Below are 54,822 nucleotides of genomic sequence, written 5' to 3' on the forward strand. Positions count from 1 at the left end.
CGCTCGACGGGCACAGGCAACCGGCCGCGCGTCCGGACATCGCGGCGATCGAGGCCCGCGTCGGCCCGATGCGCAACAAGAGTGCCGCGCAGAGCGGCGCCGACAGCGCACCCGCCGGCCGACGCACGCGCCGCGCTCGCGGCTGATGTCGGCATCGATGGCCTGAACGAGGGCCGTTCCGGGCTGGACCAACCAAATCCTCCTTGCCTGTCACGGTTAAGCCTATAAAAGCGATTGACCGCCGAAGGCATTTTCCTTCCGCGTCACTTTCGGTCGTCGTCGAGCATTCCGCCGGCCGCTACGAGGTAAACGACATGACTGTGCTTGCCTCCGGCGCGCGGGCGCCGGCCAATCCGTGGATCGCGGAAGTGCGCGCGACTCTGGCGCTCGCATGGCCGATGGTGCTCACCAACCTCGCGCAGATCGCCATGACCACGACCGACGTCATGATGATGGGTCGTCTCGGACCGCAGGCGCTGGCGGCCGGCACGCTCGGCTACAATCTCTACTTCGCGCCGCTGATCTTCGGCCTTGGCCTGCTTCTCGCCGCCTCGCCGATGATGGCGAGCGCGCTCGGCCGCAAGCTTCATTCAGTTCGCGACGTGCGGCGAACCGTGCGTCAGGCGCTGTGGCTGGCCATCGCCGCCTCGATCCCCATCTGGCTGATCCTCTGGCAGGCGGAGGCGTTCCTGCTCTGGATGGGCCAGGAACCGGCCCTCGCCAAGGTCGCCGCCAGCTATGTGCGCGCGCTGCAATGGGCAGCCCTGCCCTTCTTCGGCTACATCGTGCTGCGTTCCTTCATTTCGGCGCTGGAGCGGCCCGGCTGGGCACTGACCATCATGTTCATCATGGTGGCGTTCAACGTTTTCGCCAACTGGTGCCTGATGTTCGGCAATCTCGGCTTCCCGGCGCTTGGCGTGCCCGGGTCGGGGATCGCCACGACACTTGCGAGCACGCTGATGTTCTTCGGCATGGTCGCCGTCGTTTCGCTGGAACGCCGCTTCCGCCGGTTCCATCTCTTCGGACGCTTCTGGCGCTCCGACTGGCCGCGCTTCCGCGAATTGCTGCGCCTCGGCCTGCCGATCGCCGGTTCGATGACCTTCGAGGTGACGATCTTCAACGCCGCCGCGCTGCTGATGGGCCTGATCAGCGCGCCGGCGCTCGCCGCGCACGCCATCGCGATGCAGATATCCTCGATCACCTTCATGGTGCCGATGGGCCTCAGCCAGGCGGCCACCGTGCGGGTCGGACGCGCTTTCGGCGCGCGCAATGTCGAGGCCATCACGCGCGCCGGCTGGACGGCCTATGCCATCGGCGTCGGTTTCATGGCGCTGATGGGCCTGATGATGATCCTGATGCCGAAGGTGCTGATCGGCGGCTTCCTGGACCTGACGCTGCCGGACAACCAGCAGGTCATCCAGCTTGCCGTGTCGTTCCTGGCGCTGGCCGCCCTGTTCCAGATCTTCGACGGCGCGCAGGCGGTCGCCGGGGGCATGCTGCGCGGGCTGCACGACACGAAGGTGCCGATGATCTACTCGCTCTGCGGCTATTGGGGGATCGGCATGACGCTCGGCGTGATGCTGGCCTTCCCGCTCGACTTCGGCGGCGTCGGCATCTGGATCGGCCTGGTCAGCGGTCTCGCCGTGGTGTCCGTGCTGCTGTTCGCACGCTGGCAGAACCGCAGCAAGCTCATGCCGTGGCTTTACCACGCCCCGGCTTTGTGAGCGGCCGACGCTTCGCCTCATCGATCAGCATGTTGGCCACCTGCATGCGGATCATCGCATGGGCGCGCAGATGCGCCGGCACCCGGTCGGGGTGATTGCGGAAGGCGAAGTCGCGCCGCAGCCGGTCGAGCTTTTTCGGCTCCGCCGTGCCGGCATCGCCGGTGAGGCCCAGTTCGGCGGCGATCTCGTCCGGGTCCGTCGAAGGCGGCTTCACGGTCGGCTTTGCCTGCTTCTGGGTCCGGGGGGGCTCCGGGCGCGGCGCCGCCTGATGGGCGCGGTACTCGGCCTCGGCGCGCTTGTCGGTGAAATTGATCCGGCCGGAGTGAAGCTCGTCGGCGACCGACAGATAGTCGAGCGAACGCGGCGGCCCGACGACCTCGGCCGCCTCGGCCTCGTCGCGCAGAAGCTCGTCAAGAAGAGCCGCGAAATCGCGGCGCGCTCCCGTCGCCATGCCCGTTCCATTCTTGAATCGCCGGCCTGCCGACCGATCATAGGATACTTTCGGCAGATTGTTAGCCAGCACCGGTTAAGAAACATCTGCCGCGGCGCAGTCTATTTGAAGCATCGGCAAAAGGCACCCGGCCTGCGGCGCCGACATAATCTGCCCATTCTGTCGGATCTATTATCGATACCGCTTCGCGTTTCCCTTCGATAGATTCGCGCGGCCGGAACGCTGAGGAGGCTCGATGATGCGATTCGCACTGATTGCGGCTGCGGCAATGGCCGCGTCGCCGGTTCCCGCACTGGCGCAGGAAGCCTATCTCGACGACCGGTCGACGCCGGAAGCGCTCCTGCGCTCGCTCTACAACGCCGTCAACCGCCAGGAATATGCGCGCGCGTTCGACTATTTCTCGACCCCACCGGCCGCCAGCGTCGAGGCCTATGCGGCGGGCTACGCGGAGACGGAACATGTCGCGCTGGCGACGGGTGCGGCCACTACGGAGGGCGCGGCCGGCACCACCTTCTACGCCGTGCCGGTGGCGATCCGCGCACGGGGCAAGGACGGCGGCGAGCAGGTTTTCGCGGGTTGTTACACGCTGCGTCTCTCCAATCCGCAGATCCAGGGCACGCCCTACACTCCGCTGCACATCGAGAAGGCGTCCCTGAAGCGCGCGGAAGGTGCCCTCAACGATGTGCTTCCGGCGCAATGCGGCGACGGCGCGCCCGTGGAAGCAGATGCGGCACTGAGCAACGCCAGGGCGATGTTCGCGGCGACCTATGGCGAGACCTGCACGCTGGCGGGCGATCCGGAAGCCGCGGAGCCGCAGGTCTACAGCATCCCGTTCAACTATTCCTACGAGAGCGCGGACACGCCGAAGCACGAGGCCCGCCTGTTCCGCTTCCTGTGCGATCGCGGTGCCTATAACGAGCTGCATGCCTATCTGCTCGCCGACGAGAATGGCAATGTCTCGCCGCTTCAGTTCGCGACCCCGGAACTCGACATCCAGTATGAGAATGACGACCGGGAGGGCAAAGTCGAGGACCTGCGCATCATCGGCTACAAGACCGACGGTCGGCTGGTGAACTCAGAATACGATCCCGAGACGTTGACACTCCTGTCGCATGCCAAGTGGCGCGGCATGGGCGATGCCTTCTCGAGCGGCAAGTGGATCTTTCGCGAGGGCAGTTTTTCGCTGGTCCGATATGACATGGACGCCTCCTACGACGGCGAGAGCGAGCCCGTGACCCTGCTCGATTATCACAGCGGTCCCTGAGACGCCGGCCACCCCTTCGCCATAGCGCCGCGTTCAGCGCAGCGACAGCATCCAGTTCAGGGTTTCGCGCCAGTCGGTCATGCGGATCGGCGTGCCGTGCGTTCCTGTCTCGAAGCGCACGAAGCGGGCGGGATAGTTCGGCGCGGCCCGGCGGATGCGCTGGAAGAAGGCCTCCTGCTTCTCCACCGCGAAAACCGGATCGCGGCTGCCATGGCCGAAGAAAACGGGCACGCGCCCGGCGAAGGCCGGCGCCTCGAGAAAACCCTCGTCCCACATCGATCCCAGCAGGAGCAGGCCGCCGAGGCGCTTGGCCGTCGCCGGGTCGCTCGCCAGCATCCAGCAGAGAGCACCGCCCATCGAACCGCAGGCGACGAAAACCGGCGCACCCGGGGAGCGCGTGGCGTAGTGGTCGATCAGGGCGGCGATCTCGCGCGCGCCCTGCGCGGAGAAGTCGGAGAAATCGGGCGACAGATACAATCCCCCGGCGTTCGCCATCAGGTTCTTGATGCGGTTGAAATTGCCGCCGAAGGTGAAATCGTCGACGCCCTGCCGGCGGTTGCCGCCCTGCCCATGCAGGTAGAGGACGATGGCGCTGGCGCGCTCGCGCGTCCCGACCGCGACGTGGCGCACGGTGCCGGCGGACGTCCTGAGCGCCAGATCCTCCTGCACCCGGCGCACTCCGGTGGAGATATACCCTCCGTTGACCCGCCTTTCGGGGATGTCGTCGCGTCCGTTGATATCGCGCATCTCGCGATAGTCGACCACGCGGTAGCTCCCGTCGCCGCTGGCGGACAGGAGCGCCGGATAGGCGAACAGCCGGTCCTTTTGCGGAGGAAGCTCGAGCGCATGGGCCGGCTGCGAAAAGACCATGACGGACGCAGCGAACAAAGCCAATTTGCACCAATGGCTTACGGAGGAAATCGAATTCATTGAATCAGCACGCCGCCGGCTTCCTCGAGCGCTTCCGGCGTGTCCACGTCCAGATGCGCCGCGGCGCCCACCTCCACGTCGATGACGGCAAAAAGCCCCTGCTCGACCACATGGCGGGCGCCGGTATCGCCCCGCAAGCGCCCGATCTCGGCAAACAGGGCGCGCGGCAGGAGCACCGGATTGCCGCGCTTGCCATTGTGCGAGGCGCGCACCACGCTGTTGCCGCCCGCCGCGCGGAACGCCTCGATCAGGAGGTCCAGGTCGCCGGCCGTGATGCCGGGCATGTCCGCAAGCACGATCAGGGCCCCGGCCGCATCATCCGGCAGCGCGGCGATGCCCGCGCGCAGCGAACCCGACAGGCCCTCCGCATAGGCGGGATTGACCGCCTCGGCCAATCCAAGCCCGTCGAGCGCCATGCGCACGCGGTCGGCCTGATGGCCGAGCACCGCGACGGCGCCATCGGCCTCGCTGCGCGCAAGCGCCGAGGCCGTGCGGCGCACGAGCGGCGTGCCGTCGAAATCGGCCAGAAGCTTGTTCCCGGCACCCATGCGGCGCGACTGCCCGGCGGCAAGAAGCACGCCCCATACCGGCAGGGCGCGCGCCTGCCGGGCGGGTTCGCGCGGCTGCGGACGGGTCGGGATCTCGGCCAGCAGGCCGCCGACGCCCATGCCCGCAATGTCGGATCCCGTCACGGACAGTCCCGCCATCAGGCGGTCGAGAACCCAGTCGAAGCCGTTGGTCTTCGGACTGCGGGCGCAGCCCGGCGCGCCGAGGACCGGCTTGCCGCCGATCTCGCCGATGACCAGAAGATTGCCCGGATCGACCGGCATGCCGACGCGTTCGACGCGCCCGCCGGCCCGCCGGATCGCCGCGGGAATGACATCGTCCGCGTCGCAGACCGCCGACGCGCCGAAGACCAGAAGAAGATCGCTTTCCTCGACCAGCGCGCCGATGGCCGCCGCGACGGCCTTTTCATCGTGTTCGGGGCGCAGTTCGCGGCCGGGCGCGCTTCCCGAGCGCGCCAGGCGCTCGGCGGTGATGCGCGCCGTCTTGTCGAGCACGCTCGGCTTCAGGCTCGGCAGCACCGTCTGCACCACGCCGACGCGCCGGGCGGCGAAGGGGCGGACGGAGAAGGCGTCCCGCCCCGCCACCGTCTCCGCGGCTTCCGCGATACGCGTCTCCGCGACGGCGAAGGGAATGATCTTGACCGTCGCCACCATCTGCCCGGCACTGACGGCGGTAAAGGGCGGCAGGGTGGCGATGGTGATCGCGGGATCGACGCCGTTGAAGGCGTCGATCATCGCCCTGTCGACGGTGAACAGGCCGGCATTGGCCGCATAGAGATTGACCCGGCCGGTGGACGGTGCGCGCGCCTCGATGCCTGGGGTCACGAAGCTGGCCGCGAGGCGCGCCGCCGCCTCGTCCTCGCCGAGGTCGCCGGGATCCAGGCGCGCGGCGGTCACCGTCTCGACACCGGCAGCCTTCAGCAGCGCGATGTCGCCGGCGGTCAGCCGATGCGCCTTGCGCAGCCGGGTGTCGCCGGCGAGCGTCGCGTGTGCAAGAACCGCGCCCTCGGCGTGGTCTATGGAAACCGGTCCGAACTTCACGCCGCCTGTTCCTTCCCGGCGCCCGTGCGGACCGCCAGACCGCGCGAGCGCAAGGCGGCAATGACCGATCCGAGAACGGCCACCGCGATCTCGGCGGGCGTGGAGGCCCCGATGTTGAGGCCGATGGGCGCCTCGATGCGCGCGAGCGCCTCAGGCGACGCGCCGGCCGCCATCAGCCGCTCGACGCGCTTGGCGTGGGTTTTGCGGCTGCCGAGCGCGCCGATGTAGAAGCATTCCGCATCCAGTCCCGCCAGGATCGCCGGGTCGTCGATCTTCGGGTCGTGGGTGAGCGCGGCCAGCGCCGTATAGGCGTCCAGCGGCGTCCGCTGCAGCACCGCGTCCGGCCATTCGGCATGGAGCGCGACGCCGGGGAAGCGTTCCGGCGAGGCAAAGGCGGTGCGCGGGTCGATGATCGTCAGGTCGAAGCCGGCGAGGCGCGCCATCGGCGCAAGCGCCTGGCTGATGTGGACGGCGCCGATCACCACAAGGCGCGGCGGCGGCAGATGCACGTTGAGGAAAAAGTTCCCGCCGTCGATCTCGACGGCGCCGGAACGGCCCGAGCGGAAGGCGCGGTCAACCGCCTCGCCAAGCGCGCCCGCCACCGTGTCGCCCTCGCGGATCACCCGGTCGCGGCCGCCCGCAAGCTCGGTCAGCAGGATCGCGGCGCGGCGTTCGCGGCGCAGGGCGTTGAGTTTCTTGAGCGACAGCGGATCCATCAGCCCAGCCTCTCGACATAGACCCTGATGCGCCCGCCGCAGGAGAGACCCACTTCCCATGCGGTCTCGTCGGCGACGCCGAATTCCAGCATCCGAGGCGTGCCCTGCGCCAGGACGTCGGCCGCCTCGGCCACCACCGCCCCCTCCACGCAGCCGCCGGAAACCGAGCCCTCGAAATTGCCTTCGGCGTCGATCACCAGATGGCTGCCGACCGGGCGCGGCGCCGATCCCCAGGTCTCGACCACGGTGGCGATCGCCACGTCCCTGCCGGCCTTCATCCAGTCCTCGGCGATCATCAGGGGATCGCCCCGGGCGGTGGACGGGCTGAGCGGTTCGGTGATGTCAGGCATTGGCATTTCTCCCATCTCCCATATGGGCATGACGATGCCCCGGTGCCAAGTCCCCGAAACGCCTTCCTGGAGCCTGCAGGGCGGCGCAAAGGTCGGACAGCGCATCGAGGGAATGAACGGGGCGCAGTTCGTCCACATGAGGCAGCATGGCGCGCATGCCGCGCGCACGCGGCTCGAACCCGTCGAAGCCGAGCAGCGGGTTGAGCCAGATCAGCCGGCGGCACGATTTGTGAAGCCGCTCCATCTCGCGCGACAGGACCTCGATGTGGTCGCGCTCCAGCCCGTCGGTGATCAGAAGGACGATGGCGCCCTGTCCCAGGACGCGCCGCGACCAGAGACGGTTGAACGCCTCCAGCGCCGTGCCGATGCGCGTGCCGCCCGACCAGTCCCGGACGGCTTTCGACGCCTCGGCGAGCGCCTCGTCGGGATCGCGGCGGGTCAGCGGACGGGTGATGTTGGTGAGCCGCGTGCCGAAGGTGAAGCTCGCGACGCGGCGGCGCTTCTCGGTCAGCGCATGAAGGAAATGCAGGAAGATGCGCGAATACTGGCTCATCGAGCCGGAGATGTCGACCAGCGCCACCAGCGGCGGGGCGGTGCGCCGGGGCGAGCGGAATTTCGGCAGGATCAGGTCGCCGCCGGTCCGGAGGCTGAGGCGCAGCATGGCGCGCGGATCGACCCGGACGCCGCGCGGATCGGGCCGGAAACGGCGGGTCGCCACCCGGTCGAAGGGCAGGACGAGATCGCGCAGGGCAAGCCGCGCCTCGGCCAGTTCCGCCGCCGACATCTGGGCGAAATCCCGGCGGCGCAGAACCTCCATCGCGGTAAAGGAAAGCCGCGCGTCCAGCTCGAATTCGGGTTTCCTGCGCAGGATGCCCCGCCGCTCCTCGTCTAGCGCATCCTCGGCCCGGCGCGCGGCGGTGCGCGGCTTCTCGCGCAGCACCTCGGCCTCCTCGCCGCCATCGTCGGAGATGTCGCGCTCCTCGCGGCGCGCCCAGTAGAGGCGGAACGCCTCCTCGAACAGCGCATGATCCTCGCGGCGCGAGACCAGCGTCGCATGCAGCGTCCAGTAAAAATCCTCGCGCCGCTCGATGCCGACCGCCAGAACGGCCTGGATCGCGTCCATCACGGCGGCCGGGCCGACCCGCATACCGGCGCGGCGCAGCACGCGCGCGAAACCGACGATCCGGTCGGCGAGGCGCGCCGATGGCGGCTGGCTGCGGGATCGCGCGCTGTCGTTTCGGGCCGTCACGCTATCCGGCCTTCACCGCGTCCAGAACGTTCTGTCCCTCGCCCTCCTCCAGGCGGGCGATGTCGTCCTGGTATTTCAGGAGAACGCCCATCGTGTCCGAAACGGTGTCCGCGTCGAGCCGGTCCCTTCCGAGCGCCGTCAGCGCGGTCGCCCAGTCGATCGTCTCGGCGACGCCGGGAGCCTTGAACAGGTCGAGCTCGCGCAGCTTCTGGGCGAAAGCCACCACCTCTCCGGCGAGCTGCCGGTTGGCATGCGGCACCTTGCGGGCAAGGATCTCCAGCTCCCGCGCCGCATCGGGGTAATCGACCCAGTGATAGAGGCAACGCCGCTTCAGGGCGTCGTGGATCTCGCGCGTGCGGTTGGTGGTGATGACGACGATCGGCGGTTCCTCGGCGCGGATCGTGCCCAGTTCGGGGACGCTCACCTGATAATCGGAAAGGACCTCGAGCAGATAGGCCTCGAACGCCTCGTCGGCACGGTCGAGCTCGTCGATCAGGAAGACCGGCGCGCCGCCAGGCCCGCCTTGCAGGGCTTCCAGAACCGGACGGCGGATCAGGTATTTTTCCGAGAACACACCGCTCTCCATCTCCGAGCGGTCCCGAATGCCGGCGGCCTCGGCAATCCGGATCTCGATCATCTGCGCAGCGTAATTCCACTCGTAGACAGCCGACGAGACGTCGAGGCCCTCATAGCATTGCAGGCGGATCAGGCGCCGCCCGAGGCCCGCGGCCAGCACCTTGGCGATCTCGGTCTTGCCGACCCCCGCCTCGCCTTCGAGAAACAGCGGACGCTGCATGGTCAGGCCGAGGAAAAGCACGGTCGCCAGCGCGCGGTCGGCCACGTAGCCGCCGGCGGTCAGGAGGTCCAGCGTCTGGTCGATGGAGTGCGGGAGTGGCTGGGGTTTTGCGTCGGACATCCTGCCCCCGGTCTGCATTTCAGGTAGCCCTACAATACCCGGTAACCGCGATCATGATAGAGGAGTGGACGCAGATTTGCGCCGATGCTGAGACCCGCGACCCGGCCGAAATGGACGCGATGCGTCGCCAGATCGACCGTCTGGACGATGTGGCAGTCGAAGACGGCGACGGCCCCCGGCAGCGTCGGTGCGCCGGTCGCAATGGTTTCCCATTCGGCGAGGCCGAAGCGCTCTTCCGGCGGCAGGCCGGTCAGGCCGGAGAAGGCATTGGATAATTCCTCATGCTCCGCCGCCAGCGTGTTCAGCGCGAAGACGCCATTTTCGGCGAAACATGCGTTGCTGGGGTTTTCGCGGTTGAGGCAGACGAGAACGGTCGGCGGGTTGTCGGATACCGAACAGGCGGCGATCGCCGTCACGCCCCGGCGGCCGGCCGGGCCGTCGGTGGTGACGACATGCACCGCACCGGCAAATCGGGCCATGGCATCGCGATAGTGGCGCGGTTCGATCTCGTTTGTCTTCAACACAATCAAATCTTTCAACTCTTTGCGTGCGATATAGGTTCGGAGAAGAGCCTTACCAAGGAGCAGCCGGGGCCGACAGGCCAAATCGGCGGAAACCGGTACGCCAGGCAACACCGCAGGACGCCGCCGGACTTGCCGCCCCAGGCAGGGCTGTTTACCAGTTTGGCGGCTTTTGGGGTTAAGCTGCCTGTGCGGGCGGCGTGATTCTCGTGCTACTGCGTGACCATCAACCGGGTGATCGACTTTCGGACATGCGCTGCCTCGCCTTCATCATGCTGCTGCCCATCGCGCTTTCCTGGTCGCCGCACGCCATGGCGCAGGACATTTCCCTCGGCGTGGCGGCGCCGCTCAGCGGCGGCTTCGCGACGCTGGGCAGGCAGATGCTGAATGGCGCGCGAACCGCGGCGGCCAGCCAGGACATGCCCGGAGCGATCGTCGAGGCGGACACCGCCTGCAGCGCCGAAGGCGGCGCCCAGGCGGCACGGATGCTGATCGAGCGCGAGGTGGATGTCGTCGTCGGGTTCCTTTGCACCGATGCCGTCGAAAGCGCCCTGCCCCTGTTCAAGGAAGCCGGCATACCGGTCGTCACGCCCGGTGTCCGTACTGCGACCCTGACCGACCAGCGCGAGCGCACGGGCTGGCCGATCTTCCGCATCGCGCCGCGCGCCGACGCCGAACGCGACGCCGTCGCCACCCTTCTGGTGGACCATTGGCGCCGGGATTTTTTCGCAATCGTCGACGACGGCACGATCTATGGCCGGGAACTGGCGGAAACGTTGCGCGCGGCAGCCGAACTGAACGAATTGAAGCCGGTCTATGTCGATACGTTCCGGCCGCAGCTCGACAACCAGATCGGCTTGGCGGGTCGGCTGCGCCGCGCCGGCGCGACGCACGCCTTCGTCGGCGGAGACCGCAGCGACATCGCCATCCTGTCGCGCGACGCGAGGGGGATGGACTACGCGCTCGTGCTCGCCGGCGGCGAAGCGCTCAGGGCGGAAGACAGCGCCGTGCCGCTGGCGACCGGTACGTTGATGGTCGGCCTGCCGCGCTGGGCCGACATCGCGTCAGACAATGCCCTCAAAGCGCTTGCCGACGCCGAGATCGAGCCGAATGGCTATGTGCTGCCGGGCCTTGCGGCGGCGCAGATCGCCATCGCGGCAGCGCGTGCCGCGGCGAGCGCCGGAAGCAGCATCGGCGAAACCCTTTCGTCCGGCTCCTTCGCGACGGCCATCGGCGACATCTCCTTCGACGCCAAGGGCGACGCGACCGTCGAATTCTACCGCCTGTTCCGCTTCGACGGCGAGACCTTCGTGGAGGTCGAGTGATGTGGCGCCCGGGGCCGCGCAATCTGATCACCGATGTGGCGGGGCTGACCGTCGGCAACCATTCCGACGCCACCGTCAAGTCCGGGGTCACTGCGGTCCTCTGCGACCGGCCGGCCGTTGCCGGGGTCCAGGTTCTGGGCGGTGCACCGGGAACGCGCGAAACGGACCTGCTCGAACCGCACAATCTGGTCGAAGCCGTCGATGCGATCACGCTGTCGGGCGGCTCGGCCTTCGGCCTCGACGCAGCGGCGGGCGTGCAGGCGGCGTTGCGCGAAATGGGACGGGGCTTCGAGATCCTGGGCTTCCGCGTGCCGATCGTGCCGGCGGCGATCCTGTTCGACCTGCCGAATGGCGGCGACAAGGACTGGGGCCGCTTTCCACCCTATCGCGATTACGGCTTCGCGGCCGCGATGGCGGCGGACGAGGACTTCGCGCTGGGCAGCACCGGCGCCGGCACCGGCGCCAGCACGGTCGGCCTGAAGGGCGGACTGGGCTCCGCCTCCACCCTGCTCGACAACGGCGTCACCGTCGGCGCGCTCGTCGCCGTCAACGCGGTCGGATCGACCACCATCGGCGGCACGCCGCATTTCTGGGCGGCGCCCTACGAGATCGGCGACGAGTTCGGGGGCCTCGGCCTGCCGCACCCCATGCCCGACGATGCGCGGGCGGTGACGACCAAGATGCGCGCGGCCGCCGGGTCGAACACCACGATTGGCGTCATCGCCACCGACGCCAGGCTGGACAAGGCGGCGGCGAAGCGGCTGGCGATCGCCGCCCATGACGGGTTCGCCCGCGCGATCTGGCCGGCACACACGCCGGTAGACGGCGATCTGGTCTTCGCGCTGGCGACGGGCCGGAACGAGACCCCGCTCGACCTTGCCGACACGATCGACCTCGGCGCGGCGGCAGCCAGCACGATGGCGCGCGCCATCGCGCGCGGCGTTCACGCGGCAACGAGCGCCAAAGGTGATATAAGTCCGGCTTGGGATGCGCGTGCCCGCCAGTGGATGGCGGCGCACGGTGCCACGAAAGGACGATGATCATGACCCTTCTTCGCCTGATCGCCGGTGCAGCGCTGTTCGCGATTGCCTGCGGCACAGCGCGGGCCGGCGACACCGCAACGGTCGAGATTCTCGGCTTCAGCGCCGATGGGGGCATCTTCGCCTTCGAGGAATACGGCATGCAGGACGGTTCGGGCTTTCCCTATGCCAACCGCTACTACATCAACACCGCCAGCGACAGTTTCCTGCCGGGCACGCCGGTGCGGGTGCGCATTGACCAGGACGGCGCGGCGATTGTCGATGCGCGGTCGCAGGCACGCGCGCAGGCCCAGTCGGTGATCGGCGACGCCGTTCTCGCCGAGAACCGCGGCTTCACCGCCGGCTGGAACAGTGTCACGGAGCGCTCCTCCGACCCGTTTCGCATCGAGGTCAATCCGCGCCCGGTGTTTCCGCCCATCGACGAGCCGCTGGAGTTCCGGCTGACCGAACTGCCGATGCCGGACGCCGCGCAGTGCCACGGGCTGGGCGAAGCGGCGGGCTTCCGCCTGATGCGGGTGGGCACGGCGCCCGGCACGCAGACCGACATCGTGCACGAGGACACCACCATTCCGACCAGCCGGGGATGTCCGCTCGGCTATGGCCTTGCCGGCGTTCAGACCTTCCATCCCGCCGGCGGCGCGCCGGTCTTCGCGGTGATCATCGCGATCAGGGCGCTTGGTTTCGAAGGACCCGACCACCGGTTCATCGCCGTGACCGGGGCGCTTTGAGACGATGCGTTTCCAAAGCCGATGAGCATTGCGTTAGCGACTGTCCGTGACTGGCTTCCACCGCCGCGCGCGGCGCTGCTCGGGGCGCTGGTCTGGGGCGCGGCCATGGGCGTCAACGCATTCGGTTTCCTGTGGTTTTCGGAGTGGCAGACGCCGCTGCGGATGCTCGCCATCACGTTCATCTTCGCTCTCGGGGCGGCAATCGCCTTCCCCATCGGCCAGATCATCGATCGCGCACTGAGCAGGAGCGAGCGCCCCGAGAAGCGGTTTGCCGCCGCCTTCCTCGCCTTCTCCACCGCGACGGTCGGCACGACGGCGCTGGTCTATGCGCTGCAGTACCGGATGTACTACGCGCAATGGCATGGCGAGCTGTTCACGCTGCAATGGGTGCTGGAGTTCGTCTTCACCACGCTCGGCGCCTTCTACCAGTTCGCGGTGCTCGGGTTGCGCATCTATTTTCCCTGGGGATTTGCGGCACTTTTCCCCCTCTGCATCTTCTATGCGGCCAAGCCGCGTTGAGCAAAGCGCCCTCCTCTGGTACGGAGACGCCAACTCAACCGCAATGAAGGCAAGGCACGCATGATCCCGCGCTATTCGCGGCCGGAAATGGTCGCCATCTGGTCGCCCGAGACCAAGTTTCGCATCTGGTTCGAAATCGAGGCGCATGCCGCCGACGCCATGGCCGAACTCGGCATCGTGCCGAAGGAAGCCGCAAAGATCATCTGGGACAAGGGCGGCAAGGCCGTCTTCGACATCGACCGCATCGACGAGATCGAGCGCGAGACCAAGCATGACGTGATCGCCTTCCTGACGCATCTGGCCGAGATCGTCGGACCCGAGGCGCGCTTCGTCCACCAGGGCATGACATCGTCCGACGTGCTCGACACCTGCCTCAGCGTCCAGCTTGCACGGGCCACCGACATCCTGCTCGACGGTCTCGACAAGCTGCTCACTGCACTCAAGAAACGCGCCTTCGAGCACAGGGACACGGTCACCATTGGCCGCAGCCACGGCATCCATGCGGAACCGACGACCTTCGGCCTCAAGCTGGCGCAGGCCTATGCCGAGTTCGAGCGCTGCCGCGAGCGGCTCGTCAATGCGCGCGCCGAAATCGCCACCTGCGCGATTTCCGGCGCCGTCGGCACCTTCGCCAACATCGATCCGCGCGTCGAGGCACATGTGGCGGAAAAGATGGGCCTTCTGCCCGAACCGGTCTCGACGCAGGTGATCCCGCGCGACCGGCACGCCATGTATTTCGCCACGCTGGCGGTGATCGCCTCTTCCATCGAGCGGCTGGCGACGGAAGTGCGCCATCTGCAGCGCACCGAGGTTCTCGAGGCGGAGGAGTATTTTTCGCCCGGCCAGAAGGGTTCCTCGGCCATGCCGCACAAGCGCAACCCGGTGCTGTCGGAGAACCTGACGGGCCTGGCGCGCATGGTGCGCGCCTATGCGATGCCCGCCATGGAGAATGTCGCGCTGTGGCACGAGCGTGATATCTCGCACTCCTCCGTGGAGCGGATGATCGGTCCTGATGCGACCGTGACGCTCGATTTCGCGCTCGGCCGCCTGACCGGCATGATGGAGAAGCTCGTCGTCTATCCGGAGACCATGCAGAAGAACATGGACCGCTTCCGCGGCCTCGTGCATTCGCAGCGCGTGCTGCTGGCCCTCACCCAGGCCGGCGTCAGCCGCGAGGATTCCTACCGGCTGGTGCAGCGCAACGCCATGCGGGTGTGGGAACAGGGCGCGGACTTTCTCGAGGAACTCCTGGCCGACAAGGATGTCCGCGCCGCGCTTTCCGAGGAGGAGATCCGCGACAGGTTCGACCTCGGCTACCACACCAAGCATGTGGAGACGATCTTCCGCCGGGTCTTCGGCGAGGCATAGGAGCCGCGTTCCCGTCGCGCCGGCCCGCTGTTTCTCAGGCCGGCGCGACGCGGATCAGCGTTCCCCACGGATCGGCGAACTCCTTCTCCTGCGTGGCGTTGCTGCTCGAAAGCCTCACCCATGACAGGCCGGCGCGATGCGGATCGCGCCCCGCAGCGCCGGCGCTGCGCCAGGAATTGGCCCCGATATGGTGGTGATAGCCGCCCGTCGCCAGAAACACCGCCCTGTCGCCGTAGCGCGCCATGGTCTCGAAACCCTGGGCTTCATGCCACCATTCCTCCGCCGTCGCGGGATCGCCGACCCGCAGATGGACGTGCCCGACCACCGTGTTTTCCGGCGCGCCGCGCCAGCCCTCGTCTCCCTCGGGCATGGTCGCCAGAAGGCTCTGAAAATCGAGGGGGTTGGTGGCCATTGCGATGCCGTCGCCGGTTTTCGTCCAGCTTTCGGGCGCGCGGTCGGCATAGATCTCGATGCCGTTGCCTTCCGGGTCCGAGAGATAGAGCGCCTCGCTGACCAGATGGTCCGACGCTCCTTCCAGCCGCAGATTGCCGTCGCGGGCGAACAGTGCCCAGCGCGCCAGGTCCGTGCGTTCCGGCAGAAGGAAGGCGGTATGGAACAGGCCGGCCTGTCGCGGGTCGTCCGGTGTGGCTGAGGCGTCTTCCTCGATCTCCAGCAGCGTGCGCCCGCCTGCCCCCAGGGCGATCATGCCGCCCTGCCGGGAGATTTCGACAAGCCCGATGACGTCTTTGTAGAACCTGGCCAGCGCCTCGCCGTCGCGCGCCCTGAGACCGACACTCGCGACGCTCACAGGCGTGGTGGCGGCGAAGGGTAAAGTGTTCATTTTCAATCTCCTGCCGTTCGATCCTGACAGATCGATTCACCCGTCCGCAGGCCACCGGCTCCACCGACGGGTGCTGGATTTGTCCTGGTTCATAGCTGGGCCTCTTCCATGGCCGTGGCAAGCTCCGGGTTGCGAACAGCCTGTTCACAATATCCAACCCTATTCGAGGACTTCGTTCAATCAACCCATATGATCCACGCCCGGCGCCCGACGGTTGCATCCGGCGCCCGGCATGGCTACATGCGCGGCCATGAAAGCATCAGACGCCGATATCCTCATCATCCCCGGCTACACCAATTCGGGGCCGGACCACTGGCAATCGCGCTGGCAGTCGCGCCTGTCGACCGCGCGGCGCGTCGAGCAGGAAGCCTGGTCGAAGCCGGTGCGCGAGGACTGGGTGGCGAAGGTCGTCGAGGCCGTCAACGAGGCGGACAAGCCGGTGGTCCTGGTGGCGCACTCGCTGGGTGTCGCCGCGGCCGTCCAGGCGATCCCGGCGTTTCGCAAGCCGGTCGCCGGCGCCTTTCTGGTCGCGCCGCCCGACGTCGCCAATCCGAACATCAGGCCGAAGCACCTGATGACGTTCGGTCCCTATCCGCGCGACCCGCTGCCCTTTCCGTCGATCACCATCGCCAGCCGCAACGACCAGTTCGGCGCATTCGAGGCGGCGGAAGAGATCGCCGCCGCCTGGGGATCATTGTTCCTCGACGCGGGCGAAGCCGGCCACATCAATGCCGAATCGGGCTTCGGCCCGTGGCCCGAAGGTTCGATGACCTTCGCGCATTTCCTTCAGAGGCTCTGACCCGGAGCGCCAATCCCGCTGCGCATCGCCGCGAGAATGGAAGAACCGCCCTGCGCCATATACGCCGCCTCGGAACCAGAGGCGATGAGCCGGTAGCCCATGGCGTGATAGCGCCCCGCCAGCTGCGGATCGGCCGCGTAGATGGCGGCATGCCTGCCGGCCGCTCGCGCTTTCCCGGCGATCGAGGCGATGGCCGGCATGATGTCCTCGAGCGTGTGATCGACCACCCGGCCACCGGTCCAGGCGATCGAAAAGTCAGAGGGTCCGACGAGGACCCCGTCGATGCCCTCGACGCCGAGAATGTCGTCAACAGCGGCAAACGCGGCGCGCGTTTCGATCATGGCGAAGGAGAACGTCTCGTGATTCGCGGTCTCGAGCCAGTTCTGCTGGTTCGTGGCGCCACTGCGCGGCATGGCGAAGCTCGGCCCCCAGGAACGGCCTCCTTTTGGGGGATACTTCATCGACGCGGCAAAGGCCCTCGCGTCGTCGACGCTGTTGATCATCGGCGCGATGACCGCCTCGGCGCCGAAGTCGAGCGCGCGGCTTGCCATGTCGAAGCGCCCCACCGGAATGCGCACGAGGGGATGCGCGCCGCGCAGACGAATACCGGCGATGTCGCGCAGAACGCTGTCTTCGTGATGGCCGCCATGCTGCATGTCCAGCGTGACGGCGTCGAAGCCCAGCCCGGCAACGAGTTCGACGGTCAGCGAATCGGGAATGGCGGACCATGCGGAGAAAACCGCCTCGCCAGCCCCGAGGCGCGCGGCGAGCGACATCCGGCGCCTACTCGCTCTTGATTTGCTCGATGGCCTGGTTGAGCAATTCGTCCATGGTGCGGCGCAGCTGGTGATCGGACTGGTCGACGCCGGCGGCATCGAAATCCTTGCGCACCTTGCGGAACACGTCGTGGTCGCCGGCTTCCTCGAAGTCGGAATTGACCACTTCGCGGGCATAGGCTTCAGCCTCGTCGCCGGTCTTGCCCAGCTTTTCGGCGGCCCACAGACCGAGCATCTTGTTGCGGCGCGCCATCGCCTTGAACTTCAGGTTCTCGTCGTGGACGAACTTGTTCTCGAACGCGTCTTCACGGTCTTTCATGCTGGCCATCAATAAATCCTCCGGCTCGGGCACCGTCATGGCGGTGCGAAGAAACAACTGGGTCGGCAAGCAGAAACCAGATGGCCGCGGCCCGGTCAATACGCTCGTTTGGCACATGGGCGGGTTTGCCGGCGGTTTGCCGTTCAGGGGGAAAGACACCCGCCGGAGCAAATGGCAATTGTGATGCGGCCGGGTTTGCGCTAGAGACCGCGTGACATAACGCATCTTCAAGAAAAGCCGCGCCGCGAAGCTTCATCGCGAAGCTCTCCCGCCGAGGCACCAGGGACAGCCATGAACCGTCGTCGCCGCATCTATGAAGGCAAGGCCAAGATCCTCTACGAGGGGCCGGAGCCAGGAACGCTGATCCAGTTCTTCAAGGACGACGCGACCGCCTTCAACAAGAAGAAGCACGAGGTGGTGGACGGCAAGGGCGTGCTGAACAATCGGATCTCGGAATACATCTTCGAGCATCTGAACCGGATCGGCATCCCGACGCATTTCATCCGCCGGCTCAACATGCGCGAGCAGTTGATCAAGGAAGTCGAGATCATTCCGCTCGAGATCGTCGTGCGCAACATCGCGGCCGGTTCGCTGGCCAAGCGCCTCGGCATCGAGGAAGGCACCGTCCTGCCGCGCTCGATCATCGAGTTCTACTACAAGGCCGACGCGCTCGACGACCCGATGGTCTCCGAGGAGCACATCACGGCCTTCGGCTGGGCGAGCCCGCAGGAGATCGACGACATGATGGCGCTGGCCATCCGCGTCAACGACTTCCTGACCGGCCTGTTCCTCGGCGTCGGTATCCAGCTGGTCGATTTCAAGATCGAATGCGGGCGGCTGTGGGAGAACGACATGATGCGCGTCGTCGTCGCCGACGAGATCTCGCCCGATTCGTGCCGCCTGTGGGACACGGTCACGCAGGACAAGATGGACAAGGACCGCTTCCGCCGCGACATGGGCGGCCTGGTGGAAGCCTATCAGGAAGTGGCGCGGCGACTCGGCATCATGAACGAGAACGAGCCGCCGCGCGGCAGCGGGCCGGTGCTCGTTTCCTCGAAAGACAACAAGACGCGCCACTGAACCGGCGCGCGTGACCGACAAGCAGGGAGTTTCATCGTGATCAAGGCCCGCGTCACCGTGACGTTGAAGAACGGCGTCCTCGACCCGCAGGGAAAGGCCATCGGCGGCGCCCTTTCGACGCTCGGCTTTTCCGGCGTCGGCAGCGTGCGCCAGGGCAAGGTGTTCGATCTGGAACTCGACGGGTCGGACAAGGCGAAGGCCGAGGACGAGCTCAAGGCCATGTGCGAGAAGCTTCTGGCGAACACCGTGATTGAAGACTACACTGTTTCCGTTACCTGAGGTTGCGGAGAATCACCATGGGCGAGGTCACCAACGAACTGCTTTACGAGGTCCTTAAAAGCGTTCAGGGGCGACTCGACAAGATGGATGCCGGCCAGTCGGAGATCCGTCAGGAGCTAATCTCCATGCGCGGGCATCTCATTGCGATCCAACAGGATACCCATAACATCTACGGGATGCTGGCGCGGCATGAAGACCGTCTGGAACGCATAGAACTCCGTGAACTGGCCGAAGGCCCGCAGAAACCGTACGATCCCAGCCCGAGCGATCAGACCCCATGAAATCAGCCGTTATCCAGCTTCCCGGACTCAACCGCGACCGCGACATGATCGCGGCGCTGACACAGGTTTCCGGCAAGGCGCCCATCACCGTCTGGCAAACCGAGACCGAACTGCCCGACGTCGATCTGATCGTCATTCCCGGCGGCTTCTCCTATGGCGATTATCTGCGCTGCGGCGCGATCGCCGCGCGGATGCCGGTGATGGCGGCGGTGGCAGAAAAGGCGCGGCAGGGCGTTCTCGTGATGGGCGTCTGCAACGGCTTCCAGGTGCTGCTGGAGATGGGCCTCCTGCCCGGCGCACTGATGCGCAACGCCTCGCTGAAATTCGTCTGCCGCGAGGTCAGGCTGGAGGTCGCCAACGCCAACACCGCCTTCACGCGAGGTTACAGCCAGGGCCAGATCATCAGCTGCCCCGTCGCGCATCACGACGGCAATTATTTTGCCGAACCAGAGACGCTGAAGCGCATCGAGGGCGAAGGCCAGGTCGTGTTCCGCTATGCGGAGGGCACGAACCCGAATGGCTCGATCGACGACATCGCCGGCATCATCAGCGAAAGCGGCAATGTGCTCGGCCTGATGCCGCATCCGGAAAACCTGATCGAAGCGGCGCATGGCGGGTCCGACGGGCTTCCCCTGTTCGAGGGCCTGCTCGGGAAAGCCGCCTGATGCGCCGCGCCGGCCCCTCCGGACCGGTTGCGCCATTTTTCTCTGTTCTCCTGAAAAGCGGCGTCGCCGCCGCAGTCTTGCTCCTGGCCGCCTGCCAGAGCGAGCCGATGGGCGGACCGCTGGCGCTGGAGGTTTCAGCATCGAACCCGGTTTCGGCGCTGCAGCGCGTGAACAATGCCGGCGCCAAGTGCTGGATCCGCTCGGGCGACCGGCGTTTTCGCGGCCTCTACATGATTCCCGAACTCGACACGGCGGTCGGAAAGCCCAGGCTGTTGATCCTGCGCTCGGACAAGAAGCAGGGGTTGCCCCTGCTCGTCATCGAGGCCTCCGGCCCGCCGACGAAGATCGTCACCTACGGCCCCCTCGCCTCCGGCGCCACGGGGGCGCGCGTCAATGCCGACATCATGCGCTGGTCGAGCGGTCCAGACGGTTGCTAGGAGGATTTTGATGGCAAAGCTTCTAAACGTCCTGGGACTGACGATTGGCCTGCTGGCGCTCGGCCTGCAGTTCGGCCTCACGGTTCCGGCCTCGATGGAAGCAGGACGCAGCCTTGCCGGCTCCGTCCTGTTCTACTTTTCCTTCTTCACCATCCTGACCAATGTGCTGGTCGTGCTGGCACATGCGGCCGCGCTGTTCGGCAGGCCGGCCTTCTTCATGCGGCCGGTCGTCCGGGCCGGAATCGCGGTGGCGATCGCCGCCGTCGCGCTGATCTACTGGGCATTGCTGTCCGCCATGTGGGAACCCGAGGGACTGTTCCTCTTGTGCGACATGCTCCTGCACTACGCAACGCCGGCGATCTTCGTTCTGTGGTGGCTCTCCGCCGGCACCGATGGCAGCCTCTCCTGGCGGCACATACCGCTCTGGCTCGCCTATCCGGTGGTCTATACGGTCTACGTCCTGCTCAGGGCGCCGATCGCCGGCGAAGTGCCCTATCCGTTTCTCGACGCGACGATTACCGGCTGGCCAAGCGTTCTCTTCACGATCTGCGGCATCGCGCTTCTGTTCGCGCTGCTTGGACGACTGGCCGTCAGTGCGGACCGGCTGCTGGGCGGGCGCGCGGCGAGGACGGAGAACGCATAGGGAGAAGCGCGGAAATGCAGAAAGCGGCTTCTCTCCAACGTCCAGCGAACAGAACAGAAGGCCGCGCATCGACTTGACCGGAAGATGACGCAGCCGGCTGTCTCCACGCCTTCTCCGCAGCGTCAGATCGCGCAGCACGCCCGCGAACACCTCAATCCCAGAAGGGCCGATAGCCCTCGCGCATGGCGTCCCGGCGGCTGATGCCGAGATCGTGCAATTGCTCATCCGTCAGGTCGAGCAATGCGCGCCGGGTCTTGCGCTTCTGCAGGAAATTCCCAGCCTGGCGCCAAAGCCAGGCCATGGTCGAAAGCAGCCCCCACTCCCCGCCGGGACGGGCGGCGGTTGCACCGTTCATCCTCTCATTTGCACTCATTGTCCTGCTCGATATTGCGTCAATTGGAACAATTTCTGTATGCATTGACGGAAATCTAGGCACAATGTATTAATTGTCACGATGACAAATTGGCTACCAGATCTCACGCTCGGGTCCGGCCCGCTCTATCTGCGGCTGGCGGACCAGATCGAACACGACATCGAGCGCGGTGTGCTGGCGCCCGGCGCCAAGCTGCCGCCGCAGCGCAACCTGGCCTTCGACATCGGCGTGACCATCGGCACGATCAGCCGCGCCTACGCGCTAGTGCGCGAAAGGGGGCTGGTCAGCGGCGAGGTCGGACGCGGAACCTATGTGCTGTCCGCCGAACCGGCCGGGAGCGAAACGGAGAGGAGCCTCGCCGCCCCGTTCGGCGGCACGCGCGACGCGGTCATCGAACCCGGCAAGCTGCGCCTTGATTCATCCGCCGCACCCGAGATCGGCCAGGCGGCGGAACTCGAACGGCTGACACGGGCGATCCTGCGCGACCGCCCCGACGAGATCGCCAGCTACACGCGCACCCTTCCCCCCGACTGGCTGACGGCCGGCTGTGCCTGGCTGTCCCATGCCGGCTGGACACCCAGGCCCGAGAGCATCGTCCCGACGCTGGGCGGCCATGCCGGCATCCTGGCGGTCATGGCCGCGATGACGGTGCCCGGCGACCGCATCGCGTTCGAGAGCCTGACCTATTCGCATGTGGCGCGGAGCGGCTCCGTCATCGGCCGGCGCGCGGTTCCCGTCTCGATCGACGCGCACGGCATGATTCCCGACGATCTCGAGCGGGTCTGCGCGCAGCAGCACCCGAAGGTCGTCTTTCTGGTGCCCTCGCTCCACAACCCCACGCTCGCCACCATGCCGGAGGACCGCCGCCAGGCCGTCGTCGACATCGCCCGGCGTCACAATGTCTGGCTGATCGAGGACAACATCTACGGAGCGCTGCTCGATACGCCCCCGATTCCGCTGGCGGCACTGGCACCGGAGCGGACCTTTCATGTCGGCAGCCTGTCGAAGTCGGTCGCCGCGGGCGTGCGCGGCGGCTGGATATCCTGCCCGCCGCATCAGGCCTCGCGGGTGCTGACCGCGCACAAGATGATCACCGGCGGCATGCCGTTCCTCCTCGCCGAGCTCGCGGCGCAGCTCGTCACCAGCGGCGCGGCGGAAACGCTGCGGCAGCGCGTCCGCGCCGAGATCGGCAGGCGTGAGGGACACGCGCGGCGCGCCTTCGAGGGATATGACATCGCCTCGCACCCGGCAGCGCCGTTCGTCTGGCTGAAGCTGCCTGAACCGTGGCTGTCGAGCACCTTCAAGAACGCGGCTTCCGAGGACGGCGTGCTGATCGACGACGAGGATGAGTTCAAGGTCGGCCAGGCCGAAACCGCGCTGCACCGCGTCCGCATCTCCTTCAGCGTTCCGGCGAACACCGCCTCTCTGGATGGCGGCCTGTCGGTGCTGCGCCGCCTGCTCGACAATCCGATTTGCGGCTTCGACAACTACGGCTGAGCAAAAGACGCATTGGGAAGTGGATTATCTGGCGCCGATGCTGTAACGCAGCCGGGGAATCCCCTATGGAACCCCTTTGCAGGGACCCGCCGACCAGATGACCATTCCCAATCGCATTCCCATCACCGACGAGCTGATTGCCGCCCATGGCCTGAAGCCCGACGAGTACCAGCGCATCCTCGACCTCATCGGCCGCGAACCGACCTTCACGGAGCTCGGCATCTTCTCCGCCATGTGGAACGAGCACTGTTCCTACAAGAGCTCGAAGAAATGGCTGCGCACCCTGCCAACCAAGGGCGAGCGGGTGATCCAGGGTCCGGGCGAGAATGCGGGCGTGGTCGACATCGGCGACGGGCAGTGCGTGGTCTTCAAGATGGAGAGCCACAACCACCCCTCCTATATCGAGCCTTATCAGGGTGCGGCGACCGGCGTCGGCGGCATCCTGCGCGACGTCTTCACCATGGGCGCGCGCCCGGTGGCGGCCATGAACGCGCTGCGCTTCGGCGCGCCCGATCATCCGAAGACGCAACATCTGGTAGCCGGCGTCGTTTCCGGCATCGGCGGCTATGGCAATTCCTTCGGCGTGCCGACCGTCGGCGGCGAGGTCAATTTCGACGCGCGCTACAACGGCAACATTCTGGTCAACGCCTTCGCCGCCGGCATCGCCGAAACCGACGCGATCTTCTACTCGAAGGCCGAGGGAGTCGGCCTGCCGGTCGTCTATCTCGGCGCCAAGACGGGCCGCGACGGCGTCGGCGGCGCCACGATGGCGTCCGCCGAGTTCGACGAAGGCATCGACGAGAAGCGCCCGACCGTGCAGGTCGGCGATCCGTTCACGGAGAAATGCCTGCTCGAAGCCTGTCTCGAGCTGATGCAGACGGGCGCCGTCATCGCCATCCAGGACATGGGCGCGGCGGGTCTCACCTGTTCTGCGGTCGAGATGGGCGCCAAGGGCGATCTCGGTATCGAGCTCGACCTGGACAGCGTGCCGGTGCGCGAGGAGCGCATGAGCGCCTATGAGATGATGCTGTCGGAGAGCCAGGAGCGCATGCTGATGGTGCTCCGCCCCGAAAAGCATGCCGAGGCAGAGGCGATCTTCCACAAATGGGGTCTCGATTTCGCCATCGTCGGCAAGACCACGGACGATCTGCGCTTCCGCATCCTTCACCAGGGTGAGGAAGTCGCCAACCTGCCGATCAAGGAACTGGGCGACGAGGCGCCGGAATATGACCGTCCCTGGGTCGTGCCGACCGCCCCTGCCCCGCTCGCGGGGCCCGTCCCGCAGTCTGATGTCGCGGAGGTGCTGCTCAGGCTCCTGAACTCGCCCGACCTTTCCTCGCGGCGCTGGGTGTGGGAGCAGTACGACACGCTGATCCAGGGCAATTCCCTGCAAATTCCCGGCGGCGACGCGGGCGTGGTGCGCGTGGACGGTCACGAAACCAAGGCGCTGGCCTTCTCCTCGGACGTCACGCCGCGCTATTGCGAGGCCGATCCCTACGAAGGCGGCAAGCAGGCGGTGGCCGAATGCTGGCGCAACATCACGGCGACCGGCGCCGATCCGCTGGCGGCGACCGACAATCTCAATTTCGGCAATCCGGAGAAGCCCGCGATCATGGGCCAGCTCGTGCATGCCATCAAGGGCATCGGCGAGGCGTGCACGGCGCTCGGTTTCCCGATCGTGTCGGGCAATGTCTCGCTCTACAACGAGACGCTCGGCGAAGCGATCCCGCCGACGCCGACGATCGCCGGCGTCGGGCTGATCGACGACTGGCACAGGACCGCGCGCATCGCCTTTGCAGGCGAGGACCAGGCGATCCTCCTGCTCGGCGCGCCGGAGGGCTGGGGCACGCATCTCGGCCAGTCCGTCTATCTGCGCGACATCCATGGCCGCGCCGAAGGACCGCCACCGCCCGTCGACCTGGCGCATGAGAAACGCGCCGGCGATTTCGTTCGCGGACTGATCCGCGCCGGGACGGCCACGGCCGCCCATGACTGTTCGGACGGCGGGCTCGCCGTGGCGCTCGCCGAAATGGCGATGGCGTCCGGCATCGGCGCAACGATCGAGGCTCCCGCCGATCCGGTTTCCGCCTTCTACGGCGAGGATCAGGGCCGCTACGTGATCACGTCGCACAATGCGGAGACGGTGATGAGCCAGGCGCGCGCGGCGGGCATTTCGGCTGTGCTTCTTGGCCGGACCGGGGGCGCGGCGCTCAAGCTCGGCGCGGCGCGGGAAATCCCCGTCTCCGCGCTGAAGGAGGCCCATGAAGCCTGGTTCCCGGCCTTCATGGACTGAGAAGCCGATCTCCCTCTCCCGCCCGGCCTTGCCTTCCCATGCCGGGCGCGATTGACCTTGCCTCCCCGAGCGGCCATATCTCAGGGGTGCAATGATTTGGAGATATCCGACCCCATGGCAATGAACGCGGCCGACATCGAGCGGCTTATCAAGGACGGCATACCCGGTGCCAAGGTGACGATTCGCGATCTCGCCGGCGACGGCGACCACTACGCGGCCGAAGTGGTGGCCGAGAGCTTTCGCGGCAAGTCGCGCGTTCAGCAACACCAGATGGTCTACGACGCCCTGAAGGGCAATATGGGCGGAGCGCTGCATGCGCTGGCCCTGCAGACCAGCGCGCCCGACTGACAGCCCGGCAAAGATTTTTTCGGGTGGCGTTGCACCGCGCCGACCGGTGCAATAGATAATTGTTAACGTTTGAATGCCGGGTCCCGACCCCGGTCATGAAAGGATATGCGATGAGCGGCATCAACGAATTCATCGACAACGAAGTGAAAAGCAGCGACGTTGTTCTGTTCATGAAGGGTACGCCGGGCTTCCCGCAGTGCGGCTTCTCCGGTCAGGTGGTGCAGATTCTCGATTACCTGAACGTCGAGTACAAGGGTGTCAACGTCCTGACATCCGACGAACTGCGCCAGGGCATCAAGGACTATTCGAACTGGCCGACCATCCCGCAGCTCTACGTGAAGGGCGAGTTCGTCGGCGGATGCGACATCATCCGCGAGATGTTTCAGGCGGGCGAACTGCAAGCCTTCCTGGGTGAGAAGGGCGTGGCCGCCAAGGGCGCCGCGTAACGAATCTTAGACGGATCGCGTCCATCGGCACACGGTGGACGCCCTCCCTCCTGCAATGCGCTGGCGCCTGTCAGCGCATTTTTTCGCGTCTGCGTTTTTTCGCATGCGTCCGTTCTGTGCCTCCCGAACGCCCGGCCGCCTCGCCGGCTGGCATGACGGATCACGCATGACTTTTCTGAATGCCCTTTTTGAGCGGTGGAGAGACGATCATGGAAAACCCTGTCGCAGAAGAAACCGGCAAGCCGACCCGTTCCCTCGGCCGCGCGGAGTTCATCGCTCTCGCCGCCGCGCTGATGGCGCTCAACGCGCTGGCCATCGACATCATGCTTCCGGCCCTGCAGCAGATCGGCGCCGCGCTCGGCGTGCATGACGAGAACGCGCGGCAGTACATCGTCACCGCCTATGTCATCGGCCTGGGCGGAGGACAGCTTGTATTCGGGCCGATCTCGGACCGTTTCGGGCGCCGCGCGCCCCTGCTCATCGGCCTCGCCCTCTATATCGGCGCCGGTTTCGCCGCGGCATTCGCTCCCGGTTTCGAAGCGCTTCTGGCGTTGCGGCTCGTGCAGGGCGTCGGTGCGGCGACGACGCGCGTCATTGCCGTGTCGGCGATCCGCGACGTGTTCGGCGGTCGGCAGATGGCTGAAGTTCTGTCGCTGGTGATGATGGTATTCATGATCATCCCGGTCATCGCGCCGAGCATCGGCCAGCTGATCATGATCTTCGGCGACTGGCCGGAGATCTTCATGGCGACGGCCATCCTGGCGCTCGTGTTCGGGATCTGGGCCGCGATCCGCCTGCCGGAAACGCTCGCCCCGGAGAACCGGCGCCCGCTGACCTTCGTCTCCATCACACAGGGCTTCGGCTATGTGCTGACCAACCGCGTCGCGCTCTGCTACACGCTGGCGACCACCTGCATCTTCGGCGCGCTGTTCGGCTTCATCAGTTCTGCCCAGCAGATCTACACGGACACATACGACCTGGCCGACTGGTTCCCGATCGTATTCGCCATCGGGGCCGGCCTGATGGCGGTTTCGTCCTTCACCAATTCGCGCCTTGTCGGCCGGATCGGCATGCGCCGTCTCTCGCACGGGGCGCTGGTGGGGTTCACGCTGGTCAATCTCGTCTGGCTGGCGCTCGCCTGGCTGGACCTGATGCCGTTCGCCCTGTTCTTCGTCCTGTTCTCCCTGTCGATGTTCCAGTTCGGCTGGGTGGGCGCCAATTTCAACTCCATCGCGATGGAGCCGCTCGGACACGTGGCCGGCACCGCGGCTGCCACACTGGGCTTCGTCACGACGCTCGGCGGCGGCCTCATCGGGGCCTTTATCGGGCAGGCTTTCGACGGCTCGACGGTGCCGCTCGCCCTCGGCTATTTCCTCTCCGGCGTCGGCGCCCTGATCCTGGTGCTGATCGCCGAGCGGGGCCGGCTGTTTCACACGGTCAATCCGCCCGTGTGAGACCGGTGAAGTCGAACAGGCTGCGGTCGAGCAGATGGGACGGGCGTACATGGGTCAGCGCCCGGATCATCGTGTCCTTGCGGCCGGGCATGCGCGCCTCGATGTCGCTCAGCATCGCCTTCATGGCATTGCGCTGCAGGCCGTCCTGACTGCCGCACAGATCGCAGGGGATGATGGGAAACCGCATGGCGTCGGCGAACCTGGCAAGGTCCGCTTCGGCGCAGTAGCTCAAGGGGCGCAGGACCATCACGTCCCCCTCGTCGTTGAGCAGTTTCGGCGGCATCGCCGCCAGCCTGCCGCCATGGAACAGGTTCATGAAGAACGTCTCGAGGATGTCCTCGCGGTGATGGCCGAGCACCAGGGCGGCACATCCCTCCTCGCGGGCGACGCGGTAGAGATGGCCGCGCCTGAGGCGTGAGCAGAGCGAGCAATAGGTGCTCGCCTCGGGAAGCTTGTCGGTCACCACGGAATAGGTGTCGCGATACTCGATCCGGTGCGGCACGCCGATCCGTTCGAGATAGTCCGGCAGGACATGCTTCGGAAAGTTCGGCTGCCCCTGGTCCAGGTTGCAGGCCAGCAGCTCGACCGGCAAGAGGCCGCGCCATTGCAGGTCCATCAGCATTGCCAGAAGACCGTAGGAATCCTTTCCGCCCGATAGCGCCACCAGCCAGCGCTCGCCGGGTTTCGCCATGGCGAAATCCTCGATCGCCTGCCGCACATTGCGCAGCAGGCGCTTGCGCAGCTTGTTGAACTCGACGGTGGCCGGGGCATCCCGGAAGAAGACCGGGGTGTCGCCGCCATCCGTTTCGGTCTCGCCGGGTCGCGCCCGTTCCATCGTTTGCGCCAGAGGTTCGTGCATGGGCAGGCCTTCGTCGGAAATGCTCGTTCGCCCTTCCCTATCAGAAGCCTTCCGGCAAGGCGACGTGACGAACCCGAATTTTCATGATCCGCCGAGGACGGCGACCGGCAGCGGAGCAATCCGTTCAGCCAGCGTTTTCACACAGCGCCCGTTTTCCGATGGCCGACAAAAAGAAACGCCCGGCCAATGGCCGGGCGTTTCGTAAAACCTGCGGTCGAAACCGATCAGCGCGAATAGAACTCGACGACCAGGTTCGGTTCCATGTGCACCGCGTAGGGCACATCGGAAATTGCCGGCACGCGAACGAACTTCGCGGTCATCTTGTTGTGGTCGGCCTCGACATAGTCCGGCACGTCGCGCTCGGCGAGCTGGACGGCTTCCAGCACGATGGCGAGCTGACGGGACTTTTCCTTGACCTCGATCACGTCGCCCGCCTTGCAGCGGTAGGACGGGATGTTGACGCGGCGTCCGTTGACCAGGATGTGGCCGTGGTTGACGAACTGACGCGCGGCGAAGATCGTCGGAACGAACTTGGCGCGGTAGACCAGCGCGTCGAGGCGCGATTCCAGGAGACCGATCAGGTTCTCGTTGGTGTCGCCCTTGCGGCGGTTCGCCTCATCATAGGTCTTGCGGAACTGCTTTTCCGAAATGTCGCCGTAGTGACCCTTCAGCTTCTGCTTGGCGCGCAGCTGCAGACCGAAGTCCGACAGCTTGCCCTTGCGGCGCTGGCCGTGCTGGCCGGGGCCGTATTCACGGCGGTTGACCGGGGACTTCGGACGACCCCAGATGTTTTCGCCAAGACGGCGATCGAGTTTGTACTTTGCGGACTGGCGCTTGCTCATCGCATTCCCTTTCAAACAATTCTGCCCGGAAGCTCACGCTCCGGACGAAGGAAACGCGCCCTCCTCTGGTCTCCTTTTTCGAGACCTGACAGGGCAAGCCACGCACGCTTTGCGGCCTTGCCCACGGGACACGTCAAAAAGCGCGGCGGCCGATCAGCCATCGCGCATGGCGGCTGACTAGGCCAAAGGGCCGACAAAGTCAACCGTTGCCAAGGTCTTGACCGCCGGCGTTCAGAACTGGAAGCCAAAGCCCGACAGCAGCCGGCGCAGTGCCGGCGCCGGCGCGCCGGAGGTGAAATGGGCGCGATCGACAATTCCCCCCTCACCGTTCGCCGGCGGCAGGCCGGCGGCAAGCGACAAGGCCCGCCGCGCGATCGCCTCGGAGGTGTCGATCCAGTCGACCGGCCAGGGCGCCGTCTTGCGCATGCGGTTGACCAGAAAGGGATAGTGCGTGCAGGCGAGCACCACGATATCCGTGCGCCGGCCGTCCTGTTCGACGAAGCACGGCGCGATCTCGGCGCGCACGGCGGCTTCATCCACAAAGCCCTCGCGCATATACTGTTCGGCAAGCCGCGCCAGATTCTCGCTGCCGACCAGCCGCACATGGCACCGGCTCGCATAGTCGCGGATCAGGTCCCGGGTGTATTGCCGCTTCACGGTCCCCGGGGTGGCGAGCACGGAGACGAGACCGGAGCGCGTACGCTCGGCCGCCGGCTTGATCGCCGGCACGGTGCCGACGAAGATCTCGTCGGGAAAGGCCTCGCGCAGACGGTGGATGGCCAGCGTCGAGGCCGTGTTGCAGGCGATCACCGTCATCACCGGCCTGTGGGTGTCGAGCAGTTCGGCAAACAGCCCCACCATGCGCTCCAGAAGGGCACCCTCCTCCCACGCGCCATAAGGGAAGGCCGCATCATCAGCGACATAGACATAGGGCCGGCCCGGCAGGAGGATGCGCGCTTCCTTGACGACGGACAGGCCGCCAATGCCCGAATCGAAGAACAGGATCGGCCGGCTGTCCATCTCCCTACCCTGCGTCCGGCGCGCCGGAGCCACGCGGCTTCTTCGGCGAGAATTTTTCCAGGGAGGTCAGCACGCCGCGCAGCACGGCCAGCTCCTCCACCGTGAAACCGGGCCGCGTCACCAGCGCGCGCAGGTTCTCGATCATCTTCGGCTTCTTGTCCTCGGTGCGGAAATAGCCGCGCTCGTCGAGCACGCGGTCGAGATAGGCGACGAGGCTCTCGATGTGCTGCTTCGCGGCAGGCTCGGAGCGGCTTTCCGCTGGACGGACCGCCTGATCGCCGGGCTTCATCCATTCATAGGACATCAGCAGGACCGCCTGCGCGATGTTGAGTGAGGCGAAGGCCGGATTGACCGGGAAGGTGACGATCTCGTCGGCGAGCGCCACCTCCTCGTTGGTCAGGCCCCAGCGCTCGCGGCCGAACAGGATGCCGGTCTTCTGCCCGGCGGCAAACCGGCTTCGCAGCTCCGCGGCCGCCTCGACCGGGCCGCGCACCGGCTTGAAATTGTCGCGCGGGCGTGCGGTGGTGGCGTAGACGAAGTTCAGGTCCGCGATGGCGCTCGCGGTATCCTCGAACATGACGGCCGCGTCGATCACATGGTCGGCGCGGCTCGCTGCCGCGCGCGCCTTTTCGTTCGGCCAGCCGTCGCGCGGGCTGACCAGCCTCAGCTCGCCCAGGCCGAAATTGGCCATGGCGCGCGCCACCATGCCGATGTTCTCGCCCAGTTGCGGCTCCACCAGAATGATCGCCGGGCCTTCCGCGAGCATGTCCTGCTGTTTGTCTGTTCCTGCCATGGCCGCTGCTGTTACAGGCTTCGCGGGCGCGGGTAAAGCGCCGCCATGGCCTTCACACGAACATGGCGTTGCGCACCATCTCCGGAATGAGGGCGACGCTTTTCAGCGCGTCCTTCAGGGTCTTCTGCTGGCGGCCCGCAAGGCGGTCCACCACGATGCGGTTCGACAGGGGAATGCCGACCGCGATGTCGGCAACCTGCTGCTCGAGGACGAGCGTGAGGAAGAAGCCGTGCGCGTCGCGCAGGGCGGCGAGATCGCCATGCGGCATGCCCGGCAGCTCCATCAGCCCTTCCAGCCGCTGCCGCGTCGAGGCGTGCGGCAGGTGATGCCGGATGGCGAGCGCCCGGGCCATCGCGGCGATGGGGAAGAGACCGTGCCGCTTGAGGTCGATCCGGCCGTCCTCCTGCCGCAGCCCGCCGAAAAGCGTGAAAGGGCTTTTGGTCTCTCCCACGCTTTCGCCGAGCAGTTTCGCGAACTCGACGCTGGCGCCGCCCTTTTCCCATGCGTAGGCGCGCAGCGCATCGACCAGCGCATGCTCGCCATGAACGGCGCGCAGATCGTAGAAGATGTCGACGTTGAGCAGGTCCTGCGGACGCACCTTGCCGACCCAGGCGTCGACGCGATGGCGCCATTCGGCCGCCGAGCCGCGCCATGCGGGATTGCGCGCCATGACGCCGCCCCGGCAGAGCGGAATGGCGGCGGCATGCAGGTGGTCTGTGAAGCGTGTGCCAAAACGCTCGAACCAGCGGTCGGCCTCGCCTCCCGGCTCGCCTTCGGCAAACACCAGCGCATTGTCCTGGTCGGGTGCGAGCAGGCTTTCGCCGCGCCCGCCTGAGCCGAGCACCATCACCCCGAAGGCACATGGCGGCGCGCCCTCGCCCGCCTCGCACATTTCCGAAAGAGCGATGGCGCAGGCCCGTTCGGTCATGGCGCAGAGAATGCCCGAGACGATCTCCGTGATGGAGCGGGCGTCGATCTCCTCGTCGAGCAGCGCGGCCGAGACCACCGGCACACGGGCCCAGGCGCCGGCAAGATCTGCCGGGTCGCGGGCGGTCTCGATGCACTCCTGCAGGTCGACGGCCGCCCCCGCCCGGAATTTTAGGAAATCGCGCGCCGAAATGACGCCGGAAAGTCGCCCCTCCCCGTCGGTGACCGCCAGATGGCGGATCCGGTGGCGGTTCATCAAGCCGAGCGCTTGATAGAAGAAGGCATCGGCGCCGATCGAAACCAGGGGGGAAACGGCGAGCGTTTCCACCGGCGCATCGAGTGCCCCGGCACCCGCGGCGGCAACCGCCCGCAGGACGTCGCGCTCGGTGATGATCGCATACTCGCCGACCGGGCGGCCGGAGGCGCCGTCCGGCGCGACCAGCAGCGAGCTGATGCGGTGGTCGGCCATGGTGCGGGCCGCCGTCTGCAGGGAGGCATCCGCGCGGATGACCACCGGGTCGGACGCGACCGCTTCCGCAACCCGATGGCTGAAGGCGTATGGGTCGAGCACGCCGAGGGCGCGGCGCGCTCCGTCGGCGCGGCGCAGGAACGGTTCGCTCCATCCGGCTTCCGCCTGCTGGCGGAGCGCCGCGCCGCGCAGGCTGGATGCATGCTCCGCCTCGGCCACCGTGCGGATGCCGCGAGCGATCAGGTGCGGCACCAGCGCCACGAAGATCTCGCCGGCGATGCGCGCGTCGGCATCGGCGGCATGGCGGCCTTCCGTCGGCACGTCCAGCCAGGCAGCGATGGCGTCGAGCGAGGCGTCCGGCAGCTCCGGATTGACGATGCCGGCCAGCATGCGCACGCACAGGGTGCGCGGGGCCTGCCACAGCAGGCCGGCGCGCGCCGCCTCGCGTTCGAGAACGGCGAGATCGAACCCCAGCGCATAACCGATCAGAAGCCGGCCCCGGCGGAACGCCTCGAAACGCCGCCAGGCCTCGGCAAAAGCCGGCGCCGTGCGCAGCATCTGGCCCGTTATGCCGTGAACGGCGGTGGAGCGCGCCGGCACCGCGATGCCCGGATCGACGAGCGTCTCGAACGCATCGTCGGGGCTCAGCCGCCCGCCGACGAGCGCGATGCCTCCGATCTGCAGGATGCGCGCCTCCTTCACATCGAGGCTGGTGGTCTCGGTGTCGAAGGCGATCGCATTGGCGGCGATCAACGGGGTCGCGTCATAGACTGGCTTCATGGGTCCTCGCCCGGAGACTGCTCCGGCCAGAGTGCACCAAAAGGCGCGCGATTTCATCCGGCAAGGTGCGCGCGCCGCAACCCGTACGTGCCGGTCCCCAAAAACGCCTCCGACGCTGCTTTGCGCTTTTCATCAGGAATGCTATAGGGCAGCCAACCTCACGGTCCGATCAGTCTTCGGGCCAGTTTTCACACCCGGATCGCGGAGCTTTTTCATGAGTAAAATCAAGGTGGACAATCCCGTCGTGGAACTCGACGGCGACGAGATGACACGCATCATCTGGCAGTTCATCAAGGAAAAGCTGATCCATCCCTATCTGGACATCGACCTGAAATACTATGATCTCGGCATCGAGGCGCGCGACGCGACCGACGACCAGATCACCATCGATGCGGCGAACGCCATCAAGAAATACGGCGTCGGCGTGAAATGCGCGACGATCACCCCGGACGAGGCGCGCGTCGAGGAATTCGGCCTGAAGAAGATGTGGAAGTCGCCGAACGGCACCATCCGCAACATTCTGGGCGGCGTCATCTTCCGCGAGCCGATCATCATGAAGAACGTGCCGCGCCTGGTGCCGGGCTGGACGCAGCCGATCATCGTCGGCCGCCATGCCTTCGGCGACCAGTACCGTGCGACCGATTTCAAGTTCCCGGGCAAGGGCAAGCTGACGATCAAGTTCGTCGGCGAGGACGGCGAGACCATCGAGCACGAGGTGTTCGACGCGCCGTCGTCCGGCGTCGCCATGGCGATGTACAACCTGGACGATTCGATCCGCGACTTCGCCCGCGCCTCGATGAACTACGCGCTGATGCGCAAGGTGCCGTGCTACCTCTCCACCAAGAACACGATCATGAAGGCCTATGACGGGCGCTTCAAGGACATCTTCCAGGAGATCTACGAGGCCGAGTTCGAGGCGAAGTTCAAGGAAGCGAACATCACCTATGAGCACCGCCTGATTGACGACATGGTCGCCTCGGCGCTCAAGTGGTCGGGCGGCTATGTCTGGGCCTGCAAGAACTACGATGGCGACGTCCAGTCCGACACTGTCGCCCAGGGTTTCGGCTCGCTCGGCCTGATGACCTCGGTGCTGATGACGCCGGACGGCCAGACGGTGGAAGCCGAGGCCGCGCACGGCACGGTCACCCGCCACTACCGCCAGCACCAGAAGGGCCAGGAGACCTCGACCAACCCGATCGCCTCGATCTTCGCCTGGACGCGCGGCCTGGCGCATCGCGCCAAGCTGGACGACAATGCGGCGCTGGCGAAATTCGCCGACACGCTGGAGCGGGTCTGCATCGACACGGTCGAGTCCGGCCACATGACCAAGGATCTTGCGCTGCTGATCGGCCCGGACCAGCCCTGGCTCTCCACCACCGGCTTCCTCGACAAGATCGACGAGAACCTGCAGAAGGCGATGGCCTGATCAGGCCTCGCACACCGGATCTGAAAAAGCCGCGGATCAGACCGCGGCTTTTTTGTTGCTCTGGCGAAACGGGCGACCCGCCGCACAGGCTCACTGATCTTCAGCGTTCATGCGGCCGCCGGCTGGCGCCACCCGAACGCAGCACACTCCTGTGTCAGCCTTCCATCGCGACCCTGACCGCCGCCACGGCCGCATCGGCCTTCGCGCCGTCCGGCCCGCCAGCCTGCGCCATATCGGGGCGACCGCCACCGCCCTGCCCGCCAATGGCGGCGGAGGCGGCGCGGACGAGATCGACCGCGCTGAAACGGCCCGTCAGATCGGCGGTGACGCCGACGACGACACTGGCCTTTCCTTCTTCCGAGGTGCCGACGAAAACGGCGACGCCGGAGCCAAGCGAGGCCTTGCCCTCATCGGCGAGGGCCTTCAGGTCCTTCGGCGCGATGCCCGCGACCACACGGCCAAGGAAATTCACGCCGGCCACGGTTTCGGCTCCACCGTCGGCCGCCGCGCCATTGCCGCCGCCCAGCGCCAGCTTGCGGCGTGCATCGGCCAGCTCGCGCTCGAACCTGCGGCGCTCCTCCATCAGGGTCTCGAGCCGGCCAGGCACATCGGCTGCCGCCACCTTGAGCGCGCTGGCCGATTGTTTGAGCAGGCGCTCCTGCTGATCCAGATGCTGCCGGGCAGCCCGGCCCGTCAGTGCCTCGAGGCGGCGCACGCCGCTTGCCACAGCGCCCTCCGAGACGACGCGCACCAGGCCGATATCGCCGGTGGCGCGGACATGGGTGCCGCCGCACAGCTCCAGAGAATAGGTCTTGCCGTTCTTCTCGCCACCGGTTGCCGTGCCCATCGACACGACGCGCACCTCGTCGCCGTATTTCTCGCCGAACAGCGCCATGGCGCCCGCTTCGATCGCGTCATCGACGGCCATCAGCCGCGTCGCCACGGGCGCGTTCTGCAACACGATCTCATTGGCGATGTCCTCGATGCGCGCCAGCTCCTCGTCGGAGATGGGCTTCGGATGCGAGAAATCGAAGCGCAGGCGCTCGGGTGCGACCAGCGAACCCTTCTGCGCCACATGGGTGCCCAGCACCTCACGCAGCGCCTCGTGCAGGAGATGCGTGGCGGAATGATTGGCGCGGATCCTGGTGCGGCGTGCGTGATCGACGCGCAGCGCCACCGCCGCGCCGGTCGCCACCGTGCCCTTCGTCACCGTGCCGAAATGGACAAGCAGCCCGTCGCCCTTCTTCTGCGTGTCGGAGACACCAATGGCAAAGTCCTCGCCCTCGATCGTGCCCGTATCGCCGACCTGGCCGCCGGATTCGCCGTAGAACGGCGTCTGGTTGGTGACGATGGCGATCGCCTCGCCCTCGCCCGCCGTCTCGACCAGCCCGCCGTCGCGCACCAGGGCGGTGACCACGCCTTCGGCTTCCTCGGTCTCGTAGCCCAGGAAATCGCTGCTTCCGGCCTTGTCCTTCACCGAGAACCACACCGTCTCGGTTGCCGCCTCGCCGGAGCCGGCCCAGTTGGCGCGCGCCTCGGCCTTCTGGCGCTGCATCGCCGTGTCGAAGCCCTCCAGATCAACCGCGATGCCGCGCTGGCGCAGCGCGTCCTGCGTCAGGTCGAGCGGGAAGCCGTAGGTGTCGTAGAGTTTGAAGGCCGTCTCGCCGTCCAGCCGGTCGCCCTCGCCCATATCGCCCGTGGCATCGGAGAGCAGCGTCAGACCGCGCGCCAGCGTCTTGCGGAAACGTGTTTCCTCGAGCTTCAGCGTCTCCGTGATCAGCGCTTCGCCGCGCACCAGCTCAGGATAAGCCTGGCCCATCTCGCGGACCAGCGCCGGCACGAGCCGCCACATCAGGGGCTGCTCGGCCCCGAGGAGTTGGGCGTGGCGCATGGCGCGCCGCATGATCCGCCGCAGCACATAGCCGCGCCCCTCGTTCGACGGCAGGACGCCGTCGGCGATGAGGAAGCTCGAGGCGCGCAGATGGTCGGCGATGACGTTGTGGCTGGCGCGCTGCGCGCCCTCGGCCTTGACACCGGTCGCCTCGACGGAGGCACGGATCAGCGCCTGGAACAGGTCGATGTCGTAGTTGTTGTGGACGCCCTGCAGGACGGCGGCGACGCGCTCCAGCCCCATGCCGGTGTCGATCGAGGGCCGCGGCAGGTCGACGCGCTCGTCCAGCGTCAGCTGCTCGAACTGCATGAAGACGAGATTCCAGATCTCGATAAAGCGGTCGCCATCCTCGTCCGGGCTGCCGGGCGGGCCGCCGGGAATGCCCTCGCCATGATCGTAGAAGATTTCCGAGCACGGGCCGCACGGGCCGGTATCGCCCATGGCCCAGAAATTGTCGCTCGTCGGGATGCGGATGATGCGGTCGTCCGAAAGGCCGGCGATCTTCTTCCAGTACCCGGCCGCGTCGTCGTCCGTGTGATAGACGGTGACCAGAAGGCGCTTAGGATCGAGGCCGAACTCCCTGGTGACGAGGTTCCAGGCAAGCTCGATGGCACGCTCCTTGAAATAGTCGCCGAAGGAGAAATTGCCCATCATCTCGAAGAAGGTGTGATGGCGGGCCGTATAGCCGACATTGTCCAGATCGTTGTGCTTGCCGCCGGCGCGCACGCATTTCTGCGCCGTCACTGCCCGGTCGTAGGGGCGCGTCTCAAGACCGGTGAAGACGTTCTTGAACTGGACCATGCCGGCATTGGTGAACATCAGCGTCGGGTCGTTGCGCGGCACGAGCGGGCCGGAGGCCACGATCTCATGTCCGTTCTTCTGGAAATAATCGAGAAAGGTCGACCGGATGTCGTTGACGCCACTCATGCTACAGCCTTTGCGAGAAACCCGCGCGAATGCGGGGAAACAGGTGCGAGCCTTTTAGCGCCGGTACAAAAGCCTGTCCAGAAATCCCACACATGGCCTGACAAAAGCGCAAAATGAAACACCGCCGGCAAGCGGCGGTGTTTCATGAAACCGATCGAAGCGTGTTCCGGTCAGCCTTCGGCCGCGTCGTCCAGGTCGCCAGGCCCCGTATCGTCGAGGAATTTTTCGGCGATCAGTCCCGCGTTCTGGCGCAGGGTCAATTCGATCTCGCCGGCCGTTTCCGGATTGTCGCGCAGGAACTGCTTGGCGTTCTCGCGCCCCTGCCCCAGGCGCTGCGAATTGTAGGAGAACCATGCGCCCGACTTCTCGACCACGCCAGCCTTGACGCCCAGATCGATCAGCTCGCCTGTCTTGGAAACGCCCTCGCCATACATGATGTCGAACTCGACCTGCTTGAAGGGCGGCGCCATCTTGTTCTTCACGACCTTGATGCGTGTCTGGTTGCCGACCGTTTCCTCGCGGTCCTTGACCGAACCGATGCGGCGGATGTCGAGGCGCACCGACGCGTAGAATTTCAGGGCGTTGCCGCCGGTGGTGGTCTCGGGCGAACCGAACATCACGCCGATCTTCATGCGGATCTGGTTGATGAAGATGACCATGGTCTTGGAGCGCGAGATCGAGGCGGTCAGCTTGCGCAGCGCCTGGCTCATCAGGCGCGCCTGCATGCCCGGCAGCGAATCGCCCATCTCGCCCTCGATCTCGGCGCGCGGCGTCAGCGCCGCCACCGAATCGACGACGATCACGTCGAGCGCGCCGGAGCGAACCAGCGTATCGCAGATCTCCAGCGCCTGCTCGCCCGTATCGGGCTGCGAGATCAGGAGGTTCTCCAGATCGACGCCGAGCTTGCGGGCATAGACCGGGTCGAGCGCATGCTCGGCATCGATGAAGCCGCAAATGCCGCCCTTCTTCTGCGCCTCGGCCACGGTGTGCAGCGCCATGGTGGTCTTGCCCGAGCTTTCCGGCCCGTAGATCTCGATGATGCGGCCGCGCGGCAGGCCGCCGACGCCCAGCGCGATGTCGAGCCCCAGGGACCCGGTGGAAATGGTTTCGATCTCGACCACCTGGTCGTTGGCGCCGAGCCGCATGATCGAGCCCTTGCCGAAGGCGCGTTCGATCTGCGATAGCGCCGCATCCAGAGCCTTGGTTTTGTCCACCGAATTGTCCTCTACAAGCCGCAATGAGTTCTGAGCCATGATACAACACCCCTTCGTCGTCAATGGAGGCGGTTCCGCCAAATCCGCGATGGTTATTCGTACTCTTTTTGTTCTTTTTTTGCAATAGGAACCAACTCTCTGAATAAAAAGAGAAAAATGAATATGTTCTTATTTTGTACAGGAACATGTCCCGCTTTACGCCCGGTTCGGCGCAACCAGGGCGAACGGGCTGCGGCGGCGCAAACCGGTCCCTGGCCGATTCGTTTCGGGAGCACGGGACGATGACGGAGCAACCCCGACTGCTCGCCATCGGCGGCGCGCATCTCGACCGGCGCGGCCGGCTCGCCGGAGCGCATATTCCCGCGACGTCCAATCCGGGCCGGATGCGCGAGGAGGTCGGTGGCGGCGCGTTCAACGCGGCTCGCGCGGCGTCCCGGCGCGGCGTCGCCGTCGCGCTTCTGTCGGTGCGCGGCGGGGATGTGGCGGGCGAGGAGGTGGCGCGCGCCATCGACGCCGCCGGCTTCGACGACCTGTCGGCGATCTTCCTCGACCGCGCGACGCCGAGCTACACGGCCATTCTGGACCGCGACGGCGAGCTGATCACCGGTATTGCCGACATGGAGCTGTACGAAAAGGCCTTCGCCAAGCAGTTGCGGCGGCGCAAGTCCCGCGACGCGGCGGCCGCCGCCGACGCCATCCTGTGCGATGCCAACATGCCCGAGCAGGCGCTCGCGCAACTGGCGGCGATCAGCGGGACCACCCCGCTCCATGCCATAGCGGTTTCGCCCGCAAAGGCGGGGCGGCTTGTGTCCTCCTTCGCCCGGCTGACGACCCTGTTCATGAACCAGCGCGAGGCGCGCAGCCTCGCGGGCCTTGGCGCGGAGGCCCCGCTGACGGCAGCCGTGGCGCGGCTGCGCGAGATGGGCCTCTCCGGCGGCGTCATCACCGCGGGCAGCCATTCGGTTCTCGTCTTCACCGGCGGGGCGCTCTGGCAGATCACCCCGCCGGAGGTGGCCTATGTGGTCGATGTGACGGGCGCCGGCGATGCCCTGGCCGGTGCGGCCATCGCCGCGCTGATGCAGGGCGAAACCCTTCCCGAGGCGGCGCGCCACGGGGTCGCAGCCGCCGGCCTCGCCGTTGCCAGCGCCTCGGCGGCGCCGGAATTCGACGCCAGTCTGTTTGCCGCGGCGCTGGCCAGGGTGCCCGCCCCGCGCGCCGTTTCATAAAGGAGCCTTTCCCGTGCGGTCCAACAACATCCTTGATATTCACGCCCCGGTCGCCGAGGCGCTGGCGGCGGGGCAGCCCGTCGTCGCGCTGGAGAGCACGATCATCACCCATGGCATGCCCTGGCCCCGCAACAACGAGATGGCCGCGGATGTCGAGGCGCTGATCCGGGCCGAGGGCGCCGTGCCCGCCACCATCGCGGTGATCGACGGGCGCCTCAAGATCGGCCTGTCAGACGGCGAACGGGCAGCACTTGCGCAGGCGAAGGACCCGATGAAGCTGTCGCGGGCCGATCTCGCCTTCGCGCTGGCGGAAGGGCGGAGCGGCGGCACGACGGTCGCCGCGACGATGATCGCGGCGCATATGGCCGGCATCGCCGTGTTCGCCACGGGCGGCATCGGCGGCGTCCACAAGGGCGCGGAAACGAGCTTCGACATCTCCGCCGATCTGGACGAGCTGGCAAGAACGCCGGTGATCGTCGTTTCCGCCGGACCGAAGGCCATCCTCGACACGGAAAAGACGCTGGAGGTTCTGGAAACGCGCGGCGTGCCCGTCGTCGCCTTCGCCACCGACACCATGCCGGCCTTCTGGTCGCGCCACTCGCCGCACAAGGCGCCGCTGCGGCTCGACACGCCGCAGGCGATCGCCCGCTTCCAGGCCACGCGCAAGGCGCTCGGCATCGACGGCGGCATGCTGATCGCCAATCCTGTGCCGGCGGCTGACGAGATTGCCGCCGGGGAGATGGCGCGGCACATCGCGGCCGCGCAGGACGAGGCGCTCGAGAGGGGCGTTTCCGGCAAGGCGATGACGCCCTTCCTGCTCGCCCGCATTCTCGAACTGACGGACGGAGCGAGCCTAGCCACCAACATCGCGCTGGTGAAGAACAACGCGATCCTGGCGGCGCGCATCGCCCGCGAGATCGCCGCTGCCTGATCCTGCGGGACGCCCGCCTGGCCTGATCGCCACCTGGAATATGAAACCGTTTGTCGCCGGCGATCAGCGCCTTGTCTTCAATGCCCGGTCGAACGCCTCCGCGACCATGGCGATCAGCCGCTTGTGGATGTCGGCGCGGGACCGCCCGTCTCCGTCCGAGCAGATCGGGTCACCGATCTTTTCGGAAGCCGCGCGTTCGGCCGCGCCGGGTTTGCATTCGCCAAACATGCTGTAGTGGCTCGCGTCCCCGATTACAGAATAGGTGCCGTTCGGAATGGCCCCGGCGATCCCGGAAGCGAGCGCGGTCGGCGGGATTTGCCCCGGCTTGCCGAGGTTCACGATCCCGACAGGAATGGAAATCCCGGAAAACGTGCCGCCCTGAAACACGTCCACCGGCGCGGGATCGATCGCCATCGCAAACCTGATCCGCTTGTCTTCGTTGTTCCGACCGGCCGGCTTCATGTCCATGGCATGAAGATCGACGCCGCTTTCCCTTACCCATCCGCAAAGCGAAGGGTTGAAAGCGTCGGTGTCGCAATAGCGCGCCAGGCGGTCCGGGTCGATACGGGCGCCAGCGAGCGCCAGAACCGTGTTGCCCCCCATCGAGAGGCCAAGCGCGCCGACTTTTCCCGGATCCAGATGATCTTCGAAGAAGGGCTGCCGCGCCACCGCATCCAGGCTCGCGGTGATGTCGGCAGGCCGCAGCCAGAGCTTCATCGTTTCCGCTGCCGATCTCAGGGCACCGCCATTGCCGGGATGGAGAGGCGCCGCCACGATGAAGCCCTGTCTCGCCAGCGGCGTGGCGATCCAGCTCATGGCCTCCGGCGTGCCTCCCAGGCCAGCACCATGGGACAGCAGGATCAGCGGAAACTTTCCACGGGAGATCGGAGCCTCGAGCATGGCGTCGGTCCCCGCAAAGAACGGGTTTTCGCCCAGCGTGACGGGCTTGCCGCACGCCTCCGCCGGATACCAGATGGTGACGGCCAGAGCGCCGCCTCGTTCCTTGGAGGGAGCCGCGATCTGCCGCACGCCGACGAAGTCGCCGGCAGCGGCGGACTGATTCACCATCAGCGTGAGGGCCATGGTGCTGCAAAGCACCGTCGCGATCTTACTCAACAGTTTCATGAACATTTCTCCTGGCCATGGGTGTTTGGCCGAAACGTGCAGGAAACAGGGAGCGGCGCGCCCTTGAACGCGATTCTGGACGTTCGAAATCGCGATTCAGGTCGTTTCGCGCGATGATCCCGGCCCCGGGGCGGCAGGTGCATCCCCGCCCCTGCGCCGGTAGCCGCTCGGGGTCGTGCCCGTGACGCGCAGGAATTCCCGGTTGAAGTTCGACTTTGTGCCGAAACCCGATTCCAGCATGATGGCCGTCACCGGATCGCGCGTCGTGGCGAGCCGCCGCCTGGCATCGTCGACCCGGTATTCGTTCACAATCCGGGAGATGTTGCGGCCATGAACCCGGTTGAGAGCGGCGGAGATCTGGCGCGCGGGAATGCCGGCACGCCGTGCGAGCCGCTCCAATGTCAGGTCCGGGTCACGGTAGAGCTGCTGCTCCCGCATCAGTGCATCAACCCGGTCCGCAATGGCTTCGTCATCCTCGATGCTCGCAGAAGCCGACAGCGCGGAGGGAGAAACCGGATCGTCCGCTGTGGCGTCCGCCTCATCGTCGGGGAAGGCACTGCCGGCGACGGTTGCGGCATAACCGGCGAGCGCCAGCCACAAGACGCTCGCAGCGGCGAGGACCGTTCGGGCCTGTTCGCGCTCCCCGAGCGAGAAGTTGAGCGAGATGATCGCGTCGATGAAGGCCGTCGCAACAAGCATGATCGCTACGGAGACGAGCGCCTTGTGCGCGGTCCATTCACTGCTGATACGCACGGCGGAAAGGGCCTCCGGCCCCTGCCGGGCGATCCGCAGAAGCGCAAGGCCGTATCCGAGATAGACGGCAAACAGAACGATATCGATCGGCGCACGCCAGAAGGCGACGAGAACGGCAACCAGGCCGGCAGGCGCCAAGTGGGGCAGCACGTCCCGCGGGCTTGAAAGCCGATCGATGCGCAGCTGGTTGAAGGCCGCGAAGGAGAGTGCCGGAAGGGCTGCCGCGCCGATCGGCTGAAGGAGACGGGCCGGAGACCAGCCGACATTCCAGGTCAGCCCGGACAAGGCCGCCTGAACGGCAAAAATGGCGACGAGCAGCGAAAACAGCCCGTATCTCCGCGCGCCCTGCCGGATCATCCGCACGAGGACAAGGCAAAGAAGTAGGGAGATGACGAATGGCAACGGTATCGAAGGCATGAACAACCATTATCACGGACCGGCTTCCGGCTTGCATGCAACCGACATCGCGGGTTCGCAGAATTCGATCAGCGATCGTTCTGCGACCGATCCTTACGCTCACGCACGCAGCAGCCAGTGCGACACGCGAATGCTCTGAACGCTTCAAAAAAGCTTCGGGCGGGAGAACCCGCCCGAAATGTACATCCCGCAGCGGGGTCACATCGCAGCGCGCGCGGGAACCCCAAGCCGGATTCGCGGGCCGGGCTGGATACCCGGCCGCATTTCCTCGTTGCAGAGATTCTTCCGATCAGGCGCCGGTGAGCGGCGACAGGCGGATCTCCACGCGGCGGTTCTGCGCCCGCCCGTCCGGCGTGGCGTTGGAAGCGATCGGCTGCGTCTCGCCCTGGCCGATGATGGCGAAGCGCTCGCTGGCGGCACCCTGGGAGATGAGGTAGTTCGCCACCGAGCCGGCACGGCGCTGCGAGAGCTCGAGATTGTAGTTGTCGTTGCCGGTCGAATCCGTGTGGCCGAACACGTCGACCAGCGTGCGATTGTACTTCTGCAGCACCAGCGCCACGGAATTCAGCGTCGCGTAGAAGGCCGGCTGAATGGTCGCCGAGTCGGTCGAGAAGGTGATGTTCGACGGCATGTTGAGGATGATGAAATCGCCCTGGCGCGTCACGCTGACGCCCGTGCCCTGCAGCTGGCCGCGCAGCTGCGCCTCCTGCTGGTCCATGTAGGAGCCGACCGCGCCGCCGGCCAGTGCGCCGATGCCGGCGCCGATCAGGGCGTTGCGGCGATCATCGCCGCCGGCCAGGAGCCCGACGCCGGCGCCCGCCAGCGCGCCCAGAGCCGCCCCACCGGCCGTGTTGGAAATCTTCTGCTGCCCGGTATAGGGATCGGTGCTGGTTACGCAGCCGGCGGTAAAGCCCGCGACCAGCGCGACAGCGATGGATTTCTTCAACATAGTCCGTGTCCTCACTTTTCCTCGAAAACCGCGAAAGAATCGCGCTTGAAAACGCCCTCCGCCGCCCCTGTAGCACAATTGGGGCGGAAATCCGCGCGCTCCTGCCGCAGACTATAGGCAAATTTTCGTAAAATTGACCAGCGGTGAAAGCCGCCGGCGTCAATCCTTGCGGTAGATCAGCCAGCTTTTCGTGAATTTGCCGCGCGGCAGGTTCGCGTAGAGGCTGACGCGGTTACGCCCGTCCGCTTTCGAGGCATAGAGCGCCTGATCGGCCTTGGCGTAGAGATCGTCGGCGTCCGTGGCGTCGGAGGCCATGCACACCCCGAGCGAGATGTTGATCGGCCCGTAATTGCGCGCCGTCGACCCGACGCAGAATTCCGCCTTCTCGATGGTCGCCCGCGCCGTTTCCGCCACGGCCATGGTGGCTTCGGCCGAAAGCCCCTCGACGATCAGCGCGAATTCCTCGCCGCCCGTGCGCGCGACGAAGCAGTTCTCGTTGCCCTGCGCCTTCAGGAGATGGGCGACGATCTGCAGGATCCGGTCGCCCACCGGATGGCCGTAATGGTCGTTGAAGGACTTGAAGCCGTCGATGTCGGCGAGAACGAGCGCGTGAAACATCACCGAGCGCTCGTCGTCGTAGATCTGCGCCATACGCTTGTCGAAGGCGCGCCGGTTCCAGATGCGCGTCAGGGGGTCCGTGTCGGCCAGGCGCTTGTACTGTTCGAGCTTGGCGCGAGTCCGCTCCAGCTCCTCGGACTTGTCCTCCATCGCCCTGCTGATCTGCCGGCCCTGCTCGATGGTGGTTTCGGTCGCGGCGGCCATGATGCCGACGATCTTGCGCAGGATGTCGCGCGAAAGGTCGGTGCGGCCGCCAAGTCCGTTCGAGGTCTGGTCGAGGATGACGCCGAACTTTTCCAGCGAACTGCGCTCTCGGCCCAGAAGGGATAAGATCTCCTGCGCCCGGTCGGCGATCTGCTCCTGGGCCGTCTCGACGATGGCCTGCCGGTTGCTCTGGGCAAAATACTTCAGCGCCAGCCTGTCGAGCGCTTCCTGCGTGGGGCGGCCGTTCAGCGCAGCGAATTCCGTCGCCAGCTCGCGGTTCGAGCCGGTGTAGACCTCGTAGAGGATCTCATAGTTGCGCGGCAGACCGACGATGCCCATGCGCCGCATGCAACTGGCGATCGTGGACGCGATGTCGCCCGGCCGCTCTTCCGCGCTACTCGATGTCTGCAACATGCGCAGCCCCACCTTCCCCAAAGGCATACCCCGCCTCTCGACCGCCGGCACGGCGATCAAGACAAGTTTAAGTAAATTAGAATGGACCAGCTAACGCAGGGTTAACCTGCGCAACCTCCGGTACGGCTATGCCGCGTCCCAGATCGGCGAGAAGTCGAAATCGCAGATCCGCTGGCCCGCCGAGCGGAGCGCGGAGATCGCCGCCATCTCGGCCTCGCTCAGGGCAAAATCGAAGATGTCGGCGTTCTCGGCCAGCCTCGCCGGGTTGCTGGTGCGCGGGATCGCGACGACGCCGTCCTGCTGGACGTGCCAGCGCAGGACGATCTGTGCCGGCGTCTTGCCATGACGGAGCGCAGCCTCTGCAACCGCCGGATCCTCGAACAGGCCGGCGCCGCGAGCCAGCGGGCAATAGGAAACCATCGCCATGCCCGCCGCCCGGCAGGCGCGGTGGACCCGGCTCTGGTCGAGATAGGGATGGTACTCCACCTGATTGGCCACCAGCGGGGCGTCCGACAGGTCGAGCGCCTGCGCCAGCAGCGCGGTGGGAAAGTTTGAGACGCCGATATGCCTGGTCAGCCCCGCCTCGCGCACCCGGTTGAGCGCAGCGATGCTGCCGGCGAGCGGCACCTCGGGATTCGGCCAGTGGATCAACAGAAGATCGAGTTCGCCGACGTCGAGCCGCCGCAGGCTCTCCTCCGCCGAACGCTCGAGATCGCCGGGCGCGATGTCCGTCCACCAGACCTTGGTGGTGACGAACAGGTCCGCACGGTCGATGCCCGACGCGCGGATGCCCTGCCCGACCGCCGTCTCGTTGCCATAGGCGGCTGCGGTATCGACATGGCGGTAGCCATGGGAGAGCGCGGTCGAAACCAGATCGGCGCAGGCCTCGTCCTTCAGCGTCCATGTTCCCAGCCCGAGAACGGGGATGGACGCACCGTGGACTTTGATCTTTTGCATTGAACCGATCCTCTTTCCGTCTTTAGGCCACTTTTCGGCGCGACCCATATGATCATACGTTTCGTGAAGAATCATGCGGGGCAACCACCTAATGCAGCAGGCCGCTTCAGGCAAATCGCGCATTGCGGCGATCGACATCGCGCGCGGCGCGGCCCTTCTGGCGATGGCCGTCTACCATTTCGGCTGGGACCTGGAGTTCTTCGGCTACATGGAGCCGGGCACGACCGTCAGCGGCGGCTGGCGCCTTTTCGCGCGCAGCATCGCCACCTCGTTCCTGTTTCTCGTCGGGGTCAGCCTGTTTCTCGCGCATGCCGAGCGCGTTCGCTGGCCGGGCTTCGGAAAGCGGCTTGCAATGGTCGCCGGCGCGGCGGCCCTCATCACGGCGGCCACCTGGTTCGCCTTCCCGGAAGGGTTCATCTTCTTCGGCATTCTGCACCATATCGCCCTGGCAAGCCTTGTCGGCCTCGCCTTCCTGCGCTTGCCGGCCTGGCTTGTGCTTGCCGTGGCGGCGGCGGCCGTCGCCGCGCCGCAGTTTCTCCGCTCGACCCTGTTCGACCATCCCGCCCTGTGGTGGGTCGGCCTGTCGAGCGTCAATCCCCACTCGAACGACTACGTTCCGTTCCTGCCCTGGTTCGGTGCGGTTCTGGCGGGCATCGCCGCCGCGCGCATCGCGCGGGACAGTAGCATCCTCACGCGGCTGGCGACGCTGAAACCGGGACGCTGGTCCGCGCCCCTCACCCTTGCCGGGCGGCACAGCCTGGCGTTCTACCTTCTGCATCAGCCGGTGCTGATCGCCTGCGTGTGGGTTCTCGCGCAGGTGTGGCCGGCGGCCCAGGCCTCTCCCGAGGCGCGCTTCACGCAGGCCTGCGCCGTCCAGTGCGGCCAGTCGCACGACGAAGCCTTCTGCAGGGCCTACTGCACGTGTTTCACCGGCGTTCTGGCTGCGGAAGACCGGCTCGAAGCCGTGTTCTCGCAGGCGCGCGGGCTGGAAACCGAAACCCGCTTGAGCCAGATCGCCTCCGAATGCACTATGCAGGCAGAGGGGTTGACGGCATCGGAGCGGGATCAAGCGGATGAGCGACCATGAAACGCGGGCGACGGGATTTCCCTGGCCGCCACTGATCTACCTGTCGGCGGCAGCCGGCGCGATCATTCTCGGCTCCCTTTATCCCCTGCCCTGGTTCGGCAGGCCGCTCGACGATTTTCTCTTTGCGGTCGGCTGGCTGATGGTGGCGGCCTTCACCGTGATCGCCTTTCAGGCGCTCCGCACGCTCAGGAAGGCGGGGACGAGCATCCGCGCGGATGGCGCGGCGACTGCGCTGGTGACCAGCGGCCCGTTTGCGATCAGCCGAAATCCGATCTATCTGGCCGGCACACTGGTGGTGGCCGGGCTTGGCCTGATCACGGGAAACCCCTGGTTCGTGCTGCTCGCCTTCGTCGCATCCTTCGTGACGCAGAAGCTGGCGATCGAACCGGAGGAGAAGCACCTTTTCGTGCGTTTCGGCAAGAAGTACCGCGACTACCAGAAGAAGGTTCGCCGCTGGTTCTGAACTGAAGTCTCAGGTAGTCACGCCGAGCTCGGCGAGCCGCTCCACGCAGGCTTCCTCCGCGGCGGCCAGTTCCTCGAGCGTGTCTTCCAGGTCGCGCCGCTTCTGCCGCAAATCCTGCTGCTTCTCCTCGATGCGGGTCAGCATCAGCTTGAGCTGGCCCACCTCGCCCGGCGGCGCCTTGTAGACCTCGATGATCTCCCGTATCTCGGACACGGAGAAGCCGAGGCGGCGTCCGCGCAGTATCTGGCGCACCAGTTGCCGGTCGGAAGGACGGTAGAGGCGCGTGCGGCCGCGCCGCATCGGATTGATCAGCCCCTCGTCCTCGTAGAAGCGCAAGGTGCGGGTGGAGATGCCGAACTCCCGCGTCAGTTCGGTGATCGAGTAGTAGTCGCGCATCGCGTCACGCCCTTCATTCGCGGCAAGGTCCGTTTCTCCCCGTGTCCGATCGCCATCCGGCAACCGGCGGGATCATCGTTGCGGCAGCGCACCCTTCCGCCCCTGGTCGCGGTCATGCGCAATTGCCTGCGCCCGCGGAAACGACGCGAGATGATCAGCCCGGAGGCACTTGACACGGGATTTACGTAAAAGTCAATTTTGGGTCTTGCCGAACATTGTTATTGTCAGGATTGGGACGCTCCGAGCAAGGATCGGGGCAAGAGCCAGGACAAGAATCGGGGCAAGCCCGGTCCGCATATCCAACCGGCACTCTACAACCTGAAAACGGATAGCCGCCAGTCCAGATTGGTTTTCAGACGATATGACGCGCCCGGATCGTCCCGAGGCTCAGGCGAGGCCGACCCGCTGGACCTACGCCTTAACAGGGATAGGGACTATGGATTCGAAGGTCATTGGCCTTCTTTCCGGCCGATGAGAGCGATGCGCCGCGGGGCGCCGGACGCACATGGAGACCGCATGCCGCAGCCAGCCCCTTCCACCACGAGCCGCATGGCGGTCGACGGACCCTATGCCTGGCTTCGGCTGACGGTGTCGCTGCTGCTCGGCACGATTGGCACGGTCGGCTTCTGGGCCTTCGTGGTCGTCATGCCGCCGATCCAGCTGGAGTTCGGCATCGACCGTTCCCTCGCCTCCCTGCCCTACACCTTCAACATGATCTGTTTCGCCATCGGCAATGTCGTGATCGGCCGCTATGCCGACCGGATCGGCGTCGCCCTGCCGGTCGCCATTGCCGGCACGGCGCTGGGGACCGGCTTCATCGCATCGAGTTTCACCACCTCGATCTGGCAGTTCACCCTGCTGCACGGGCTGATCGGACTGGGCGGATCCGCGTGCTTCGGCCCGCTTCTGGCAGACATCTCGCACTGGTTCGAGCGCCGGCGCGGCATCGCCGTCGCCCTCGTCGCCAGCGGAAACTATGTTTCCGGCGTCGTCTGGCCCTCCGTCATCAAGCTGGCGCTGGAGGATGCCGGCTGGCGGATGACCTTCGTCGGCATCGGCCTGTTCTGCATCCTCACGATCCTTCCGCTGGCGATGCTGATGCGCCCGCGCCCGGTGATCAGCCAGTCCGACGAACCCGCACCGGGCGACGGCGCGCGGCGCACCGGACTCAAGCCGATCGACCTGTCGCCGCGAACCCTGCAGGCGCTGCTCATCCTGGCCGGCCTTGGCTGCTGCGTCGCCATGTCGATGCCGCAGGTCCACATCGTCGCCTATTGCATGGATCTCGGCTTCGACATCGCGCGCGGCGCCGAGATGCTGTCGCTGATGCTGGCCGCAGGCATCGTCAGCCGGCTGGTGTCCGGGCTTCTGGCGGACCGCATCGGCGGGTTGCCGACGCTGCTGATCGGTTCCGTCCTGCAATGCCTTTCGCTTCTTCTCTACATCCCGTTCAACGGGCTGGCGTCGCTCTACATGGTGTCGTTCATCTTCGGCCTGTCGCAGGGCGGGATCGTGCCGAGCTACACGATCATCGTGCGCGAATACCTGCCGGCGCGCGAGGCGGGGCAACGCGTCGGCGTCGTCATCATGGCGACCATCATCGGCATGGCGCTGGGTGGCTGGATGTCGGGCTGGATCTACGACCTGACCGGGTCCTACAGGGCCGCGTTCCTGAACGGCATCGCGTGGAATCTGGGCAATATGGCCATCGCCTTCTTCATCCTGTTCAGGGCGCACCGCTCGCGATCGCTGGTCCAGACGCAAGGCGCCGCCGCGTCCTGACGGACGGGCGGCGCTTACGGCCGGCGAACACGCAGGCGGGTTATTCCTCCGCCAGAGCCTGTCGCACCAGGTCGGGCGGCGTCGCCTCCTCGACCAGCATGGCGGTCACTTCATCGAGCGTCATGGACGCCTGATCGCGGCTGCCGAGGCGGCGGATGTTGACCGTCCCTTCCTCAGCCTCGCGCTTGCCGCAGACGAGGATCACCGGAACCTTGGCCAGCGAGTGCTCGCGCACCTTGTAGTTGATCTTCTCGTTGCGCAGGTCCGCCTCGACCAGAAGGCCTGCGCGCTTGAGCTTCGCGGCGACCTTCGTGGCGTAGTCGTCCGCATCCGAGGTGATGGTCGCGACGACCACCTGCAAGGGCGCGAACCAGAGCGGGAAGTGACCGGCGTAGTTCTCGATCAGGATGCCGAGGAAGCGTTCCATCGAGCCGCAGATGGCGCGGTGGACCATCACCGGCTGCTTTTTCTCCGAATCCTGGTCGATGTAGAAGGCGCCGAAGCGTTCTGGCAGGTTGAAGTCGATCTGCGTCGTGCCGCACTGCCATTGGCGGCCGATGGCGTCCTTCAGCACATAGTCGAACTTCGGCCCGTAGAACGCACCGTCGCCCGGGTTGATCGCCGTCTTGATGCGGTTGTCGGAGGCGGCGATCTTCTTCAGGACGCCCGCCATGATCTCCTCGGCATGATCCCACAGCGCATCGGAGCCGACGCGCTTCTCAGGGCGCGTGGAGAAGAACACCGTGATCTCCTCGAAGCCGAAATCGGCATAGGTGGAGAGAATCAGGTCGTTGATCTTCAGGCATTCCGCCGCAAGCTGGTCCTCGGTGCAGAAGATGTGCGCGTCGTCCTGCGTGAAGCCGCGCACGCGCATCAGCCCATGCAGCGCGCCGGACGGCTCGTAGCGGTGGACATTGCCGAACTCGGCCAGCCGGATCGGCAGGTCGCGATAGGATTTCAGGCCGTGCTTGAAGATCTGCACATGGCCCGGACAGTTCATCGGCTTAAGCGCGAAGGTGCGGGTGTCTTCCGCCTCGTCGTCGGCGCACTCCACCTTGAACATGTTCTCCTTGTACCAGCCCCAGTGGCCGGACGTCTCCCACAGGCTCTTGTCGAGCACCTGCGGGGCGTTGACCTCCTCATAGCCGTCCGTGGCGAGCCGGCGGCGCATGTAGCTGACGAGGTTCTGGAACATGCGCCAGCCCTTGGAGTGCCAGAACACGACGCCCGGGCCCTCTTCCTGGAAATGGAACAGATCCATCTCGCGGCCGAGCCTGCGGTGGTCGCGCTTCTCCGCCTCCTCCAGCATGTGGAGGTAGGAATCGAGCTGTTCCTGGTCCTGCCAGGCCGTGCCGTAGATGCGCGTCAGCATCGGGTTGTTGGCATCGCCGCGCCAGTACGCGCCGGCCACCTTCATCAGCTTGAACGCCTTGCCGATCTGGCCGGTCGAGGCCATGTGCGGGCCACGGCACAGGTCGAACCAGTCGCCCTGCGCATAGATCTTCAGGTCCTGATCCTCGGGAATGGCGTCGATAAGCTCGACCTTGTAGCGCTCGCCCTTGTCGGCAAACACCTTCTTCGCCTTCTCGCGCGACCAGACCTCCCGCGTGAAGGGCCTGTTGCGCTCGATGATCTCGCGCATCTTCTTCTCGATGGCGGGAAAATCGTCGGGCGTGAAAGGCTCGTTGCGGGCGAAATCGTAGTAGAAGCCGTTCTCGATCACCGGACCGATGGTCACCTGTGTTCCCGGCCAAAGCTCCTGGACCGCCTCGGCCAGCACATGGGCGGCGTCGTGGCGGATCAGCTCCAGCGCGCGCGGGTCGTCGCGCGTGACGATCTCGACGGTGCCCGACGCGCCGAGCGGGTCGGAAAGATCGCGCAGCGTGCCGTCGAACGTGTAGGCGACCGCCTTTTTCGCCAGCGACTTGGAGATCGAGCCGGCGAGATCGGCGCCGGTCGTCGCCGCGTCATACTCGCGCACGGAGCCATCGGGAAATGTTAGGGAAACGGCCTCGGCCATAAGACTTCTCCATATCCAGTCCCGCCAACGAGCGCGGGTGGTGATGATGTTTGTTGCAGGGGGCATGTAGCCGCATCGGCGTGGCGGGTAAAGGGTGAATGGTGAATGGGGCGTAGGTGGCGGCGGCTTGGGGCAGCCCCAATTTTGACCATTCACCCTTCACCCTTCACTATTGACCCTCCAATACCGCCAAGGCCTCCACCATTTCAGCCGCGCCGGCAGGATCTCCGGCACCCGATCGATGCCGTGCGTCCCGCCCGGCCCGCAGCGCGTGACGCGGAACAGGCCCATCCAGCCGCCCGCCCACAGGCCATGGCGGGCGATCGCCTCATAGGCGTATTCCGAACAGGTGGGCAGATGCCGGCAGGTGTTGCCGACGAAACCCGAGAGGGTGAGCTGATAGAGGCGGACCAGAAAGGTACCGAACAGGCGACCGGGCGTCTTCGGCCATGGTCCCTGCCAGTTGCGGCTCCGCGCCGGATGCGCCATGGCTCAGGCGGCGGCGCCGGCGCGCGCCCGCTCGACCTGCTCGATCGCATCGACCACCGCGTCGAAGGTCAACAGCGTGGAGGCATGACGCGCCTTGTAGTCGCGCACCGGCTCCAGATATTTCAGGTCCTCGAAGCGGCCGCCGGGAGGCACGCCCGCTTCCTTGAGCATGGCGTACATCTGCGCGCGCAGCTGGCGCAGTTCGTCTGCTTTTGCACCCACCACATGGGCGGCCATGATCGCCGAGGACGCCTGCCCCAATGCGCAGGCCTTCACCTCATGGGCGAAATCCGTGACGGTATCGCCCTCCATCTTCAGGTCGACGAGCACGGTCGAGCCGCACAGCTTCGAATGCGCCTTGGCGCTCGCATCCGGCGCGTCGAGACGGCCAACCCGCGAAATGTTGCCGGCAAATCCGAGAATTTTTGCGTTGTAAACGTCATCGAGCATGATTTTTCCGATTTACCGCCGCTGCGGCGGTTTCATGTTGCCGCCGCATCTTTCTTTCTTCCGCCATCAACTTATATAATGATCGTCAAGCGTCCGCGGCAAGTGATGAGCACCGCCGCCGGACGCAGTTTCGCGCACGCCGCTGTCGGGCCGGGCTGAGAAAATCTCTCCAAAACCCGCTGGATAAGGTCGTGAACCGTTCAACTCGTTCCTGCCCTGACAGGAACTACGGGAGACGCCTTCTATGGACGCTGTCATCAAGAACTTTCCGCCTCATGCCGATCAAGGCACGGATGCGGCCGGGAAAAAACACTCCATGCACAAACCCCTGACCGACCGCCCTTCGCAGCAGGAAGTGGAGGCAGCCGTCACCACGCTGTTACGCTGGACCGGTGACGACATCGCCCGCGAAGGCCTGATCGAAACGCCGGCGCGCGTCGCCAAGGCGTTCCGGGAAATGTTCTCCGGCTACGACCAGTCGCCCGAAGACGAGCTCGGCCGCACTTTCGAGGAGGTGCAGGGCTATGACGACATGGTCCTCATCAAGGACATGTCGTTCCATTCCCATTGCGAGCACCACATGGTGCCGATCATCGGCAAGGCGCATGTGGCCTATCTGCCGGACGGCAAGGTGGTGGGCCTTTCGAAGATCGCCCGCGTGGTCGACATTTTCGCGCGCCGCCTGCAGACGCAGGAAGCGATGACGGCGCAGATCGCGACGGTGATCCAGGACGTCCTCAAGCCGCGCGGTGTCGCGGTGCTGATCGAGGCGGAGCACATGTGCATGGCCATGCGCGGCATCCGCAAGCAGGGGTCGACGACGCTGACCACCACCTTTACCGGCGTGTTCAAGACGGACTTCCAGGAGCAGGCCCGCTTCATGACCATGCTGCGCGACAAGCACGGCTGATGGCGGGACTGACCTTTCCCCCCGCCCCTGCGGACAAGACGGCGCTGGAGGAAGGCACCGCCTTCTCCCCGCGTTTCGACGCGAACGGGCTGATCACGGCAGTCGTCAGCGATGCCGGGACCGGCGCGCTGCTGATGGTCGCGCACATGAATGCCGAGGCGGTCGGCCTGACGCTCGAAACCGGCATCGCGCATTACTGGTCGCGCTCGCGCAACACGCTCTGGAAGAAGGGCGAGACCTCAGGCAATCTCCAGCACGTGGTTTCGCTGACAACGGACTGCGACCAGGACGCGCTCCATCTCACCGTGACGGTCGCGGGTGACGGCGCCACCTGCCACACGGGGCGGCGCTCCTGTTTCTATCGCAATGTCAGCGTGCGCGACGGCAAACCGGTGCTCGTCGATCTCGGCATGAAACCATTGTCGGACAGAGACTGACCCAATGCATGTCGCATTCAGATGTTTCCATTCGAATGACAGCGAGCATGCGTCACTTCAACCTGTTACAGCGCCCTTTGCGCGCCTTGTAAGACGTGCGGCGCTGCAATTGACCGAAAGTCGGTCTCGATTTCCTGAAGCCGCAGAGCGTAGACTTCGCCGGACAGCCTCCCCATCTAGAATGGAGAGCCGCCCGGATCGTCGTCCGGGAACATTGCGGTGAGGGGTGCGTTGAACCTTTCGGTTCGCCAGCGCAACGCATATTCACCAATTTGATACCGTCCTCGGGCATGATGCCCAAGGGACTAGGAGACGGATATGCTCGACTGGGCATCTCTACGCAGGAAGCAAGAGCACCGGACGCTTGAGGTGGTTCCGCCGGAGCCACCCCTGCCCGAACCCGTACAGCGCAAAGGCCAGGGGATCGCCCTGGCGCTCGGCGGCGGCGCGGCGCGCGGCTGGGCGCATATCGGCGTGCTCCGGGCGCTCGACGAGGCGGGCATCCCGATCGGCATGATCGCCGGCACCTCCATCGGAGCGCTGGTCGGCGGCTGCTATCTGGCGGGCAAGCTCGATGAACTCGAGGAATTCGCCCGCTCGCTAACGAAGCGCCGCATCTTCGGCCTCCTCGACATCAATTTCGGCGGCAGCGGCCTGTTCGGCGGCATGAAGCTGACCGCGCGCATGCAGGAGCATCTGGAGGGCGTCACCTTCGACGATCTGTCGAAGCCTTTCGTCTGCGTGGCCGCGGAAATCCGCACCGGCCATGAGATCTGGCTGTCGAGCGGTTCGCTGATCACCGCCATG

At 66.1% G+C, this 54,822-nt stretch carries 58 protein-coding genes (2 of these 58 running past the window's edge); 30 read left to right on the forward strand and 28 right to left on the reverse strand.

Annotated features, from left to right (window positions below):
- Positions 1 to 146: the end of a betaine--homocysteine S-methyltransferase gene (bmt, locus tag NA2_RS07275; RefSeq protein WP_008595884.1), read on the forward strand. The gene continues 874 nt to the left of window position 1, outside the view; only the last 146 of its 1,020 coding nucleotides appear in the window; its start codon lies beyond the left edge, outside the window; the stop codon is at positions 144 to 146.
- Positions 147 to 314: 168 nt separating this feature from the next.
- Positions 315 to 1,724, forward strand: a complete 1,410-nt coding sequence (locus tag NA2_RS07280) for an MATE family efflux transporter (protein WP_008595886.1) — start codon at positions 315 to 317, stop codon at positions 1,722 to 1,724.
- On the opposite strand, the gene NA2_RS07285 is transcribed toward NA2_RS07280, so the two are convergent.
- The gene (locus NA2_RS07285) at positions 1,690 to 2,175 is read right to left on the reverse strand and encodes a hypothetical protein (RefSeq protein WP_008595889.1); all 486 of its coding nucleotides are present in this window, start codon (positions 2,173 to 2,175) and stop codon (positions 1,690 to 1,692) included. The genes NA2_RS07280 and NA2_RS07285 overlap by 35 nt on opposite strands.
- A gap of 238 nt (positions 2,176 to 2,413) precedes the next feature.
- On the opposite strand from NA2_RS07285, the gene NA2_RS07290 reads away from it, so the two are divergent.
- On the forward strand, positions 2,414 to 3,439 hold the full coding sequence (locus NA2_RS07290; protein ID WP_040677121.1) for a DUF1176 domain-containing protein: 1,026 nt from the start codon (positions 2,414 to 2,416) through the stop codon (positions 3,437 to 3,439).
- Between the two features lie 33 nt (positions 3,440 to 3,472).
- Here the strand turns inward: NA2_RS07290 and NA2_RS07295 are convergent, their stop codons facing one another.
- From NA2_RS07295 to NA2_RS07325, 7 genes are read right to left on the reverse strand one after another with little or no spacing between them, the layout of a single operon-like run.
- The gene (locus NA2_RS07295) at positions 3,473 to 4,309 is read right to left on the reverse strand and encodes an alpha/beta hydrolase family protein (protein ID WP_040677055.1); all 837 of its coding nucleotides are present in this window, start codon (positions 4,307 to 4,309) and stop codon (positions 3,473 to 3,475) included.
- A 56-nt stretch (positions 4,310 to 4,365) separates the two neighbouring features.
- Entirely contained in the window at positions 4,366 to 5,976 is a 1,611-nt protein-coding gene (locus NA2_RS07300; RefSeq protein WP_008595895.1) for an NTP transferase domain-containing protein, read from the reverse strand.
- Complete coding sequence (locus NA2_RS07305) at positions 5,973 to 6,692, reverse strand: XdhC family protein (protein ID WP_008595897.1); 720 nt, start codon at positions 6,690 to 6,692, stop codon at positions 5,973 to 5,975. Before NA2_RS07305 ends, NA2_RS07300 begins: the two co-directional genes overlap by 4 nt.
- Entirely contained in the window at positions 6,692 to 7,042 is a 351-nt protein-coding gene (locus tag NA2_RS07310; protein WP_008595899.1) for an XdhC family protein, read from the reverse strand. The genes NA2_RS07305 and NA2_RS07310 overlap by 1 nt, the downstream gene beginning before the upstream one ends.
- Positions 7,035 to 8,291 (reverse strand): vWA domain-containing protein, encoded by a 1,257-nt coding sequence (locus tag NA2_RS07315; RefSeq protein ID WP_008595901.1) that lies wholly within the window; start codon positions 8,289 to 8,291, stop codon positions 7,035 to 7,037. Before NA2_RS07315 ends, NA2_RS07310 begins: the two co-directional genes overlap by 8 nt.
- Position 8,292: 1 nt before the next feature.
- Positions 8,293 to 9,207, reverse strand: a complete 915-nt coding sequence (locus NA2_RS07320; RefSeq protein WP_008595903.1) for an AAA family ATPase — start codon at positions 9,205 to 9,207, stop codon at positions 8,293 to 8,295.
- Positions 9,208 to 9,236: 29 nt separating this feature from the next.
- Positions 9,237 to 9,731, reverse strand: a complete 495-nt coding sequence (locus NA2_RS07325; protein ID WP_040677127.1) for a flavin reductase — start codon at positions 9,729 to 9,731, stop codon at positions 9,237 to 9,239.
- Positions 9,732 to 9,979: 248 nt separating this feature from the next.
- Between NA2_RS07325 and NA2_RS07330 the strand changes: the two genes are divergently transcribed.
- From NA2_RS07330 to purB, 5 genes are read left to right on the forward strand one after another with little or no spacing between them, the layout of a single operon-like run.
- Entirely contained in the window at positions 9,980 to 11,053 is a 1,074-nt protein-coding gene (locus NA2_RS07330) for a branched-chain amino acid ABC transporter substrate-binding protein (protein WP_008595907.1), read from the forward strand.
- Positions 11,053 to 12,093, forward strand: a complete 1,041-nt coding sequence (locus NA2_RS07335; protein ID WP_008595909.1) for a P1 family peptidase — start codon at positions 11,053 to 11,055, stop codon at positions 12,091 to 12,093. The genes NA2_RS07330 and NA2_RS07335 overlap by 1 nt, the downstream gene beginning before the upstream one ends.
- 2 nt (positions 12,094 to 12,095) lie before the next feature.
- Entirely contained in the window at positions 12,096 to 12,821 is a 726-nt protein-coding gene (locus tag NA2_RS07340; protein ID WP_040677132.1) for a DUF2259 domain-containing protein, read from the forward strand.
- Positions 12,822 to 12,842: 21 nt separating this feature from the next.
- Positions 12,843 to 13,340, forward strand: coding sequence for a hypothetical protein (locus tag NA2_RS07345; RefSeq protein ID WP_008595915.1), 498 nt, complete (start codon positions 12,843 to 12,845; stop codon positions 13,338 to 13,340).
- A 60-nt stretch (positions 13,341 to 13,400) separates the two neighbouring features.
- Complete coding sequence (gene purB, locus NA2_RS07350; RefSeq protein WP_008595916.1) at positions 13,401 to 14,708, forward strand: adenylosuccinate lyase; 1,308 nt, start codon at positions 13,401 to 13,403, stop codon at positions 14,706 to 14,708.
- A 34-nt stretch (positions 14,709 to 14,742) separates the two neighbouring features.
- Here purB and NA2_RS07355 read toward each other — a convergent pair whose 3' ends face one another.
- Complete coding sequence (locus NA2_RS07355) at positions 14,743 to 15,549, reverse strand: VOC family protein (RefSeq protein ID WP_008595918.1); 807 nt, start codon at positions 15,547 to 15,549, stop codon at positions 14,743 to 14,745.
- Positions 15,550 to 15,799: 250 nt separating this feature from the next.
- Between NA2_RS07355 and NA2_RS07360 the strand changes: the two genes are divergently transcribed.
- Positions 15,800 to 16,348: an RBBP9/YdeN family alpha/beta hydrolase gene (locus NA2_RS07360; RefSeq protein WP_008595919.1), complete on the forward strand. Its 549-nt coding sequence runs from the start codon at positions 15,800 to 15,802 to the stop codon at positions 16,346 to 16,348.
- Here the strand turns inward: NA2_RS07360 and NA2_RS07365 are convergent.
- Together NA2_RS07365 and NA2_RS07370 are read right to left on the reverse strand one after the other, a co-directional pair.
- Positions 16,336 to 17,124 (reverse strand): HpcH/HpaI aldolase family protein, encoded by a 789-nt coding sequence (locus NA2_RS07365; RefSeq protein ID WP_008595920.1) that lies wholly within the window; start codon positions 17,122 to 17,124, stop codon positions 16,336 to 16,338. The genes NA2_RS07360 and NA2_RS07365 overlap by 13 nt on opposite strands.
- Positions 17,125 to 17,131: 7 nt before the next feature.
- A complete protein-coding gene (locus NA2_RS07370) occupies positions 17,132 to 17,452 on the reverse strand; it encodes a DUF1476 domain-containing protein (RefSeq protein ID WP_008595921.1) in 321 nt (106 codons plus the stop codon).
- Here NA2_RS07370 and NA2_RS21895 point away from each other — a divergent pair.
- From NA2_RS21895 to NA2_RS07400, 7 genes are all read left to right on the forward strand, one after another.
- Complete coding sequence (locus NA2_RS21895) at positions 17,442 to 17,627, forward strand: hypothetical protein (protein WP_157188156.1); 186 nt, start codon at positions 17,442 to 17,444, stop codon at positions 17,625 to 17,627. The two genes, NA2_RS07370 and NA2_RS21895, sit on opposite strands and share 11 nt — an antisense overlap.
- Before the next feature lie 107 nt (positions 17,628 to 17,734).
- Entirely contained in the window at positions 17,735 to 18,523 is a 789-nt protein-coding gene (gene purC / locus NA2_RS07375; protein WP_008595922.1) for a phosphoribosylaminoimidazolesuccinocarboxamide synthase, read from the forward strand.
- 36 nt (positions 18,524 to 18,559) lie between these two features.
- Complete coding sequence (gene purS, locus NA2_RS07380; RefSeq protein ID WP_008595923.1) at positions 18,560 to 18,802, forward strand: phosphoribosylformylglycinamidine synthase subunit PurS; 243 nt, start codon at positions 18,560 to 18,562, stop codon at positions 18,800 to 18,802.
- A gap of 17 nt (positions 18,803 to 18,819) precedes the next feature.
- A complete protein-coding gene (locus NA2_RS07385; RefSeq protein ID WP_008595924.1) occupies positions 18,820 to 19,083 on the forward strand; it encodes a hypothetical protein in 264 nt (87 codons plus the stop codon).
- Positions 19,080 to 19,748 (forward strand): phosphoribosylformylglycinamidine synthase subunit PurQ, encoded by a 669-nt coding sequence (gene purQ / locus NA2_RS07390; protein WP_008595925.1) that lies wholly within the window; start codon positions 19,080 to 19,082, stop codon positions 19,746 to 19,748. The genes NA2_RS07385 and purQ overlap by 4 nt, the downstream gene beginning before the upstream one ends.
- Positions 19,748 to 20,185, forward strand: coding sequence for a hypothetical protein (locus NA2_RS07395; protein WP_008595926.1), 438 nt, complete (start codon positions 19,748 to 19,750; stop codon positions 20,183 to 20,185). Before purQ ends, NA2_RS07395 begins: the two co-directional genes overlap by 1 nt.
- A 10-nt stretch (positions 20,186 to 20,195) precedes the next feature.
- The gene (locus tag NA2_RS07400) at positions 20,196 to 20,828 is read left to right on the forward strand and encodes a Pr6Pr family membrane protein (RefSeq protein ID WP_008595927.1); all 633 of its coding nucleotides are present in this window, start codon (positions 20,196 to 20,198) and stop codon (positions 20,826 to 20,828) included.
- Between the two features lie 151 nt (positions 20,829 to 20,979).
- Here NA2_RS07400 and NA2_RS21465 read toward each other — a convergent pair whose 3' ends face one another.
- Positions 20,980 to 21,183, reverse strand: coding sequence for a DUF1127 domain-containing protein (locus NA2_RS21465; RefSeq protein ID WP_008595928.1), 204 nt, complete (start codon positions 21,181 to 21,183; stop codon positions 20,980 to 20,982).
- 99 nt (positions 21,184 to 21,282) lie between these two features.
- On the opposite strand from NA2_RS21465, the gene NA2_RS07410 reads away from it, so the two are divergent.
- The 5 genes from NA2_RS07410 (at position 21,283) to NA2_RS07430 (ending at position 27,239) form a co-directional block, all read left to right on the forward strand.
- On the forward strand, positions 21,283 to 22,698 hold the full coding sequence (locus NA2_RS07410) for an aminotransferase-like domain-containing protein (protein WP_008595929.1): 1,416 nt from the start codon (positions 21,283 to 21,285) through the stop codon (positions 22,696 to 22,698).
- A 97-nt stretch (positions 22,699 to 22,795) separates the two neighbouring features.
- Positions 22,796 to 24,991 carry a phosphoribosylformylglycinamidine synthase subunit PurL gene (gene purL / locus NA2_RS07415; RefSeq protein ID WP_008595930.1) on the forward strand — a complete coding sequence of 732 codons (2,196 nt, stop codon included), beginning with the start codon at positions 22,796 to 22,798 and terminating at the stop codon, positions 24,989 to 24,991.
- Between the two features lie 114 nt (positions 24,992 to 25,105).
- A complete protein-coding gene (locus NA2_RS07420; RefSeq protein WP_008595931.1) occupies positions 25,106 to 25,339 on the forward strand; it encodes a BolA family protein in 234 nt (77 codons plus the stop codon).
- A 110-nt stretch (positions 25,340 to 25,449) separates the two neighbouring features.
- A complete protein-coding gene (gene grxD / locus NA2_RS07425; RefSeq protein ID WP_008595932.1) occupies positions 25,450 to 25,785 on the forward strand; it encodes a Grx4 family monothiol glutaredoxin in 336 nt (111 codons plus the stop codon).
- A gap of 209 nt (positions 25,786 to 25,994) precedes the next feature.
- Positions 25,995 to 27,239, forward strand: coding sequence for a multidrug effflux MFS transporter (locus NA2_RS07430; protein WP_008595933.1), 1,245 nt, complete (start codon positions 25,995 to 25,997; stop codon positions 27,237 to 27,239).
- Here the strand turns inward: NA2_RS07430 and ttcA are convergent.
- The 5 genes from ttcA to NA2_RS07455 all read right to left on the reverse strand — a co-directional run bounded on the left by ttcA (position 27,223) and on the right by NA2_RS07455 (position 32,929).
- Complete coding sequence (gene ttcA / locus NA2_RS07435) at positions 27,223 to 28,098, reverse strand: tRNA 2-thiocytidine(32) synthetase TtcA (protein WP_008595934.1); 876 nt, start codon at positions 28,096 to 28,098, stop codon at positions 27,223 to 27,225. The genes NA2_RS07430 and ttcA overlap by 17 nt on opposite strands.
- Positions 28,099 to 28,322: 224 nt before the next feature.
- Positions 28,323 to 28,940 carry a 30S ribosomal protein S4 gene (rpsD, locus tag NA2_RS07440; RefSeq protein WP_008595935.1) on the reverse strand — a complete coding sequence of 206 codons (618 nt, stop codon included), beginning with the start codon at positions 28,938 to 28,940 and terminating at the stop codon, positions 28,323 to 28,325.
- Between the two features lie 231 nt (positions 28,941 to 29,171).
- The gene (gene murI / locus NA2_RS07445; RefSeq protein WP_040677138.1) at positions 29,172 to 29,960 is read right to left on the reverse strand and encodes a glutamate racemase; all 789 of its coding nucleotides are present in this window, start codon (positions 29,958 to 29,960) and stop codon (positions 29,172 to 29,174) included.
- Positions 29,961 to 29,964: 4 nt separating this feature from the next.
- Complete coding sequence (locus tag NA2_RS07450) at positions 29,965 to 30,753, reverse strand: RNA methyltransferase (protein WP_040677058.1); 789 nt, start codon at positions 30,751 to 30,753, stop codon at positions 29,965 to 29,967.
- A gap of 52 nt (positions 30,754 to 30,805) precedes the next feature.
- Positions 30,806 to 32,929 (reverse strand): DUF294 nucleotidyltransferase-like domain-containing protein, encoded by a 2,124-nt coding sequence (locus NA2_RS07455; protein ID WP_008595938.1) that lies wholly within the window; start codon positions 32,927 to 32,929, stop codon positions 30,806 to 30,808.
- A 214-nt stretch (positions 32,930 to 33,143) separates the two neighbouring features.
- On the opposite strand from NA2_RS07455, the gene NA2_RS07460 reads away from it, so the two are divergent.
- A complete protein-coding gene (locus NA2_RS07460; RefSeq protein WP_008595939.1) occupies positions 33,144 to 34,355 on the forward strand; it encodes an NADP-dependent isocitrate dehydrogenase in 1,212 nt (403 codons plus the stop codon).
- 154 nt (positions 34,356 to 34,509) lie between these two features.
- Here the strand turns inward: NA2_RS07460 and alaS are convergent, their stop codons facing one another.
- Both alaS and recA read right to left on the reverse strand, forming a co-directional pair.
- Positions 34,510 to 37,173, reverse strand: a complete 2,664-nt coding sequence (gene alaS / locus NA2_RS07465) for an alanine--tRNA ligase (protein ID WP_008595940.1) — start codon at positions 37,171 to 37,173, stop codon at positions 34,510 to 34,512.
- A 170-nt stretch (positions 37,174 to 37,343) separates the two neighbouring features.
- On the reverse strand, positions 37,344 to 38,426 hold the full coding sequence (gene recA / locus NA2_RS07470; RefSeq protein ID WP_008595941.1) for a recombinase RecA: 1,083 nt from the start codon (positions 38,424 to 38,426) through the stop codon (positions 37,344 to 37,346).
- A gap of 242 nt (positions 38,427 to 38,668) precedes the next feature.
- Between recA and NA2_RS07475 the strand changes: the two genes are divergently transcribed.
- Both NA2_RS07475 and NA2_RS07480 read left to right on the forward strand, forming a co-directional pair.
- Complete coding sequence (locus tag NA2_RS07475) at positions 38,669 to 39,613, forward strand: carbohydrate kinase family protein (RefSeq protein WP_008595942.1); 945 nt, start codon at positions 38,669 to 38,671, stop codon at positions 39,611 to 39,613.
- Between the two features lie 13 nt (positions 39,614 to 39,626).
- Positions 39,627 to 40,544: a pseudouridine-5'-phosphate glycosidase gene (locus tag NA2_RS07480; protein ID WP_008595943.1), complete on the forward strand. Its 918-nt coding sequence runs from the start codon at positions 39,627 to 39,629 to the stop codon at positions 40,542 to 40,544.
- A gap of 63 nt (positions 40,545 to 40,607) precedes the next feature.
- Here NA2_RS07480 and NA2_RS07485 read toward each other — a convergent pair whose 3' ends face one another.
- The 5 genes from NA2_RS07485 to NA2_RS07505 all read right to left on the reverse strand — a co-directional run bounded on the left by NA2_RS07485 (position 40,608) and on the right by NA2_RS07505 (position 45,981).
- The gene (locus tag NA2_RS07485) at positions 40,608 to 41,669 is read right to left on the reverse strand and encodes an alpha/beta hydrolase family protein (protein WP_040677140.1); all 1,062 of its coding nucleotides are present in this window, start codon (positions 41,667 to 41,669) and stop codon (positions 40,608 to 40,610) included.
- 96 nt (positions 41,670 to 41,765) lie between these two features.
- On the reverse strand, positions 41,766 to 42,839 hold the full coding sequence (locus tag NA2_RS07490) for a helix-turn-helix domain-containing protein (protein WP_040677059.1): 1,074 nt from the start codon (positions 42,837 to 42,839) through the stop codon (positions 41,766 to 41,768).
- Positions 42,840 to 43,128: 289 nt separating this feature from the next.
- Positions 43,129 to 43,788 (reverse strand): YiaD family glycine zipper/OmpA-like lipoprotein, encoded by a 660-nt coding sequence (locus NA2_RS07495; RefSeq protein ID WP_008595946.1) that lies wholly within the window; start codon positions 43,786 to 43,788, stop codon positions 43,129 to 43,131.
- A gap of 159 nt (positions 43,789 to 43,947) precedes the next feature.
- The gene (locus NA2_RS07500) at positions 43,948 to 45,024 is read right to left on the reverse strand and encodes a GGDEF domain-containing protein (protein ID WP_008595947.1); all 1,077 of its coding nucleotides are present in this window, start codon (positions 45,022 to 45,024) and stop codon (positions 43,948 to 43,950) included.
- A gap of 126 nt (positions 45,025 to 45,150) precedes the next feature.
- Entirely contained in the window at positions 45,151 to 45,981 is an 831-nt protein-coding gene (locus NA2_RS07505; protein WP_008595948.1) for an aldo/keto reductase, read from the reverse strand.
- Between the two features lie 91 nt (positions 45,982 to 46,072).
- Between NA2_RS07505 and NA2_RS07510 the strand changes: the two genes are divergently transcribed.
- Entirely contained in the window at positions 46,073 to 47,068 is a 996-nt protein-coding gene (locus NA2_RS07510; protein WP_008595949.1) for an acetyltransferase domain-containing protein, read from the forward strand.
- Positions 47,055 to 47,531 carry a methyltransferase family protein gene (locus tag NA2_RS07515; RefSeq protein ID WP_008595950.1) on the forward strand — a complete coding sequence of 159 codons (477 nt, stop codon included), beginning with the start codon at positions 47,055 to 47,057 and terminating at the stop codon, positions 47,529 to 47,531. Before NA2_RS07510 ends, NA2_RS07515 begins: the two co-directional genes overlap by 14 nt.
- 9 nt (positions 47,532 to 47,540) lie before the next feature.
- On the opposite strand, the gene NA2_RS07520 is transcribed toward NA2_RS07515, so the two are convergent.
- Positions 47,541 to 47,927 carry a MerR family transcriptional regulator gene (locus NA2_RS07520; RefSeq protein WP_008595951.1) on the reverse strand — a complete coding sequence of 129 codons (387 nt, stop codon included), beginning with the start codon at positions 47,925 to 47,927 and terminating at the stop codon, positions 47,541 to 47,543.
- A gap of 516 nt (positions 47,928 to 48,443) precedes the next feature.
- On the opposite strand from NA2_RS07520, the gene NA2_RS07525 reads away from it, so the two are divergent.
- On the forward strand, positions 48,444 to 49,709 hold the full coding sequence (locus NA2_RS07525; RefSeq protein WP_157188158.1) for an MFS transporter: 1,266 nt from the start codon (positions 48,444 to 48,446) through the stop codon (positions 49,707 to 49,709).
- 40 nt (positions 49,710 to 49,749) lie between these two features.
- On the opposite strand, the gene thrS is transcribed toward NA2_RS07525, so the two are convergent.
- From thrS to NA2_RS07540, 3 genes are all read right to left on the reverse strand, one after another.
- Positions 49,750 to 51,729, reverse strand: a complete 1,980-nt coding sequence (thrS, locus tag NA2_RS07530; protein ID WP_008595953.1) for a threonine--tRNA ligase — start codon at positions 51,727 to 51,729, stop codon at positions 49,750 to 49,752.
- 159 nt (positions 51,730 to 51,888) lie between these two features.
- Positions 51,889 to 52,218, reverse strand: coding sequence for a membrane protein insertion efficiency factor YidD (gene yidD, locus NA2_RS07535; protein WP_008595954.1), 330 nt, complete (start codon positions 52,216 to 52,218; stop codon positions 51,889 to 51,891).
- Positions 52,219 to 52,221: 3 nt separating this feature from the next.
- Positions 52,222 to 52,668 (reverse strand): iron-sulfur cluster assembly scaffold protein, encoded by a 447-nt coding sequence (locus NA2_RS07540; RefSeq protein ID WP_008595955.1) that lies wholly within the window; start codon positions 52,666 to 52,668, stop codon positions 52,222 to 52,224.
- Positions 52,669 to 52,912: 244 nt separating this feature from the next.
- On the opposite strand from NA2_RS07540, the gene folE reads away from it, so the two are divergent.
- The 3 genes from folE to NA2_RS07555 all read left to right on the forward strand — a co-directional run.
- Entirely contained in the window at positions 52,913 to 53,578 is a 666-nt protein-coding gene (folE, locus tag NA2_RS07545) for a GTP cyclohydrolase I FolE (RefSeq protein WP_008595956.1), read from the forward strand.
- Entirely contained in the window at positions 53,578 to 54,015 is a 438-nt protein-coding gene (gene hisI / locus NA2_RS07550) for a phosphoribosyl-AMP cyclohydrolase (RefSeq protein ID WP_008595957.1), read from the forward strand. The genes folE and hisI overlap by 1 nt, the downstream gene beginning before the upstream one ends.
- 318 nt (positions 54,016 to 54,333) lie before the next feature.
- Positions 54,334 to 54,822, forward strand: partial view of a patatin family protein gene (locus tag NA2_RS07555; RefSeq protein WP_040677061.1) — the 5' portion only. 486 nt of this gene lie beyond the right edge of the window; the window shows 489 of its 975 coding nt (coding positions 1-489); the start codon lies at positions 54,334 to 54,336; its stop codon lies beyond the right edge, outside the window.

Source organism: Nitratireductor pacificus pht-3B, assembly GCF_000300335.1.
In the GTDB taxonomy this organism is placed as follows: Bacteria; Pseudomonadota; Alphaproteobacteria; order Rhizobiales; family Rhizobiaceae; genus Nitratireductor; species Nitratireductor pacificus.

Excerpts from the sequence above, each read along its gene's own strand:
- NA2_RS07280 (WP_008595886.1), top strand. The coding sequence starts at position 315 with ATGACTGTGCTTGCCTCCGGCGCGCGGGCGCCGGCCAATCCGTGGATC.
- NA2_RS07285 (WP_008595889.1), bottom strand. The coding sequence starts at position 2,175 with ATGGCGACGGGAGCGCGCCGCGATTTCGCGGCTCTTCTTGACGAGCTT.
- NA2_RS07290 (WP_040677121.1), top strand. The coding sequence starts at position 2,414 with ATGCGATTCGCACTGATTGCGGCTGCGGCAATGGCCGCGTCGCCGGTT.
- NA2_RS07295 (WP_040677055.1), bottom strand. The coding sequence starts at position 4,309 with ATGGTCTTTTCGCAGCCGGCCCATGCGCTCGAGCTTCCTCCGCAAAAG.
- NA2_RS07305 (WP_008595897.1), bottom strand. The coding sequence starts at position 6,692 with ATGGATCCGCTGTCGCTCAAGAAACTCAACGCCCTGCGCCGCGAACGC.
- NA2_RS07310 (WP_008595899.1), bottom strand. The coding sequence starts at position 7,042 with ATGCCTGACATCACCGAACCGCTCAGCCCGTCCACCGCCCGGGGCGAT.
- NA2_RS07320 (WP_008595903.1), bottom strand. The coding sequence starts at position 9,207 with ATGTCCGACGCAAAACCCCAGCCACTCCCGCACTCCATCGACCAGACG.
- NA2_RS07330 (WP_008595907.1), top strand. The coding sequence starts at position 9,980 with ATGCGCTGCCTCGCCTTCATCATGCTGCTGCCCATCGCGCTTTCCTGG.
- NA2_RS07335 (WP_008595909.1), top strand. The coding sequence starts at position 11,053 with ATGTGGCGCCCGGGGCCGCGCAATCTGATCACCGATGTGGCGGGGCTG.
- NA2_RS07340 (WP_040677132.1), top strand. The coding sequence starts at position 12,096 with ATGACCCTTCTTCGCCTGATCGCCGGTGCAGCGCTGTTCGCGATTGCC.
- NA2_RS07345 (WP_008595915.1), top strand. The coding sequence starts at position 12,843 with ATGAGCATTGCGTTAGCGACTGTCCGTGACTGGCTTCCACCGCCGCGC.
- purB (WP_008595916.1), top strand. The coding sequence starts at position 13,401 with ATGATCCCGCGCTATTCGCGGCCGGAAATGGTCGCCATCTGGTCGCCC.
- NA2_RS07355 (WP_008595918.1), bottom strand. The coding sequence starts at position 15,549 with ATGAACACTTTACCCTTCGCCGCCACCACGCCTGTGAGCGTCGCGAGT.
- NA2_RS07360 (WP_008595919.1), top strand. The coding sequence starts at position 15,800 with ATGAAAGCATCAGACGCCGATATCCTCATCATCCCCGGCTACACCAAT.
- NA2_RS07365 (WP_008595920.1), bottom strand. The coding sequence starts at position 17,124 with ATGTCGCTCGCCGCGCGCCTCGGGGCTGGCGAGGCGGTTTTCTCCGCA.
- NA2_RS21895 (WP_157188156.1), top strand. The coding sequence starts at position 17,442 with ATGCTGGCCATCAATAAATCCTCCGGCTCGGGCACCGTCATGGCGGTG.
- NA2_RS07370 (WP_008595921.1), bottom strand. The coding sequence starts at position 17,452 with ATGGCCAGCATGAAAGACCGTGAAGACGCGTTCGAGAACAAGTTCGTC.
- purC (WP_008595922.1), top strand. The coding sequence starts at position 17,735 with ATGAACCGTCGTCGCCGCATCTATGAAGGCAAGGCCAAGATCCTCTAC.
- NA2_RS07385 (WP_008595924.1), top strand. The coding sequence starts at position 18,820 with ATGGGCGAGGTCACCAACGAACTGCTTTACGAGGTCCTTAAAAGCGTT.
- purQ (WP_008595925.1), top strand. The coding sequence starts at position 19,080 with ATGAAATCAGCCGTTATCCAGCTTCCCGGACTCAACCGCGACCGCGAC.
- NA2_RS07395 (WP_008595926.1), top strand. The coding sequence starts at position 19,748 with ATGCGCCGCGCCGGCCCCTCCGGACCGGTTGCGCCATTTTTCTCTGTT.
- NA2_RS07400 (WP_008595927.1), top strand. The coding sequence starts at position 20,196 with ATGGCAAAGCTTCTAAACGTCCTGGGACTGACGATTGGCCTGCTGGCG.
- NA2_RS21465 (WP_008595928.1), bottom strand. The coding sequence starts at position 21,183 with ATGAACGGTGCAACCGCCGCCCGTCCCGGCGGGGAGTGGGGGCTGCTT.
- NA2_RS07410 (WP_008595929.1), top strand. The coding sequence starts at position 21,283 with ATGACAAATTGGCTACCAGATCTCACGCTCGGGTCCGGCCCGCTCTAT.
- purL (WP_008595930.1), top strand. The coding sequence starts at position 22,796 with ATGACCATTCCCAATCGCATTCCCATCACCGACGAGCTGATTGCCGCC.
- NA2_RS07420 (WP_008595931.1), top strand. The coding sequence starts at position 25,106 with ATGGCAATGAACGCGGCCGACATCGAGCGGCTTATCAAGGACGGCATA.
- grxD (WP_008595932.1), top strand. The coding sequence starts at position 25,450 with ATGAGCGGCATCAACGAATTCATCGACAACGAAGTGAAAAGCAGCGAC.
- NA2_RS07430 (WP_008595933.1), top strand. The coding sequence starts at position 25,995 with ATGGAAAACCCTGTCGCAGAAGAAACCGGCAAGCCGACCCGTTCCCTC.
- ttcA (WP_008595934.1), bottom strand. The coding sequence starts at position 28,098 with ATGCACGAACCTCTGGCGCAAACGATGGAACGGGCGCGACCCGGCGAG.
- rpsD (WP_008595935.1), bottom strand. The coding sequence starts at position 28,940 with ATGAGCAAGCGCCAGTCCGCAAAGTACAAACTCGATCGCCGTCTTGGC.
- murI (WP_040677138.1), bottom strand. The coding sequence starts at position 29,960 with ATGGACAGCCGGCCGATCCTGTTCTTCGATTCGGGCATTGGCGGCCTG.
- NA2_RS07450 (WP_040677058.1), bottom strand. The coding sequence starts at position 30,753 with ATGGCAGGAACAGACAAACAGCAGGACATGCTCGCGGAAGGCCCGGCG.
- NA2_RS07455 (WP_008595938.1), bottom strand. The coding sequence starts at position 32,929 with ATGAAGCCAGTCTATGACGCGACCCCGTTGATCGCCGCCAATGCGATC.
- NA2_RS07460 (WP_008595939.1), top strand. The coding sequence starts at position 33,144 with ATGAGTAAAATCAAGGTGGACAATCCCGTCGTGGAACTCGACGGCGAC.
- alaS (WP_008595940.1), bottom strand. The coding sequence starts at position 37,173 with ATGAGTGGCGTCAACGACATCCGGTCGACCTTTCTCGATTATTTCCAG.
- recA (WP_008595941.1), bottom strand. The coding sequence starts at position 38,426 with ATGGCTCAGAACTCATTGCGGCTTGTAGAGGACAATTCGGTGGACAAA.
- NA2_RS07475 (WP_008595942.1), top strand. The coding sequence starts at position 38,669 with ATGACGGAGCAACCCCGACTGCTCGCCATCGGCGGCGCGCATCTCGAC.
- NA2_RS07485 (WP_040677140.1), bottom strand. The coding sequence starts at position 41,669 with ATGAAACTGTTGAGTAAGATCGCGACGGTGCTTTGCAGCACCATGGCC.
- NA2_RS07490 (WP_040677059.1), bottom strand. The coding sequence starts at position 42,839 with ATGCCTTCGATACCGTTGCCATTCGTCATCTCCCTACTTCTTTGCCTT.
- NA2_RS07495 (WP_008595946.1), bottom strand. The coding sequence starts at position 43,788 with ATGTTGAAGAAATCCATCGCTGTCGCGCTGGTCGCGGGCTTTACCGCC.
- NA2_RS07500 (WP_008595947.1), bottom strand. The coding sequence starts at position 45,024 with ATGTTGCAGACATCGAGTAGCGCGGAAGAGCGGCCGGGCGACATCGCG.
- NA2_RS07505 (WP_008595948.1), bottom strand. The coding sequence starts at position 45,981 with ATGCAAAAGATCAAAGTCCACGGTGCGTCCATCCCCGTTCTCGGGCTG.
- NA2_RS07510 (WP_008595949.1), top strand. The coding sequence starts at position 46,073 with ATGCAGCAGGCCGCTTCAGGCAAATCGCGCATTGCGGCGATCGACATC.
- NA2_RS07515 (WP_008595950.1), top strand. The coding sequence starts at position 47,055 with ATGAGCGACCATGAAACGCGGGCGACGGGATTTCCCTGGCCGCCACTG.
- NA2_RS07520 (WP_008595951.1), bottom strand. The coding sequence starts at position 47,927 with ATGCGCGACTACTACTCGATCACCGAACTGACGCGGGAGTTCGGCATC.
- NA2_RS07525 (WP_157188158.1), top strand. The coding sequence starts at position 48,444 with ATGCCGCAGCCAGCCCCTTCCACCACGAGCCGCATGGCGGTCGACGGA.
- thrS (WP_008595953.1), bottom strand. The coding sequence starts at position 51,729 with ATGGCCGAGGCCGTTTCCCTAACATTTCCCGATGGCTCCGTGCGCGAG.
- yidD (WP_008595954.1), bottom strand. The coding sequence starts at position 52,218 with ATGGCGCATCCGGCGCGGAGCCGCAACTGGCAGGGACCATGGCCGAAG.
- NA2_RS07540 (WP_008595955.1), bottom strand. The coding sequence starts at position 52,668 with ATGCTCGATGACGTTTACAACGCAAAAATTCTCGGATTTGCCGGCAAC.
- folE (WP_008595956.1), top strand. The coding sequence starts at position 52,913 with ATGGACGCTGTCATCAAGAACTTTCCGCCTCATGCCGATCAAGGCACG.
- hisI (WP_008595957.1), top strand. The coding sequence starts at position 53,578 with ATGGCGGGACTGACCTTTCCCCCCGCCCCTGCGGACAAGACGGCGCTG.